The following is a 54,582-nucleotide window of genomic DNA, read 5'->3' on the forward strand; positions in this document are numbered from 1 at the left end:
GTCGTGTCTGCTCATCGACCGAGCAGACGCGACTGCGGCATTTCTGTGGCTGAGCGCGCAGTTCCCCGCGCCCCTGGCGGGGCTCATTTCCGCGCCGAACACCACCAGTTGACCGGCACGGCCGTACCGTGGAAAGAGGCGGCGCACCCGGAGGGAAGGAGCCCGGCGATGCACGGCACCGGTCAAGCCCCGCAGGGACGCGTGCCGCTGGCTGTCGTCGTCGTCGACCGGACCGGCCGCGTCTCGCACTGGAGCACCGGCGCCCGTCGACTGTTCGGCCCGGCCAGGGAACAGGCCGTGGGCAGGCCCGTCACCGACCTGCTCCCCGTCTCCGGCGCGCTGCGCGCGGAGCCCGAAGGGATCTGGGAAGGGATGGGCGACGACCTGGAGGCGTCGCTCGGCGGACAGGGCGGATACCCGACGGCGGGCCGTGCCCGGCTCGACATGAGCGGCGGGACCGGCGAGCGCGTCGACGTGCTGTGGTGGGCGTATCCCCTGGTGGGGCCGGGACCGGAGCGGCTGCTGGTGCTCGCGGCCGACGCCCGCGACCTGGCCGGCGCCGACGGTGCGGAGGAGCGGCGCATCGCCCCCGGTTTCGCCCTGCACACCGACTTCCCCGGCGCCGACGAGCTGGCGCGCGGGCTGCCCGAGATCCTGCCCAGCATGAGCGTGGGGGAGAGCGCCCGGGTCGTCTCCCAGGTCCTCGAACTCGGTTACCCCGTGGTCGAGTTCAGTAGCCACGAGCGGGTTCCGGTCACCGTGGACTGGGGAGTGTCGCGGCGCACGGTGCGCAAGGCGCGGCGGGCGGAGGCGGCGCGCGCCGCGGCGGCGGGGCTGCCGTCCCCGCGCGGGCCGATCGACGACCTGGCCGAGGACCTGGAGTACGCGGCGGTGCGCGAGCGCCTGGAGTTCCTCAACGAGGTGAGCGGACGCATCGGCACGTCCCTCGACCTGTCCCGGACGATCGTCGAAGTGAGCCGCGCCGTCGTCCCGCGCTTCACCGATGTCGCCGGGACGTATCTGCGCGAGCAGGTCGTGGCGGGGGAGGGGTTCCCGGAAGGGCCGCCCGACGACACGACCCTGTGGCACCGCGTCGCCGTCGAGCACACCGACGAGCCCGGGCGCTGGGACGACGTCGTACCGGTCGGCGAGTCCATGCCGTTCCCGGCGCACACCCCGTTCTTCCAGTGCATGACCAGCGGCGAACCGGTCCTCGTCCCGTACATCTCGCGGGAGATGGGAGACGCGATCGCGGCGCAGTTCGAGAAGCGCGACATCCGGCCGCTGATCACCCACCGCTCGATGCTCGTCGTGCCGCTGAAGGCGCGCGACGTCGTCCTCGGGTTCATGATCCTGCTGCGCCACCAGGAGCGGCCCGTCTTCAACGACATGGACCGGGTCACGGGCGCCGAACTCGCCGCGCGCGCAGGCCTCGTGCTCGACAACGCCCGGATGTACACGTACCAGGAGGCGGTCGCCGAGACGCTCCAGGACAGCATGCTGCCGCACATCGAACCGCACATGGCGGGCTGCGACATCGCGACCCGCTATCTGCCGGGCACACTGCTCGGGCGGGTCGGCGGCGACTGGTTCGACTCCGTGAAACTGCCGGGCGCGCGGACCGCGCTCGTCGTCGGTGACGTGATGGGACACGGGCTCAACTCGGCAGCCATGATGGGCCAGCTGAGGACCGCCGTGCAGACCATGTCCGGAATCGGCCTGCCGCCCGCCCAACTCCTGCGCAATCTGGACGACTTGGCGCAGCGGCTCGGCGAGCACTACCTCGCCACCTGCCTCTACGCCGTCTACGACCCGATCGCGGGCGAGCTGCACCTGGCCAACGCCGGGCACATCCCACCGGTGATCGTGCGCGCCGCCGACGGCCGCAGCGCGCTCCTCGAACTGCCCACCGGCGCCCCGATCGGCGTGGGCGGTGTGGCCTTCGAGTCGCTGCGGGTCCCGGTCGCGCCCGGCGACCGCCTCGTGATGTGCACCGACGGCCTGGTGGAGGTGCGCGGCGAGGACATCGGCGTAGGACTGGCCACGCTCTGCGAGTCCGCCGCGCACCCGGCCGCCTCCATGGACGACGCGTGCGACGCCATCATCCGCGCCCTCGGCGTCCGGGGCGGCCGCAAGGACGACGTGGCGCTCCTCATGGTCCGCATGGGCGGCATCGAGGACGGCGACGTGGCCCACTGGGAGCTGGCCCCCGAGCCGTGCGAGGTGCCGCGTGCCCGCGCGCTCGTACGGCGACAGCTCGTGGACTGGGGGCTGTCGGGCATCGAGTACACGGCCGGGCTGCTGGTCACGGAACTGGTCACGAACGCGGTGCGGCACGCCCCGGGCGGTCCCGTCCAGCTCCGGCTGGTGCGCTCGGGCACCCTGCTGTGCGAGGTCGAGGACACCGAGCACACGCTGCCGACCCTGCTCGGCGCGGGCCCCGGCGAGCAGCTCGGCCGTGGACTGCGCGTCGTGGCGCGGCTGGCGCGCGCGTGGGGCGCGAGCCGTACCTGTACGGGCAAGACGGTGTGGTTCGAGCTGGCACCGCCCCGCGCACCGAGCTGAACCGCACGCCGTCCCGGGCTTTCCATGGGGAGGGTTCATGAGCGTGACCGAGCGCTACAAGGGGGCGTGGGAGAGTTTCTGGCGGGACGCCTCCGACGAGCCCGGGAGCGTCTTCTGGGACGCGGAGCCCGCTCTGGCCGTGGGGCTGCATCTCGCGCTGTTCGCAACGGAGTTGACGGCCTCCGGCCTGCCCGTGGTGGACCTCGGCTGCGGCAACGGCACCCAGACCCGCTTCCTCGCCGACCGCTGCCCGAAGGTCGTCGGCGTCGACCTGTCCGCCGCCGCACTCGACCGGGCCCGCCGCGCCGACCCCGCCGGACGCGCCGAATACCGGCAGCTCGACGCCACCGACCACCGTCAAGTCCACGAGCTGCACGCCGAGTTGGGTGATGCGCACGTCTACGTGCGCGGCGTGCTGCACCAGAGCGAGCCCGCCGACCGGCAGGCCCTGGCCGACGGGATCGCGGAGCTTGTCGGGCGGCGGGGGCGCGCCTTCGTCGTCGAGCCGTCGGAGCGGGCCCGGCCGGTCCTGCGCGGCCTCGCCGAGGCTCCGGCCGGGCCGCCGCCCAAGCTGGTCCCCGTCCTCGCGCACGGCATCGCGCCCGCCGAGGTCTCCGACGCGGCCGTGCGCAGCTGTGTCGCCGCGGCCGGGCTCGCGGTGTTCGCCGCGGGGGAGCTGCCGCTGATCACGACCGAGTACACCCCGGACGGCAGCCGGATCGAGCTGCCCTCCCAGTGGCTGGTGGCGGGACGCCCACCGGAGGAACCCGAAATCCTCAGGTGATAACTTAGCTAAGGCTAAGCTAAGTAACCAGAAGAAGGCCGAGTAATCAGGAGATGGTGGTGCAGGCGATGGGCACGCCTCCGGTCGCGTCCGACCTCTCGTGGGTGGCGGACCCGGTCCGGCCCCGCCCGGCCGTCGGCGCCCGTGTCGCACGCCTCCTCGGCGACCTGGCGGGCCTCGACGGCGCCGGCGGTGCCGACGGGGCACGCCGCGCCGAACTCGTCGACGCCTTCTGGGCATCGGTCGCCCGGCTCGGCGCGCCGCTGGTCGAGCCGATCGAGAACGAGCCGGGCCACCACACCCTCACGTTCCTGTACCGCGGCCACCGGGCGACCCGGCACGTCCTGCTGTTCAGCAACCGCCTCGCCGACCGGGCCCGTCTCGCCGACTCCCTGCTGCACCACATCCCCGGCACCGACATCTGGCACCTCGGCTTCCGGCTGCGTGCCGACCACCGCGGCGCCTACCGGATCGCCGCCGACGTCTCGGCCGGTGAGCCGCCCGCCGACCCCGACCGGCTCCAGCGGTTCCTGCGCACGCTCCAGCAGTACGCCGGTCCCGACCCGCTCAACCCCCGCACCATTCCCACTCGTTGGGGCGGCCACGACTGCTCCGTCTTCGCCCTGCCGGACGCGCCGGTGCGCCGCTGGGAGGGCCGTGCTCGCCAGGTGCCCCGGGGCAGGGTCGAGCGGCACCGGCTGGACAGTCCCGCGCTCGGCGGCGAGCGCGACGTGTGGGTGTATATGCCGCCCGCGCCCACCAGGCGCGATCTGCCCGTGGTCGTCCTCGGCGACGGCGACATGTGGCTCGGCGGCGGCGACGGCCTGGGGCTGCGGAACTCCCTGGACCGGCTGATCGCCGACGGCACCCTGCCGCCGCTGATCGTCCTCGCCCCCGACTCCGTCGACAACGCCACGCGCTGGCGCGAGATGGGCGCCCGCGACGCGTACGTCACCTTCCTCGCCGACGACCTGCTGCCCTGGGCCGCCGGACGCTGGCCGCTCACCACCGACCCGCGCCGCACCGTCGTCGCGGGCCAGAGCCTCGGCGGGCTGACCGCGCTGTACGCGGGCCTGGTGCGGCCCGAGCGTTTCGGCAACGTCCTGGCCCAGTCGCCGTCCCTGTGGTGGCATCCCGGACTGCCCACCACCGGCGGCGTGCCGCAGACCCCGGTCGTCGGCGTCCCCTGGCTCGTGCGGCGCTACGCCGAGGTCGCGCCCCACGATCTCACCGTGCACATGGACGTAGGACTGCACGAGGGCCCGATGGTCGGCTACTGCCGCGCCCTGTACGAGACCCTCGACGGGTCCGGGCACCGGGTGACACTGGAGGAGTTCAACGGCGGCCACGACTACGCCTGTTGGCACGGCGCACTCATCGACGCACTCGTACGGATGCTGGCCCCCGACGCGCGACAGGGCCTCTGACGAGGCAGAACTCCGCTTAACGGGTAAGACATTGGTCTATACCCCTGAGAGTTATCCACAGGCCTGGTGAGGCGCGCCCGGATCCGCGTACGGTGCAGGGCATGAAGATCCTCATCAGCGCCGACATGGAGGGCGCGACGGGTGTGACCTGGCCGGCGGACGTCCTGCCGGGCACACCGCAGTGGGAGCGCTGCCGCTCGCTGTTCACCTCGGATGTGAACGCGGCGGCGCTCGGCTTCTTCGACGGCGGCGCCGACGAGGTGCTCATCAACGAAGCGCACTGGACGATGCGCAATCTGCTGCTCGAGCGGCTCGACGAGCGCGTCGAGATGCTGACGGGCCGCCACAAATCGCTCTCCATGGTCGAGGGCGTCCAGCACGGCGACGTCGACGGCATCGCGTTCATCGGCTACCACGCGGGCGCGGGCATGGAGGGCGTCCTCGCACACACCTATCTGGCGAACCAGATCACGGGAGTGTGGGTGAACGACGCGCGCGCGAGCGAAGGACTGCTCAACGCGCATGTGGTGGCCGAGTACGGCGTGCCCGTCGTCCTCGTCACCGGCGACGACCACGCCTGCGACGACGCGCTCGGCTACGCGCCGGAGGCCCGCAAGGTCGCCGTCAAGGACCACGTCTCCCGGTACGCGGCGGTGTGCCGCACCCCGGCGCGCACGGCCGCCGACATCCGGGCCGCCGCCAAGGACGCCGCGTCCCTCGCCGTGCGGCACGAGCCGGTGCGGGGCGGCCCGTTCACGATCGAGGTCGAGTTCGACGCCGAGCACCTCGCCATGGCGTCGACCGTCGTGCCGGGCGTGCGGCGCGTCGGCGAGCGCAGGATCGCTTACACCCACGAGACCATGTACGACGGCATCCGCACCTTCAAGGCGGTCACCACGATCGCCTCGGCCGCGGTGGAGGAACAGTATGGCTGAGCAGACCCTGACGACCGCCGACGTGGACCAGCAGGCACTCGACGAGGTCGTCACCTTCACCTCCGAGCTGATCCGCATCGACACCACCAACCGCGGCGGCGGCGACTGCAAGGAGCGCCCCGCCGCCGAGTACGCGGCCGCCAAGCTCGCCGAGGCGGGCCTGCGGCCGACGATCCTGGAGCGCACCCCCGGCCGCGGCAATGTCGTCGCCCGGATCGAGGGCACCGACCCGACCGCCGACGCCCTCCTGGTCCACGGCCACCTGGACGTCGTACCGGCCGAGGCCGCCGACTGGAGCGTGCACCCGTTCTCCGGCGAGATCCGCGACGGCGTGGTGTGGGGCCGCGGCGCGGTCGACATGAAGAACATGGACGCGATGATCCTCGCGACCGTACGCGCATGGGCCCGCGTCGGATTCCGGCCGCGCCGCGACATCGTCATCGCCTTCACCGCCGACGAGGAGGCCAGCGCCGAGGACGGCTCGGACTTCCTCGCCGACCGGCACGCCGACCTCTTCGAGGGCTGCACCGAGGGCATCAGCGAGTCCGGCGCCTTCACCTTCCACGACGGGCGGGGCAAGCAGCTCTACCCGATCGCGGCGGGGGAGCGCGGCACCGGCTGGCTCAAGCTCACCGCGCGCGGCAGGGCGGGCCACGGCTCCAAGGTGAACCGGTCCAACGCGGTGTCGCGGCTCGCCTCCGCCGTCGCCCGCATCGGCGACCACGAATGGCCGCTGCGGCTCACCCCGACCGTGCGCGCCGCGCTCACCGAGATGGCCTCCGTCTACGACATCCCGGCCCCGGACTTCGACGCGCCCGGCTTCGACGTGGACGCGCTGCTGACCGCGCTCGGCCCGGCCGCCGACCTCGTCGCGCCGACCGTGCGCAACAGCAGCAACCCGACGATGCTGTCCGCCGGATACAAGATCAACGTGATTCCGGGTGAGGCCGTCGCGCACGTCGACGGCCGCCATCTGCCGGGCACCGAGGACGAGTTCCGGGCCACCCTCGACATGCTCACCGGCCCGGACGTCGACTGGGAGTACTACCACCGGGAGGTGGCCCTCCAGGCACCGGTCGACTCGCCCACCTACCGCAAGATGCGTGCGGCGGTCGAGGCGTTCGCGCCCGAGGGGCACGTCGTCCCGTACTGCATGTCGGGCGGCACGGACGCCAAGCAGTTCTCCCGGCTCGGCATCACCGGCTACGGATTCGCACCGCTCAAGCTCCCCGAGGGCTTCGACTACCAGGCGCTCTTCCACGGCGTCGACGAGCGGGTCCCGGTGGAGGCACTGCACTTCGGGGTGCGGGTCCTCGACCGGTTCCTGCGCACGGTCTGAACCCGAAGACGCGCACACCCCGGACCTGAGGACGCGGTCGGGTCCCGAAGAACAGAAGACGGACTAGGAAAAGATGGCGGACGCGAAGAACATGGGGGCTTCAGGACCAATGGGGGGCGGGGACGACATGGTGCAGACCCAGGCGTACGGCTCCTGGCCGTCGCCGCTGGACGCGGCGCTCGCCGCCGCGCACGACGGGCAGCCCGAGTACGTCGGGTTCGTCGGCGACGAGGCCTGGTGGACGGAACCGCGGCCGGCCGAGGGCGGCCGCAGAGCGCTGGTGCGGCGCCGGCCGGACGGCGCGGAGGAGTCCGTACTGCCCGCGCCGTGGAACGTGCGCAGCCGCGTCATCGAGTACGGCGGCCGCCCCTGGGCCGGCGCCGAGCGCCCCGAGGGCCCCCTGCTCGTCTTCGTGAACTTCGCCGACCAGCGGTTGTACGCGTACGAGCCCGCCGCGCCGGAGCGGGACCCGCGCCCGCTCACCCCGGTCTCCGGCATCGGCGGCGGCCTGCGCTGGGCCGACCCGCAGCTCCACCCCGACCGGGGCGAGGTCTGGTGCGTCCTGGAGGAGTTCACGGGAGACGGCCCGAGCGACGTGCGCCGGGTGATCGCCGCCGTGCCGCTGGACGGCTCGGCCGCCGACGACCGCGGCGCGGTGCGCGAACTCACCGACAGCGCTCAAAGGGCTCACCGGTTCGTCACCGGCGCCCGGCTCTCGCCCGACGGCCGGCGCGCCGCCTGGATCGCCTGGGACCACCCCCGGATGCCGTGGGACGGCACCGACCTGCTGCTCGCGGAGGTCGCCGACGACGGCACGTTCGGCCCCGCGCGGACCGTCGCGGGCGGCACCGAGGAGTCCGTCTGCCAGGTGGAGTGGGCGCCGGACGGCGCGCTGCTGTTCTCCAGCGACCGCGGCGGCTGGTGGAACCTGTACCGCATGGAGATCGCCGTCGGGCCCGCCCCCGGCGCCATCCCCGGCACACCCGCGCGGCCCGCGCTGCTCTCCACCACCCGTGGCCTGTGCCCCCGCGAGGAGGAGTTCGGCGGGCCGCTGTGGAAGATCGGCCTGAGCTGGTTCAAGCCCCTCGCCGCCGGCCTGATCGCCGTGGTGCACGGAGTCGGCGCCACCTCGCTCGGCATCCTCGACCCGGCGACCGGCGAAGTCGTCGACGCGGCCGGACCCTGGACCGCCTGGGCGGCGTCGCTCGCCGTGCACGGCACCCGGGTCGTCGGCGTCGCCGCCAGCCCGCGCACCGGACACGAGGTCGTCGAACTGGACACCAGCACCGGACGCACCCGCGTGATCGGCGCGGCGCACACCGACCCGGTCGACCCGGCGTACTACCCCGAGCCGCAGATCCGCACCTTCGACGGCCCCGACGGGCGCGACATCCACGCCCACATCTACCCGCCGCACAGCCCCACCCACGCCGCCCCCGACGACGAACTGCCGCCGTACGTCGTCTGGGCGCACGGCGGCCCCACCGGCCACGCCCCCCTCGTCCTCGACCTGGAGATCGCCTACTTCACCTCGCGCGGCATCGGCGTCGCCGAGGTCAACTACGGCGGCTCGACCGGATACGGCCGGGAGTACCGCAACCGGCTGCGCGAGCAGTGGGGCGTCGTCGACGTCGAGGACTGCGCGGCCGTCGCGCTCGCCCTCGCCGACGAGGGCACCGCCGACCGCGGCCGGCTCGCCATCCGCGGCGGCAGCGCGGGCGGCTGGACCAGTGCCGCCTCCCTGACCAGCACGGACGTCTACGCCTGCGGCACCGTCATCTACCCGATTCTGGACCTCACCGGCTGGGCCGAGGGCGAGACCCACGACTTCGAGTCGCGCTACCTGGAGACACTGATCGGCCCGCTCGCCGACGTCCCCGCGCGCTACGCGGAGCGCTCCCCGTCCGAACACGCCGACCGGCTCACCGCCCCCTTCCTGCTCCTCCAGGGCCTCGACGACGTGATCTGCCCGCCGGTCCAGTGCGAGCGGTTCCTGGCGCGGATGGAGAGCGAGGGGCGGCGCGTCCCGCACGCCTACCTCACCTTCGAGGGGGAGGGGCACGGGTTCCGGCGCGCCGACACCATGATCCGCGCGTTGGAGGCCGAACTCTCCCTGTACGCGCAGGTGTTCGGCCTGCATCCGACGGGCGTCCCGGTTCTGGAGCTGACCAAGTGACGTCGTTGGTCAGGGCCGAGCGGCTCGCTCCCGGCGCGCGCGTCGCCGTCGTCGCGCCGAGCGGGCCGGTCCCCGAGGAGCGGCTCAAGGCCGGCCTGGACATCCTGCGCGGCTGGGGCCTGGAGCCGGTCGTCGCGCCCCATGTCCTCGACGTGCACGACCGGTTCGACTACCTCGCGGGCTCCGACGCCGACCGCGCCGCCGATCTCCAGCGGGCCTGGTGCGACCCCGAGGTGGACGCCGTGCTCTGCGCCCGGGGTGGCTACGGCGCCCAGCGCATGGTCGATCTCCTCGACTGGACGGCGATGCGGGCCGCGCGGCCCAAGGTGTTCGTCGGGTACAGCGACATCACCGCGCTGCACGAGGCGTTCGCCGTGCGGCTCGGGGTGAGCACGCTGCACGGGCCGATGGTCGCCGCCGCCGACTTCCTCGAGAACGCCCGCGCGCAGGGGCATTTGCGGGCGACGCTGTTCGAGCCGGAGTCCGTGCGGGTGATCGGTGCTCCGGGTGGGGGGCGGGTTCTGGTGCCCGGGACCGCACGCGGGGTGACGCTCGGCGGTTGTCTGTCGCTGCTCGCCGCCGATCTGGGGGCGCCGTTCGCCCGTCGGTCCGCTCGGGGTGGGTTGCTGTGTCTGGAGGACGTGGGCGAGGAGACCTATCGCCTCGACCGGTATCTGACCCAGCTGTTGCGCGCGGGGTGGTTCGAGGGGGTTTCGGGGGTGCTGCTCGGGTCGTGGGCCGAGTGTGACGATCCGGGGCTGGAGGATCTGCTCGCCGATCGGCTGGGGGGTCTCGGGGTGCCGGTGGCCGACGCTTTCGGGTTCGGGCACGGGGACGGCGCGCTGACGGTTCCCCTCGGAGTGGCTGGTGAACTGGATGCCGGGGCCGGTGTGCTGACCTTGGACGAGCCTGCTCTGCGCTGAGAGGCTGCGTCGTTGGGCGCGGCTCCGGTGGGGCTTCTCGCGCAGTTCCCCGCGCCCCTGGAGCGTGCGCTGCGCGCTGCTCGTCCCGTTGTCGGGTGCGGCTTGCGTCGTGGCTGGTCGCGCAGTTCCCCGCGCCCCTGGAAGCGAGCTTCGCTCGCCCAGGGGCGCGGGGAACTGCGCGAGAAGCGGCCACCGGCCCGCATCCGAAGAACCACCCCGAGGCGCGGGGCACCACAAGTCCCCCGCCACCCCCGGCAGGGCTAGCGCAGGCTCCGCACATCCAACTGCCGCAGCACCCGGTCCACGACCTCCGGATTGGCCCCGGGCTCACTGCGCGCCGCCAGCACCTCGTGCCGCGCGGCCGACATCATCTCGGCCTGGATCCGCCGAACCCGCTTGATCCTCTTGTACCGCTTCGCCTGCGACTCCCGCCGCTCCTCGGCACCCATCTCGGGATTGATGCGCAGCCCGATGTCGTACGCCCGCCGCAGCATCTGCTCCTGCACCTCGGCCGGCAGCTCCTCGACCTCCTCGATCTCCTTGTACCGCCGCTTCGCGGCCTTCGCGGCGCGCAGCGCCAGCTCCTTCTCGTACTCCTGCTCCGCCTCGGTGTCGGCCCGCACCTTCAGCTTCTTCACCAGCCAGGGCAGGCTCAGCCCCTGGAGCACGAGGGTCGCCATGATGACGCCGAAGGCGATGAAGACGATCTCGTCGCGGTCGGGGAAGGCCGACCCGTCGTCCATCGTCAGCGGGATGGCGAGGGCCAGCGCCACCGACGCCACCCCGCGCATCCCCGACCACCACATGACGACGGTCTCCCGCCAGGTCACGGGGATGTCCTCGTCGAAGTCGCGGCGCGCGTGCATCCGTTTGGTCACCCAGGTCATGGGCGCGAGCCACAGCAGCCGTACGACGATGACGACCGCTACGACCGCGGCCGACCAGCCCAGCATCTCGCCCCAGCGGCCCTGCGCGGTCCTGATGACGTTGTGCACCTCGAGTCCGATGAGCCCGAAGGCGACGCCGGTGACGAGGGTGTCGACGACGTCCCAGAAGGCGCGGCCGGTGAGCCGGGTCAGCACGTCGTCGGCGTCGAAGGCGTGCTCGGCGAGGAAGATCGCCGTGGTCAGCACGGCGAGCACGCCCGAGCCCTTGAGTTCCTCGGCGAGGACGTAGGAGGCGTACGGGATGAGGAGGGTCAGGCCGATCTGGAGGGTGGCGTCGCCGAGGTAGGACATGAGCTTGTTGGCGGCCCAGCCGAGCCCGAAGCCGATGCCGATCGCGACGACCGCGGACAGGACCAGGTCGAAGGCGGCCCGCGGCAGCGAGAACGTTCCGCTGACGGCGGCGGCGATGGCGACGTGGTAGAGCACGATCGCCGTCACGTCGTTGAACAGCCCCTCGCCCTCCAGGATCGACACCATCCTTCGGGGCAGCCCGAGTTGACCCGCGACGGCGGTCGCGGCGACCGGGTCGGGCGGCGCCACCAGGGCCCCGAGCGCGACGGCCGCGGCGAGCGACAGACCGGGCACCACGGCGTTCGCGACGAAGGCGACCGCGGCCGTGGTGACGAAGACGAGGGCGACGGCGAGCAGGAAGATGGGCCGCTTGTTGGCCGCGAACTGACGCCAGGACGTGCGGTGCACGGCCGCGTAGAGCAGCGGCGGCAGCACGAGCGGCAGGATCAGGTCGGGGTCGATGTCGACGTTCGGAACGGCCCGGATCAGGGCGAGGACGATGCCGAGCAGGGTCATCAGGATGGGCGCGGGCAGCTTGAGCCGGTCGCCGAGCGGCACGCTCAGGACGGCCCCGAGCAGCAGCACGAACAGCAGGGCCAATTGATCCACGGATGCTCCGACCAGGCTCGACGATCACGTACGGTCCGGCGTCCAGGGTGCCACGCGATACGGGGCAAAACGGCCTGACAGCGGTGCGTGGATCACGAATTCGGGCACCGTGGCGCGGCGGAGCGGCCGACCGCGGCCGACCCGGTCCGGAGCAGGACCGGTCGGCAATCAGCAATCAGCGGATCGTCTTGCGCATCGCCCGGTGCGGAATCCCGGCATCCGGGAACTCCGGCCCGTACACCTCGTACCCGAGCCGCTCGTAGAACCCCAGCGCGTGGGTCTGGGCGTGCAGATCGACCGCCGCGAGCCCGCGGTCCCGGGCCGCGTCCTCGATGGCCCCGACCAGAGCGGCGCCCACACCGAGGCCCCGCGCGACCTTGGCCACGGCGAGCCGGCCGAGGGCGCCGACGTCCTCGGCCCCGCCGTTCTTCACCGCGGCGGCGGCGCCGGTCAGCAGCCGCCCGGTGCCGAGCGCGGTGCCGTCCTCCCGGACGGCCAGCACGTGCACGGCGTCCGTGTCGTACTCGTCGTACTCCAGCTCCTGCGGCACGCCCTGCTCGGTGACGAAGACGTCCCGGCGGACGGCGAAGCAGGCCTCACGGTCCGCTTCGGACTCGGCGACGCGCAGCTCGATCACGGCGCTCACGAGCTCTCCGCCCGGACCCGGTCCAGCGCCGTCTGGAGGTCTTCGGGGTACTCGCTGGAGAACTCGACCCACTGGCCGTCGGACGGGTGCTCGAAGCCGAGACGCACCGCGTGCAGCCACTGGCGGGTGATGCCGAGCCGCTTGGCGAGCGTCGGGTCGGCGCCGTACGTCAGGTCGCCGACGCACGGGTGCCGGTGCGCGGACATGTGCACGCGGATCTGGTGCGTGCGGCCCGTCTCCAGCTTGATGTCCAGCAGGGAGGCGGCGCGGAAGGCCTCGATGAGGTCGTAGTGCGTGACGGAGGGCTTGCCCTCGGCGATCACGGCCCACTTGTAGTCGTGGTTCGGGTGCCGGCCGATGGGGGCGTCGATCGTCCCGCTCATCGGGTCGGGGTGGCCCTGCACCAGTGCGTGGTAGCGCTTGTCCGGGACGCGCTCCTTGAACTGGCGCTTCAGCGACGTGTACGCCCGCTCGGACTTGGCGACGACCATCAGGCCGGAGGTGCCGACGTCGAGCCGGTGCACGATGCCCTGGCGCTCGGCGGCGCCCGACGTCGAGATCCGGTATCCGGCGGCGGCGAGGCCGCCGATCACGGTCGTGCCGGTCCAGCCGGGGCTGGGGTGGGCGGCGACGCCCACCGGCTTCACGATGACGACGATGTCGTCGTCGTCGTGCACGATCTCCATGCCCTCGACGGGCTCGGCGACGATCTGGACCGGAGCGGCCGCCTGCGGCATCTCCACTTCGAGCCAGGCCCCGCCGTGCACCCGCTCGGACTTGCCCACGACCGAGCCGTCGACCGTCACCTTCCCGGCGGCGGCGAGCTCGGCGGCCTTGGTACGGGAGAAGCCGAACATGCGGGAGATGGCGGCGTCGACGCGCTCGCCCTCCAGGCCGTCGGGCACGGGCAGGGTTCGGATCTCGGGAATCGTGCTCACCCGTCGAGTATGCAGGAGCGCACCGACACTCCCGAACCGCAGCCCCCGCCCGCGGTACCCCTCAGTCCTTGTGGACGGTGCCGTCGGGGTCGATCCCGCGGAAGGACAGCAGCACGATCAGGATGCCGCCGCACACGATCGCGGAGTCGGCCAGATTGAACACCGGGTAGTGCTTCGGCGCGATGAAGTCGACGACGGCGCCCTCGAAGACACCGGGCGCCCGGAAGATCCGGTCGGTGAGATTGCCGAGGGCCCCGCCGAGCAGCAGCCCGAGCGCGATCGCCCAGGGCGTGCTGTAGAGCTTCTTCGCGAGCCGCACGATGACGACGATCACAGCCGCCGCGATCACGGTGAAGACGATCGTGAAGGCCTCGCCCACGCCCCAGGCGGCACCCGGGTTGCGGATCACTTCCAGCTGGAGCCAGTCGCCGAGGACCCGGATGGAGTCCTGGTGCTCCAGCTTCGCGACCACGATGAGCTTGCTCACCAGGTCGAGGGCGTACGCGAGCGCCGCCACGGCGAGCAGCACGACGAGCCGCCGCCTGCCCTTGGGCCGCTCGGCGGCGGCCTCCAGCTCGGGCTCGACCGCCCCCGTCTCAGAGGAATCCGGCGTACCGATGACGCGCTCCGCTTCTGCCACGTGAGTCCCTCAACCTAGTACCTGACTGGGGACGAGAGTACGGCACACGTGTGCGGCCGTACGAGGACGGTACGGCCGCGACCCGGCTGCTTCCTGGCTGCGCGACGACTGTGCGAAGGCTGCCGACGCTCAGTAGCGCCGCTCCTGCTTCTGCTTGCACTCCACACACAGGGTCGCCCGCGGGAAGGCCTGCATCCGTGCCTTGCCGATCGGGTTCCCGCAGTTCTCGCAGAGTCCGTAGGTGCCGGCGTCGAGCCGCTCCAGCGCCCGCTCGGTCTGGATGAGCATCTCGCGCGCGTTGGCCGCCAGCGCCATCTCGTGCTCGCGCGTGATGTTCTTCGTGCCCGTGTCGGCGTCGTCGTCCCCTGCGCCGTCCCCGGAGTCCCGCATCAGACCGGCGAGGCCCTCCTCGGCCGTGGCGATCTCGCTGCCGAGCCGCAGCACCTCGCTCTGCAGCTCGGCGCGCGCCTCCGCGACCTCGTCCGGGGTCCAGGGCTCCTCGCCGGGCCGGACGGCCAGCTCGCCGGGTTCGGCGGCGGCCCCCCGCGCCTTGGGAACCGCTTCGGGCTTCTTGGCCGCCGTGGCCGTCCCCTGAGTCTTCTTCGCAACCACCGTCGTGGCTCCCGTCGTCTTCGCGGCCTCGGCCGCGTCCTCGGCCGCGGAGGCGACCGCCTTCTTCGTCGCGCTCTTCGCGGCCCGGCTCCCGCTGCCCTGCGCCTTCGCGGCAGCGCTCTTCGCGGACGCGGTCTTCTTCGCCGCGCTCGCCGTACTCGCCGCGCTCTTCGTGGTCTTCGTGGTCTTCTTCGCCGGCGCCGCGCTCTTGGTGCTCTTCGTGCTCTTCGCGGGCGCGTCCTTCTCGGCGGCGCTCTTGGCCGGCGCGGCTCTCCCGCTCGCCGCCTCGGTCGCCTTGCCGGTCGCCTTGCCGGTCGTCGTCGACCGGGTGCTCTTCTTGCCCCCCACGTCCTTCCCGGCCCCGCCGGAGGCAGTGGCACGGGCCGCTCCGCCGGAGGCACCCGAGCCCGTCGGTCTGTCGGACGTCGACTGCTGAACGGCGGTCTTTTTCGCCACCATGGCCGCGGCCCCTTCACAAATTGTGATCTTGCTCGCGAATCGTGCTGGGACGATAAATCGACTCCGGGCCCGCGGCAACGGGACATCCGCCCCGGCACACCCCCCGCGCAACGGTCCGGCGACCGCCGCGCGACGAACCTGCAAGCGTTGTGCCCAGCTCCCCGCCTGGTAATCCGCCCGCCGCCCGCCCACGCCGCACCCGCCGACCGGCCGTCCGGGACCCGCCCGCGCGCGTGTCGGCATTCGGGTCACCCGGCACGGCCGTCCGGCCCCGCCGCGGACCCCAGGAAAACCGGTCGGCCTCCCCTTCCCCGGCGCCGTACACTGGGCGCAGCGAGAAGCATGGATGGGGACGAGTAGCGGCGTACGCAGCCAGGAGCGACCCGGGGTCGGTGGAAGCCCGGGGGCGAGCGCGACGCGAAGATCACCCCGGAGCCGCCGGAAGAACGCCCAGGACCAGTTCCACGGGCCGCTAGACCCGGCATCGCGACCCCAATGAGGGGGCTCGCCGGAGCGCACCACGCCCCGGAGGGCCAAGGAGGGTGGTACCGCGGGAGCGCGCCGCACACGGCGTACGTCGCACGGAAGTGGCGACAGGCTCTCGTCCCTCCGACGGAAGAAGGCAGATCCGCCGGAGGAAGACTGATGACGCAGTACCGCCAGGTGCCAGCCCAGGTCGACCTGCCCGCCCTCGAGCACGCTGTGCTCGACTTCTGGAGCGAGCAGAAGATCTTCGCCAAGAGCCTGGAGCAGTCCGAAGGGCGCCCCGAGTGGGTGTTCTACGAGGGCCCGCCCACGGCCAACGGCATGCCGGGTGCCCACCACATCGAGGCCCGCGTCTTCAAGGACGTCTTTCCCCGCTTCCGCACCATGCGTGGCTACCACGTGGCGCGCAAGGCCGGCTGGGACTGCCACGGCCTCCCCGTGGAGCTGGCGGTCGAGAAGGAGCTCGGCTTCACCGGCAAGAAGGACATCGAGGCGTTCGGCATCGCCGAGTTCAACGACAAGTGCCGGGAGTCCGTGACCCGGCACACCGACGCCTTCACCGACCTGACGACCCGCATGGGCTACTGGGTCGACCTCGACGACGCGTACCGCACCATGGACCCCGCGTACGTGGAGTCGGTGTGGTGGTCGCTGAAGGAGATCTTCAACAAGGGCCTGCTGGTCCAGGACCACCGTGTCGCCCCCTGGTGCCCGCGCTGCGGCACCGGCCTCTCCGACCACGAGCTGGCGCAGGGCTACGAGACGGTCGTCGACCCCTCGGTCTATGTCCGTTTCCCCCTCACCTCCGGTCCGCTGGCGGGCCAGGCCTCGCTCCTGGTGTGGACGACGACGCCCTGGACCCTGGTGTCCAACACGGCGGTCGCCGCCCACCCCGAGGTCCGCTACGTCGTGGCGACCAACGGCGACGAGAAGGTGGTCGTCGCCGAGCCTCTGGTCGAGAAGTCGCTCGGCGAGGGCTGGGAGACCACCGGCGAGTCCTTCACCGGCGCCGAGATGGAGCGCTGGAAGTACCAACGCCCGTTCGAGCTCGTGGAGTTCCCGGCCGAGGCCCACTTCGTGGTCAACGCCGACTACGTGACGACCGAGGACGGCACGGGTCTGGTCCATCAGTCCCCCGCCTTCGGTGAGGACGACCTCAAGGTCTGCAAGGCGTACGGCCTGCCGATGGTCAATCCGGTGCTCCAGGACGGCACGTTCTCCCCCGAGGTCCCGCTGGTCGGCGGCGTCTTCTTCAAGAAGGCCGACGAGGCGCTCACCGAGGACCTGAAGGACCGCGGTCTGCTCTTCAAGCACCTGCCGTACGAGCACAGCTACCCGCACTGCTGGCGCTGCCACACCGCGCTCCTCTACTACGCGCAGCCGTCCTGGTACATCCGCACCACGGCCGTCAAGGACCGCCTCCTTCAGGAGAACGAGAAGACCAACTGGTTCCCGGAGACCGTCAAGAACGGCCGCTTCGGCGACTGGCTGCAGAACAACATCGACTGGGCGCTCTCCCGGAACCGCTACTGGGGCACCCCGCTGCCGATCTGGCGCTGTGAGGAGAACCACCTCACCTGTGTCGGCTCGCGCGCGGAGCTGTCGGAGCTGACCGGCACCGACCAGTCGCAGCTCGACCCGCACCGCCCGTACATCGACGACGTCACGTTCCCCTGCGCCCACGAGGGCTGCTCGGCGACGGCGACGCGCGTGCCGGAGGTCATCGACGCCTGGTACGACTCGGGCTCGATGCCGTTCGCGCAGTGGGGCTACCCGTACCAGAACAAGGAACTGTTCGAGTCCCGCTACCCGGCGCAGTTCATCTCCGAGGCCATCGACCAGACCCGCGGCTGGTTCTACACGCTGATGGCGATCGGCACCCTGGTCTTCGACAAGTCGTCCTACGAAAACGTCGTGTGCCTCGGCCACATCCTCGCCGAGGACGGCCGCAAGATGTCCAAGCACCTGGGCAACACGCTGGACCCGATCCCGCTGATGGACCGGCACGGCGCGGACGCGGTGCGCTGGTTCATGGCGGCCGGCGGCTCCCCGTGGGCGGCCCGCCGCGTCGGCCACGGCACCATCCAGGAGGTCGTCCGCAAGACGCTCCTCACGTACTGGAACACGGTCGCCTTCCAGGCCCTGTACGCCCGTACGTCCGAGTGGGCGCCCAGCGAGGCGGACCCGGCCCCGGCCGAGCGCACCGTCCTGGACCGCTGGCTGCTGTCCGAGCTGCACCAGCTCACCGGCGAGGTCACCAAGGCCCTGGAGGCGTACGACACCCAGCGCGCCGGCAAGCTGCTGTCGGCGTTCGTCGACGACCTGTCGAACTGGTACGTGCGCCGCTCGCGCCGCCGCTTCTGGCAGGGCGACAAGGCCGCGCTGCGCACCCTGCACGAGGTGGTCGTCACGGTCACCCAGCTGATGGCGCCGCTCACGCCGTTCATCACGGAGCGGGTCTGGCAGGACCTGGTCGTCCCGGTCACCCCGGGCGCCCCGGAGTCGGTCCACCTGTCGTCGTGGCCGGAGGCCGACCTGTCGGCCGTCGACCCGGAGCTGTCCGTCCAGATGGCGCTGGTGCGCCGCCTGGTCGAGCTGGGCCGCGCCACGCGCGCGGAGTCGGGCGTCAAGACGCGTCAGCCGCTGTCCCGCGCGCTGGTGGCCGCCTCCGGCTTCGAGACCCTCTCCCCCGAACTGCACGCGCAGATCACGGAGGAGCTGAACGTCTCGTCGCTGGCCTCGCTCTCCGAGGTGGGCGGCAGCCTGGTCGACACGACCGCCAAGGCGAACTTCCGGGCGCTCGGCAAGCGCTTCGGCAAGCGCGTCCAGGACGTCGCCAAGGCCGTGGCGAACGCGGACGCGGCGGCGCTCTCCCTCGCCCTGCGCGAGGGCACGGCGTACGTCGAGGTCGACGGCGAGAAGGTCGACCTGGCCCCCGACGAGGTCATCATCACCGAGACCCCGCGCGAGGGCTGGTCGGTGGCCTCCGACTCGGGCGCCACGGTCGCCCTGGACCTGGAGCTGACCGAGGAGCTGCGCCAGGCGGGCCTGGCCCGTGACGCGATCCGCCTGATCCAGGAGGCCCGCAAGAACAGCGGCCTGGACGTCGCTGACCGCATCGCGCTGCGCTGGACGTCCACGGACCCGGCCGTGATCTCGGCCCTGTCCGAGCACTCCGGCCTGATCGCCGACGAGGTCCTGGCGACGGACTTCGCCCAGGGCGAGGCGGACACCGCATACGGCACCCCGTTCACGGACGAGGGCCTGAGCCTGGAGTTCCGCCTGCGCAAGGCGTAAGCACACGACCTCTGGAGGGGCCCGACATCTGTCGGGCCCCTCCGGCGTATGCGCGCCCTCTCCGGGGGCCCTGTCGAGTCCCTCCGGCACCACATTCAAGCCCCTCCGGCGATTGAGGAGCGGGGTCCGGGGCGGAGCCCCGAGACAGCACCCCCACTGCCCCGGAAGCCGCGGAACACAAAGACCTCGGCCCGGATCGCAGAAACGATCCGGGCCGAGGCCTGAATGAACGCCGACGCCTCTAGGGCGCTACAACCGGGTTCAGTTGTCGTCCTCGTCGATGAGGAACCCGCGCATCGGCGACGGAGCCTGTCCCATCGGCTGCGGACCCTGCGGCCGCACCGGAGCCATCGGCTGCGTCATCGCGGGCGACATCTGCTGCTGGCCGCCGTACGACGGGCCACCGGCGGACGGGTTGCCACCCATGCCCTGGTTGCCACCGTAGGACGGGGCACCGGCACCGGCGGGAGCCATCGACGGCGCCGGGGACGGCGGCAGCGAGGCGGCGGCCGGGGTGCGCGGCGGAGCCAGCGAGTCGTCGGACTGGGACTCCAGCTGACGCAGCTGGGACTCCAGGTACGACTTCAGACGCGTGCGGTACTCGCGCTCGAAGCCGCGCAGGTCCTCGACCTTGCGCTCCAGCGTGGCGCGGGCGGACTCCAGGGAGCCCATCGCGACGCGGTGCTTCTCCTGCGCGTCCCGCTCCAGGGCGTCGGCCTTGGCACGGGCGTCACGCTCGAGACCCTCGGCGCGGCTGCGAGCCTCACCGACGATCTTGTTGGCCTCGGAGCGGGCCTCGGCGATCGCCTGGTCGGCGGTCTGCTGGGCCAGCGAGAGGACACGGGCGGCGCTGTCGCCACCGGGGCCCTGACCGGGCTGCGGCATCTGCGGCGGACCACCGTGGCCCATGGGGCCACCCATCGGGCCGCCGAGCTGCGGCTGCTGGCCCATCGGACCCTGACCCATCGGACCCTGGCCCATCGGGCCGGGACCCTGCGGGCCGCCCTGCGGACCGTGGCCACCCGGACCGGCCGGAAGCTGCGGGGCACCGCTCGGCAGCTGCGGCGGACCGCCCATGGGGCCGCCCATCTGCTGCTGCGGCGGGCCCGATATCCCGGCAGGCACCGGAGCGCCCGGGCCTCGCATGCCCTGCGGGGGACCCTGCTGGTCCTGCGGACCACCGGGACCACCGGGACCACCCGGACCGTCGGGGCCACCCGGGCCGCCAGGACCCTTGCGCATACCACCCTGCTGCTGGTTCTGCGCGGCGGCGCGCGTAGCAGCGGCCAGCTTGGCGCGCAGATCCTCGTTCTCACGCAGGAGACGGGTCAGTTCGGCTTCGACCTCATCGAGGAAGGCATCGACCTCGTCCTCGTCATAGCCTTCTCGGAGGCGGACGGTCGTGAACTGCTTGTTCCGCACGTCCTCGGGGGTCAGCGGCATCTCTTCACCTCAACGTTGTCGTCGGCATTCGGCAAGACCGTAGTTGACATCGCGCTCACAGGCCGCTCACGACAGTGATCAGAATGTAGACGATGATCATCAGTACGAAGAAGGACAGGTCGAGCGCCACGCCCCCGAGACGCAGCGGCGGAATGAACCGCCGCAGAAGCTTGAGCGGTGGATCAGTGACAGTGTAGGTGGCCTCCAGAACGACCACCATCGCCTTGCCGGGTTGCCACGAGCGGGCGAACTGGAAGACATAGTCCATGACCAGCCGAAAGATCAGCACGATGAGGAAACACATCAGCGCGATGTAGACCACATCCAAAACCACGCCCATGTCGGTGGTTCCCTCTCCCCTGTGACTCGTGCCTCATGACTAGTACTGAGCTAGTCGTTGAACTAGTGCTGCGTCTCAGCTCTGGTTGAAGAACCCGCCCTCTGCGATGCGGGCCTTGTCCTCCGCCGTGACATCGACGTTAGCAGGCGACAACAGGAACACCTTCTGAGTCACCCGCTCGATGCTTCCGTGGAGACCGAAGACGAGACCGGCGGCAAAGTCGACAAGTCGCTTCGCGTCGGTGTCGTCCATCTCCGTCAGATTCATGATCACCGGAGTGCCCTCGCGGAAGTGTTCCCCGATGGTACGGGCCTCGTTGTAGGTCCGGGGGTGCAGCGTGGTGATGCGGTAGGGCTCCCGCTCGGACACGACCTTGGGCATGATCACCGGTGCGTTCTTCTCCAAGCTCTGACGTTCAGGTGTGATGGATGCCACGGGGGCGATTCGTGCCGGACGTCCCGATTCAGCGCCGAGCGAAGCCGATTGACGGGCCGGCTCACGCTGAGCGGGCGGCTGCACCACTCGTACCGGTTCGTCCTCTTCGATCACTGAACGCGCACTGTGTGACTGATGCGACGGTTCATGCCGTCGACGGTCACGCTCGGGTTCCGGGTCGAGCTCGGGTTCGAAGTCGTCGTCGGGGTCGAACCCCCGGCCGTCGTACCCATCGTCCTCCACGAGGCCGAGGTAGACCGCCATCTTGCGCATCGCGCCGGCCATGCTCTGAGTCCTCCGCTCTGTGGTGGATCGGCTGACGTCAACCAAAGTGCCCGCGATCCACTCGATCTCCCCGCCCATCAGCGAGAATGACCATATTTTCTGCTGTGGTCCGACTTCTTGGCGACGTTACCCGAGCCTCGGCCGGACACCGAGGACCGCCGTACCGACGCGCACATGTGTCGCTCCGGCCGCCACAGCCTGCTCGAGATCCGAACTCATCCCTGCCGAGACCATGTTCGCAGCCGGATGGGCCGCGCGCAGGGCAGTCGACAAATCCATGAGGCGCTCGAACGCCGCCTGTTGCCGTCCCGCGTAGTCCCCGGTGAGCGGCGCGACGGTCATCAGTCCGTCGAGCCGCAGCCCCGGCGCCTCGGCCACGCGTGCGGCCAACTCCTCGACTCCACCGGGCCCGACGCCTCCGCGCTCGCCCCGGCCGTTCTCCTCCGCGTCGAGCGCGACCTGGATCAGGCATCCCAGCTCGCGCTCGGCACGTACCGCTTCCTTCGAGAGCGCCGTGACGAGCCTCGCCCGGTCCACGGACTGCACCAGATCGGCATAACCCGCCACAGAACGCACCTTGTTGGTCTGCAACTGACCCACGAAGTGCCAGGTGAGCGGGAGGTCCGCGCACTCGGCCGCCTTAGGCGCCGCGTCCTGGTCGCGGTTCTCCGCCACGTGCCGCACACCGAGCCCGGACAGGATCCGGACATCGCTCGCGGGGTAGGTCTTGGTGACCACGATGAGGGTGACGTCCTCGCGCTTGCGCCCTGCCGCGGCGCAAGCGGTGGAGATACGTTCCTCCACCTGGGCCAGGTTCGTGGTGAGTTGTTCGGTACGCACCTGAAGGTCCGTCATGTCGTTTCAGTCCAGCCAGACATAGCTTGCGAGACGCCCGGTGGTGCGCTCGCGGCGGTACGAGAAGTGGTCGTGCGACTCCAGCGTGCACACCGGCGATCGGCGCCGGTCACGCACCCCGAGCCTTTCGAGTTGCGCATGCACACCGGCGGTCACATCGACGGCCGGAGTGCCCCAACTGGTCTCGGCGTACGCCGCCGGCTCGATCGCGGCGACCTCGGCGCGCATATCGGCGGGGACTTCGTAGCAGCGCCCGCAGACCGCGGGCCCCGTGCGGGCGACGATCCGGTCCGGCTCCGCGCCGAGCTTCATCATCGCCTCGACCGTGGCCGGTACGACCCCCGCGACCATGCCGGGGCGTCCCGCGTGTGCGGCGGCAACGACTCCGGCGACCGGGTCCACGAGCAGGACCGGCGTGCAGTCCGCGGTGAGCACGGCGAGCGCGAGGCCGGGCCGCACGGTGACCAGGGCGTCGACGCTCGGGATGTCGGCGTCCGTGGCCCAGGGCCCGTCCACCACCGCGACATCGGGCCCGTGCACCTGGTTCATCCAGACGACCCGGGACGGTTCGAGGCCGAGCGCGCCGGCGGCCAGCTCCCGGTTGCGGAGCACGGCGTCACGGTCGTCGCCGACCGCCCCGCCGAGATTGAGCTCCTCGTACGGAGCGGCGCTCACCCCGCCCCACCGGTCGGTGAAGGCGAAATGCGCGCCGCTTGCCGAGGACGCCGTGGTCACGGCGTCGAGCTGTCCTATCACTTCAATGGTCCGAGATTCCCGGGGTCACTTCAGGAAGTCCGGGACGTCCAGCTCCTCGGCCTGGCTGTCCGGGTAGGACGGCCGGGGCACGTGGGGCGGGGCGACCGGGGCCGTCGGCGCCTCGTTCACCGGGGCGGGCGTCTCGGCCGGTTCCGGCTTCAGCTCCTCGCGGGGCGTGACGCTGCCGAGGCTGCCGAAGGTCGGGCGCGAGGGCTCGGGGGCCGACGCGGCACGGGCCGCCGCGGCCGGGTCCTCGCGCTTGACCGAGGACGAGCTGATCACGTTCTCCCGCTTGGCCGGCGGCTGTCCGCCGTCGAAGCCTGCGGCGATCACGGTGACCCGCACCTCGTCGCCGAGGGCGTCGTCGATAACGGCGCCGAAGATGATGTTCGCCTCGGGGTGCGCGGCCTCGCTGACCAGCTGCGCGGCCTCGTTGATCTCGAAGAGACCGAGGTCCGAGCCGCCGGAGATGGAGAGCAGCACGCCGCGGGCGCCGTCGATGGACGCCTCCAGGAGCGGCGAGGAGATCGCCATCTCGGCCGCCGCCACCGCGCGGTCGTCGCCGCGGGCCGAGCCGATGCCCATGAGGGCGGAACCGGCTTCGGACATCACGGACTTGACGTCGGCGAAGTCGAGGTTGATCAGACCCGGGGTGGTGATCAGGTCGGTGATGCCCTGGACACCGGAGAGCAGGACCTGGTCCGCCGACTTGAAGGCGTCGAGGACGGAGACCTGCCGGTCCGAGATGGACAGGAGCCGGTCGTTCGGAATGACGATGAGGGTGTCGACCTCTTCGCGGAGCTCGGCGATGCCGTCCTCCGCCTGGTTCGCCCTGCGCCGTCCCTCGAAGGTGAACGGGCGGGTGACCACGCCGATCGTGAGGGCGCCGAGCGAGCGCGCGATGTTGGCCACGACGGGTGCGCCGCCGGTGCCGGTGCCGCCACCTTCACCGGCGGTGACGAAGACCATGTCGGCCCCCTTGAGGACCTCCTCGATCTCCTCGCGGTGGTCCTCGGCCGCCTTGCGGCCGACGGCCGGATTGGCTCCGGCGCCGAGTCCGCGGGTGAGTTCACGGCCGACGTCGAGCTTGACGTCCGCGTCGCTCATCAACAGGGCTTGCGCGTCGGTGTTGATGGCGATGAACTCGACGCCCTTGAGACCGACCTCGATCATCCGGTTGATGGCATTGACACCACCGCCGCCGACACCGATGACTTTGATGACTGCGAGGTAGTTCTGCGGTGCTGCCACGTCGAAGGCCTCTCGCCTCGAGTTACGTGTCGTCGCTCGCCTTCTGCGCTGCGACGACTGATGCCGAATTGGGGCGGTCCGGACGACTAGTTGACTACTAGTCGGCTGCCGACCCGAACCCTAACGCTGAAGTTTAGGGTTACCAGTGTGTCTGTTCCCTGGACTCTTCCGAACCTGACACTAAGTCGACAAGTGGCGCCCGTTCAACGAACACGCCGAACCTCCCGTTTTTCTTTTCACCCTATGTGATCAGCCGTAGCGCTGCCCAACCAGGGTGCTGGCCTGCGCTGATGCTCGTCAACTCCCCACCGAGGCAGGGGCGGTGGGAACGCTCACGTCGAAGTGCCGTGCCTTCGGAGCGGCTTTCATGAGAGCGGCGAGAACGTGTACCTTCTGCGCGCTCTTCTCGCCGCTTCCCCAGACGACGGTCCGTCCACCGGTGAGTTCGAGCGAGATGTCGTCGTAGGAACGGACCTTGACGGTCCGGGTGTCGTGCGCCACCGCCGCAGGCAGCCGGCCCGCCACACGGACCGCTTCCCGGGTCAGCCGCTCGGGGCCGAAGCGGCGCAAACTGGCCGACGCGCCCTTCTGATCGGGCGTCAATTCCAGTCGGGGAACGCCCTTCGGGGCCTTGTCGACCGTCGCGAAACGCACGCCTTCTTGGTCGACTTCGACGAACTTGCCCGAATTTCGTTCCTCGGCGGCAATCAGAACCGGCTTGCGTTCCGTCACTTTCAACCCGATTCCGTGCGGCCAGGAACGCACCACATCAACCGAGTCAATTCGGGGCAATTTCTGGCGCAGCCGGTCCGCAATGGCATCCGTGTCGACGGAAATCAGCGGGGCGCCGACCGGAACGGCGGCCGCGTCGCGCACCTGGGCGGGCGTCAGGACATCGGTTCCGGAAGTCGTGACGCGTTCCACGCGCAGCCATTGCGAGCCGTAGAGCGACCAGGTGCCGCCCGCCCCGATCAGGACGAGCAGCACCCCGGTCACGATGAGCGTGCGCGTGCTCGGAAGACGGAAGCGGGGCGGGGGCGGGCCGGCCTCGTGCGCCTCGGCGTCCTCCCGGTCCGTCACAGCCGATCCGGCCACGCTCGCTCCTTCTACGTCACTGGTGACGCGAGTTGATCGCCTCGTACACCATTCCGACGAGCAGATCGTCGGCGTCCCTGCGACCGAACTCGGACGCGGCGCGGGACATCTCGAACAGGCGGTGCGGGTCGGCGAGCACGGGCAGGACGTTGCCCTGGACCCACTCGGGGGTCAATTCCGCGTCGTCGACCAGCACACCGCCGCCGGCCTTGACCACCGGCTGGGCGTTGAGCCGCTGTTCGCCGTTGCCGATGGGCAGCGGGACGTAGGCGGCCGGGAGCCCGACGGCGGAGAGTTCAGCGACGGTCATCGCGCCCGCGCGGCAGAGCATCATGTCGGCCGCGGCGTACGCGAGGTCCATCCGGTCCACGTACGGTACCGGGATATACGGAGGCATTCCCGGCATCTGCTGAACCTGCGGCAGTTCGTTCTTCGGGCCGACCACGTGCAGGATCTGGATGCCGGACTGCTGGAGCAGCGGCGCGACGCGCGTGACCACCTCGTTCAGGTGCCGGGCGCCCTGCGAGCCGCCGGACACCAGCAGCGTCGGCAGGTTCGGATCGAGGCCGAACGCGGCGCGGGCCTCGGGACGCACCGCGGCCCGGTCCAGCATGGCGATGGTGCGGCGCAGCGGGATGCCGATGTAGCGCGAGCCCCGCAGCTTGCTGTCCGGGGTGGAGACGGCGACCTGGGCCGCGTACCGCGAACCGATCTTGTTGGCGAGACCCGGCCGGGCGTTGGCCTCGTGCACGATGATCGGCACTCCGAGCCGCTTGGCGGCCAGGTAGCCGGGCAGCGCCACATAGCCGCCGAAACCGACCACCGCGTCCGCCTTGGTCCGCTCCAGGATCTGCTCGGCGGCCTTGATGGTGCCGCGCAGCCGCCCGGGCACGGTGATCAGCTCGGGGGTGGGCTTGCGGGGCAGCGGTACGGCGGGGATCAGCGCCAGATCGTAGCCACGCTCGGGTACGAGCCGTGTCTCAAGCCCCTTCTCCGTGCCGAGGGCCGTGATGCCCACGCTCGGGTCCTGCCTGCGCAGGGCGTCCGCGAGGGCGAGCGCCGGCTCGATGTGGCCGGCGGTCCCCCCACCGGCGAGTACGACATGCACCGAAATTCACCGCTCTCCGGACGTACGCGCCGAAGCGCGCCGTCGCATCGTGTTCCATCTCATCCCGCGCTCCCCCGAGGTTCGCCGCATGGCGAGTGCCGCCCGCGCCGCGGGCTCGTCCCGCGCGAACGCGATCAGTAGCCCCACGGCGAACATGGTCGGCAGCAGCGCGGAACCCCCGTACGAGAACAGCGGGAGCGGGACACCGGCGATCGGCAGCAGGCCGAGCACCGCACCGATGTTGACCACGGCCTGCGCCGTGATCCAGGTCGTCACGCCACCCGCGGCGTATCGAACGAAGGGGTCCTCCGTGCGTCCGGCCACGCGGATACCCGCATAGCCTAGAGCCGCGAAGAGGGCGAGCACCGACAGCGTCCCCGCGAGGCCCAGTTCCTCACCGGTGACGGCAAAGATGAAGTCGGTGTGCGCTTCGGGAAGTTGACCCCATTTTTCCACACTGGCGCCCAGGCCGGAACCGAAGAATCCGCCGGAGGCCAGGGCGTAGATCCCGTGCAGTCCCTGCCAGCACATGTCGTCGGGGCCCGCGTCGGCCCGTCCCAGACAGGCCAGGCGTGCCATGCGGTTGGGGCTGGTCTTGATGAGCATGACGCCGATGGCGGCCGCGACGGAGAGCACCCCGACGAAGAGCCGGGTGGGCGCTCCGGCGAGCCAGAGAAGGCCGAAAAGGATGGCTGTGAGGAGGATCGCGGTGCCCATGTCGCCGCCGAGCATGATCAGTCCGAGCAGCAGGAAGGCGACCGGGACCAGCGGCACCAGCATGTGCTTCCACTGGTTCAGCAGCCGCTTGTCGTGCTTGCGGGCCAGCAGGTCGGCGCCCCACAGAATCAGTGCCAGCTTGCCGAACTCGCTGGGCTGGAGCATGAAGGGGCCGCCGAGCGAGATCCAGTTCTGGTTGCCGTTGATCGACACTCCTATCCCCGGAACCTGCACCAGCGCCATCATGAAGACGCTGACGGCGAGGATGGGATAGGCGAGCGCCCGGTGCAGTTTCACCGGCATCCGCATCGCGAGCACCAGCAGGATCGAGCCGAGGACGGCGGCGACGAACTGCTTGCGGAAGAAGTAGGAACCGGTCAGGCCCATCTGCAGGGCCGTGATCATCGACGCCGAGTACACCATCACCAGGCCGAGGCCCGTGATGAGCAGGGCGGAGCCGAGGATCAGGTAGTAGGCGGTGAGCGGCCGGTCCCAGGCGCGGCGGGCCTGGGAGTACAGGCGGCGCAGCGGGTTGGCGCGGGCCCGGTAGACCTTGCTGGTCCTGCGCGGTGGTGCGGCGGGACGCTTGGTGGTGCTACCGGCCATCACGGACCCCCGTTCCGCGATCGGTCTGCGCTGCCACGTCCCCTCCCGAAGGGTGCCCGGCGTCACCGGGCACCCGTGGGTCCCCTCAGACGCTGGTGGCGCCGAGTTCGCGGACTGCCTCCGCGAACGCTTCGCCACGCTTGTTGTAGTTGGTGAACATGTCCATCGACGCACAGGCCGGGGCCATCAGCACGGTGTCCCCCGGGCGGGCGAGCCGTGCTGCCTCCCGGACCGCCGCCGACATCGCCCCAGTGTCGGTCCGGTCGAGGTCGACGACGGGTACTTCCGGCGCGTGTCGCTCCAGGGCTTCACGGATCAGGCCACGGTCGGCGCCGATCAGGACGGCGCCCCGCAGGTGCTTCGCGGCGCCCGCGACCAGCTCGTCGAAGGTGGCACCCTTGGCGAGCCCGCCCGCGATCCAGACGATGGACTCGTACGAGGCCAACGACGCCTGTGCCGCATGGGTGTTGGTGGCCTTGGAGTCGTCGATGTACGCGACCTCGTCCACGTCGGCGACGTGCGCGATGCGGTGCGCGTCCGGCGTGAAGTTCCGCAGCCCGTCCCGTACGGCCTGCGGCTCGACGCCGAAGGAACGGGCGAGGGCGGCGGCCGCGAGGGCGTTGGCGATGTTGTGCGGGGCCGGCGGGTTCACGTCGGTGACCTCGGCCAGCTCCTGCGCGCTCTTCTGCCGGTCCTCGACGAAGGCGCGGTCGACCAGGATGCCGTCCACGACACCGAGTTCGGAGGGCCCCGGCGTGCCGAGGGTGAACCCGATGGCGCGGCAGCCTTCTTCGACGTCGGCCTCGCGGACCAGATTCTCCGTGGCCTTGTCCGCGACGTTGTAGACGCAGGCGACCTGGTTGCCCTCGTAGATGCGGCCCTTGTCGGCGGCGTACGCCTCCATGGAGCCGTGCCAGTCGAGGTGGTCGGGCGCGAGGTTGAGGACGGCGCCGGAGTGGGCGCGCAGCGACGGCGCCCAGTGCAGCTGGTAGGAGGACAGCTCCACGGCGAACACGTCGTAGGCGTCGTCCCCTTCGAGGACGACGTCGATGATCGGCGTACCGATGTTGCCGACGGCGGCGGTCCGCAGACCGGCCGCCTCCAGGATCGACGCGAGCATCTGCGTCGTCGTGGTCTTGCCGTTGGTGCCGGTGATGGCGAGCCAGGGGGCGGCGTTCGGGCCGCGCAGTCGCCAGGCGATCTCCACGTCGCCGACGACGTCGACACCGCGCGCGCGTGCCGCGTCGAACAGCGGGCTCTCGGGCTTCCAGCCGGGCGAGGTGACGACGAGTTCGGTGCCCTCGGGCAGCGTGGCCGCGTCGCCGAGACGTGCGGAAATCCCCGCTTCTTCAAGAAGAGCGGCTTTTTCGCGGTGGGTCTCGCTGTCGCCGCCGTCGACGACGGTGACGGACGCGCCGAGGCCGGCCAGGGCGCGGGCGGCGCTGAGGCCGCTCACGCCGAGACCGGCGACGGTGATGTTCTTGCCTGCCCAGGGGGAGGTCACTTCTTGGCTGCCCATCCGGCGTAGAAGAGGCCGAGTCCGACGATCACGCACATGCCCTGGATGATCCAGAACCTGACCACGACAAGGACTTCGGACCACCCCTTTAGTTCGAAGTGGTGCTGGAGTGGCGCCATGCGGAAGACCCGCTTGCCGGTCATCTTGAACGAGCCGACCTGGATGACCACGGACATCGTGATCATCACGAACAGGCCGCCCAGCAGGGCGATCAGCAGCTCGGTGCGCGAGCAGATCGCGAGACCGGCGAGGGCGCCGCCGAGGGCGAGCGAGCCGGTGTCACCCATGAAGATCTTGGCCGGTGAGGTGTTCCACCACAGGAAGCCGAAGCAGGAGCCCATGAGTGCCGATGCCACGACCGCCAGGTCGAGTGGGTCTCTGACCTCGAAACAGGCGCCCGGGTTGGTGAGGGTCTGCGCGTTGGCGCAGGACTCCTGGAACTGCCAGACACCGATGAAGGTGTAGGCGCCGAAGACCATCACGGAGGCGCCGGTGGCGAGGCCGTCGAGGCCGTCGGTCAGGTTCACGCCGTTCGACATCGCGAGGATCATGAACAGCGCCCAGACCACGAAGAGCACCGGGCCGATCGTCCAGCCGAAGTCCTCGACGAAGGAGAGCTTGGTGGAGGCCGGGGTGTTGCCGCGTACGTCCGCGAAGTTGATGGCGAGCACCGCGAAGGCGATGCCGACGATCAGCTGTCCGGCCATCTTCGCCTTGGCCCGCAGACCGAGCGAACGCCGCTTGACGATCTTGATGTAGTCGTCGAGGAAGCCGACCAGGCCCATGCCCGCCATCAGACCGAGGACGAGCAGGCCCGACAGGGTCGGGGCGGCGCCCGTGATCAGCTTGCTGAGGAAGTACGCGATGAGCGTCGCCAGGATGAAGGCGATACCACCCATGGTCGGAGTACCGCGCTTGGCGTGGTGCTCGCGCGGGCCGTCGTCACGGATGTACTGGCCGTAGCCCTTGCGGGCCAGCAGCTTGATGAGCAGCGGGGTGCCGACCAGGGTCAGGAAGAGACCGATGACACCCGAGAAGAGAATCTGCTTCATCATCGGGCATCAGCCCCGCCCTGTACGTCGTCAAGGAGAGCCTGCGCAACGCTCTCCAGGCCCACCGACCTGGACGCCTTCACGAGCACGACGTCTCCCGGGCGCAACTCGCTGCGCAACAGGTGGACCGCCGCCTGTGCGTCGGACACGTGCACCGACTCCTCACCCCACGAACCCTCGTTATAGGCGCCCAGTCGCAGCCAGGACGCTTCCCTGCCCCCGACTGCCACGAGCTTGCTGACGTTGAGCCGGACGGCGAGCCGCCCGACCGCGTCGTGCTCGGACAGCGCGTCGTCGCCGAGCTCGGCCATCTGGCCGAGCACCGCCCACGTACGACGCCCCTTGCCCATGGCCACAAGTGCACGGAGAGCCGCGCGCATGGACTCGGGGTTCGCGTTGTAGGCGTCGTTGACGATCGTGACGCCGTCCGGGCGCTCGGTGACCTCCATCCGCCAGCGGGACAGGGTGCCCGCCTCGGAGAGCCCGAGGGCGATCTCCTCCACGGACATGCCAAGGTCGTGGGCGACGGCGGCCGCAGCGAGCGCGTTCGACACGTGGTGCTCACCGTACAGGCGCAAGGTCACTTCGCTGCACCCGGAGGGTGTGTGAAGGCTGAAGGAGGGCTGACCGTTCTCCGTGAGACGGACATTCTCGGCACGGACCTCGGCTTCGGCGGACTCTCCGAAGAGGAGCACCTTCGCCTTCGTGCGCGAGGCCATCGCCTTCACCAGCGGATCGTCGGCGTTCAGGATCGCGGTGCCGTCGGCGGGCAGGGCCTCGACCAGTTCGCCCTTTGCCTGTGCGATCTGCTCGCGGCCGCCGAACTCGCCGATGTGGGCGGTTCCGACGTTGAGGACGAGGCCGACCTTCGGAGGCGTCAGGTCCGTCAGGTAGCGGATGTGGCCGATGCCGCGGGCGCCCATCTCCAGGACGAGGAAGCGTGTCTCGTCGGTGGCGGAGAGGGCGGTGAGCGGCAGCCCGATCTCGTTGTTGAGCGAGCCGGGCGTGAAGACCGTGGGGGCCTTGCGCCGCAGCACCTGGGCGATCAGGTCCTTGGTGCTGGTCTTGCCGGCCGAGCCGGTCAGCGCGACGAGGGTGGCGCCGAGCCGGGCGACGACGTGCCGGGCGAGCGCGCCGAGCGCCGCCGTGACGTCGTCGACGACGATGGCGGGCACTCCGACGGGCCGGGTGGCCAGGACCGCGACGGCGCCTTTGGCGACCACGTCGGCGGCGTAGTCGTGGCCGTCCACGCGCTCACCGGCGAAGGCGGCGAACAGGCTGCCGGACTCCACCTCACGGGAGTCTCTGACCACCGGTCCGGTGACCCGGACCCGCGGATCCGGTATGTCGTACGTCTGCCCGCCGACGACTGTGGCGATCTCGGCGAGGGAGAGGGCGATCACAACTTCATCCCTGGGTTTGCTCGATGGCTTCGCGAAGCACCAGGCGGTCGTCGAAGGGACGCACCACCCCGGCGATGTCCTGTCCCTGCTCGTGGCCCTTGCCGGCGACGAGCACCGTGTCGCCGGGCTCGGCGCGCGCGACGGCTGCGGCGATGGCGGCGGCCCGGTCCTCGAAGACGGCGACGTCGCCGCGCTCGTGGGCCGGCACGTCGGCGGCGCCGGCGAGCATCGTCGCGAGGATCGCGAGGGGGTCCTCGCCACGGGGGTTGTCGGAGGTGAGGATGGCCGTGTCGGCGAACCGCGCGGCGGCGGCGCCCATCGGCATCCGCTTGGTCCTGTCCCGGTCGCCGCCGCAGCCGAGCACGATGTGCAGCTTGTTCTCGGTGACCTTGCGCAGCGCCCTGAGGACGGATTCGACGGCGTCGGTCTTGTGCGCGTAGTCGACGACGGCGAGGTAGTCCTGCCCGGCGTCCACGCGCTCCAGGCGGCCGGGGACGCCCGGCACGGCGGCGACGCCGTCGGCCGCGGTCTGCGGGTCGATCCCGGCGACGGCGAGGGTGACGATCGCGGCGAGGGTGTTCGCGACGTTGAAGGCGCCGGGCAGCGGCGCCCTGGCGGTGATCCGCTCGTCCTTGGGGCCGACGACGGTCAGCGTCGAGCCGAGCGGCCCGACCTCGACGTCCTCGGCGCGCCAGTCGGCGTCCGGGTGGCCCTCGGCGGAGAAGGAGACGACCGGATACCCCGAGGACGCGGACTCGTCGATGAGCCGGCGGCCGTACTCGTCGTCGAAGTTCACGACGCCCTGTTTGCTGCGCGCACGCGTGAACAGCTGCGCCTTCGCCTGGAAGTAGTCCTCCATGTCCCGGTGGAACTCCATGTGCTCCGGGCTGAGGTTGTTGAAGACGGCGACGTCGAAGACGCAGCCGTCGACCCGGCCGAGCACGAGGGCGTGGCTGGAGACCTCCATGGCGACGGCGTCGACGCCGCGCTCGCGCATGACCGCGAACAGGGCCTGGAGATCGGTGGCTTCGGGGGTGGTCCGCTCCGACTTGATCCGCTCGTCGCCGATGCGCATCTCGACCGTGCCGATGAGCCCGGTGGAGCGGACTTCCTTCAGGCCGCCCTCGACCAGGTACGCGGTCGTGGTCTTGCCGGACGTGCCGGTGATGCCGATCTGCAGCAGATCCCGGCCGGGATGGCCGTAGATGGTGGCGGCCAGCTCGCCCATGCGTCCGCGCGGGTTCTCGACGACGAGCGCGGCGAGCCCCGCGGCGGTGACGCGGTCGGCGCCCGCCGGATCGGTGAGGGCGGCGACGGCGCCGAGACTCGCGGCCTGCGCGGCGAAGTCGGCGCCGTGGGCGCGGGCTCCGGGCAGGGCCGCGTACAGGTCGCCGGGGCGCACCGCACGGGAGTCATGGGTGATGCCGGTGACCTCGACGGCGGCCTGGGGTGCGGCGACGCCCAGCTGACCGGCCAGTTCCGCGAGGGGTGCGGCGGTGACCTCGGCCGGTCGCGGCGGCCCGGGATATGTCACGGGTGCGCCCTTCTGGGTGGTTTGGGACTGATCAGCGTGTGGCACGGCGGTGAGCGTACCGGGCCCGGCCCGCCCTGAGCGAAGCGAGGGGCGTGGCGCGGGCTGGTTCCCTGGATCGGGGGTGATGGTTGTCACGGGGTCTTCAGGCTGTCTTCACTGTGTGGGGTGATCATGGTCACGGCAGGTCCGGCCGGTTCCCTGCAGTCATGGCTTGAAAGAGACGGGCAGCTTCGCGGAATTGGCGCCCGTGGGCGGCACTTGGAGGGTCTTGAGGGCGAACTCCATGACCTTCTTGTAGATGGGGCCGCAGATCTGGCCGCCGAAGTAGCTCCCCTTCGTGGCGTTCTGGATGGCGCAGTAGACGGTGACGCGCGGCTTGTCGGCGGGCGCGAACCCGGCGAACGACGACGTGTAGCCCTTGTAGCGGCCGGTGGCGGGATCCACCCGGTTGGCGGTGCCCGTCTTGCCGGCGACGCGGTAGCCGGGGATCCGGGCCGCCGTGCCGGTGCCCTCGACGTCGTCGACGACGGACTCCAGCATCTGGGCGACCGTCTTCGCCGTCTTCGCGCTGACGACGCGGGTCTGCTTGGGCTTGGGCGCGGCGACGAACTTGCCGTCGGCGCCGGTGGAGCCGCGCACCAGGGTGGGCTCGACCCGTACACCGCCGTTGGCGATGGTCGAGTACACGGAGGCCGCCTGCATCGCGTTGATGGAGAAGCCCTGGCCGAACGGGATCGTGTACTGCTGCGACGTCGACCACTTGTCGGCGGGGGCGAGGATGCCGGGCGTCTCGCCGGGGAAGCCGAGTCCGCTCGCCGAGCCGATGCCGAACTTGTGCAGGTACGAGAAGAGCGTCCGGTTGGCGTCCGGCTGGGACTTGCCGAGCTGGCCGGTGGCGAGGATGGTGCCGATGTTGCTGGACTTGGCGAGCACGCCGTTGAGCGTGAGGTGCCAGGTCTCGTGGTCGACGTCGTCCTGGAAGAGGCGGTCGCCGCGGTGCAGCCGGTTGGGCACGGTGACGTGGGTCAGCGGGGTCGCCGCGTTCTCCTGGAGGACGGCCGCCATCGACATGACCTTGGCGGTGGAGCCGGGCTCGTAGGCGTCCTGGAGCGCGGCGTTGCCGAGCGCCGCCGAGTTGGCGTGCGACAGGTCGTTGGGGTCGAAGCCGGGAGCGTTGGCCATGGCCAGGACCTCGCCGGTCTGCGTGTCCTGCACTATCACGTAGCCGCGGTCGGCCCCGGACTTCTTGACCTGCTCGGTGATCGCGTCCTGCGCGGCCCACTGGATGTCCCGGTCGATGGTCAGCTCGACGTCGGAGCCGGCCACCGCGGGCTGCTCGGTGCTGCCGGCGGTCGGCACCTGGCGGCCGCCGGACTGCGCGTACCGGATCTTGCCGTCCTTGCCCGACAGCTGCTTGTCGAGCTGCTGCTCGACCCCGCCGCCGCCCTTGCCGTCGGCGTTGACCCAGCCCAGTATCCCGGCGGCGAGATCGCCGTTGGGGTACACGCGCTTGCTGCTGGGGTCGGCGAGGACGCCGGAGAGCACGCTCGCCTCCCGGCCCTCGGCGTTGGCCTTGTCGGTCAGGGTCGACCTGAGGTCCTTGATCTGCTTCCAGACCTGCGGCGTCTGCCGCGCGGCGAGCCGCACGTACCGGGTGTTCTTGGTCTTCAGCCGCTTCGTCAGGGTGGCGGTGTCGACCCCGACGATCGGTGAGAGGAGCGCCGCCGCCTGCTCGGGGGCGTCCGGCACCTTCGTGACCTTCCTGGTGAACATCGTCGGGTCGGCCGTGATGTCGTACGCGTCCACGCTCGAGGCCAGCGCGACGCCGCCGCGGTCGGTGATCTGCCCGCGCTCGGCGGCGATCGTGTGGCTGACGTAGCGATTCAGCTGGGCCTTGGCCGCGTACGCGCTCGCGTCGACGCCCTGGACCTGGAGGAGCCGCACGGTGAAGACCATGAGGACGAGCGTGAGGCCCAGGCTCACCATCCGCAGGCGGGGCCGCGGGCTGCCCAGGCGCAGTGGGGCGGAGGCCTTGGGGCGGGCGGGGCGCGGGCGCCGTGCGGCGGGGCGCGCGCCGGGGCCGGAGCGCCGCTGGGCTCCGGGCCTGGCGGTCCTGACGGGGCGCGCGGGTCCCGGGACGCGACGGCGCGGGGGCTGCCTGTCGGTCATGGCGTCACCTGCCGGAGCTGGAAGGGGCGGGAACGGTGGGAGCGGTGGGCGTGGCGGGCCGCACGGACGACGTGCCCGGTGCCGGCTGCCCGGGCGGTTCGGTGGAGGCCGACGCGGCGGGCGTGGGGCTGCCGGACGGGGTGGCGCTCGGGGCGGGGGCCGTCGGCTCGGTCTCCGGCGGGCGGGGCGTCTGCTGCCGCGGCGGTGCGGGCAGCGAGGCCGGGCTCGGCAGGCCGCGGACGGTGCCGTCGGGGTTCAGGAACGCGGGGTCGCCGCCGGGGACCATGCCGAGTTCGCGGGCGCGGCGCTGGAGGGCGTCGGGCGCGGAGTAGGAGTCGACCTCGCGCTGGAGTTCCTGCTCGTCGTCGGTGAGCTCGGTGGTCTGCTTCCTGAGCTTGGTGAGCTTGAACGATCCTTCGTTGAGCGAGGAGTTCAGCATCAGCAGGGTGATGAGCCCGCCGCCGAGCAGCAGCACGACGAGAAGGACGAACGGCGTGCGTGCGGCCTGGGAGCCGCCGGAGGGCGCGACGGGGAAGAAGCGCGCCAGTCGTGCCGCTCGTCCGCGTGGTCCCCCGGGCGGGCCGCTGGAACTGCGGGAGCCCTTGGCTCCTTGGGAGTTCTTGGTTCCTTGCGCGTCACTCTTGGCGCTCATGACCACCCCTCCACGCGCGCGTGCCTCACTCGACCGTCATCCGTTCACGTCCTCGCGGATCCGCTGCGCACCCCGCAGCCGTGCCGGGGCGGCCCGGCGGTTCTCGGCGACCTCTTCCTCCGTGGGGAGTTCGGCGCCGCGCGTGAGCAGTTGCAGACGGGGCTGGTACTGCTCGGGGACGACGGGCAGTCCGGGCGGCGCCGTGGTGGCCGCTCCTGCCGCGAGGACCTGCTTGACGAGGCGGTCCTCCAGCGACTGGTAGGACAGCACGGCGATCCGGCCGCCGACGGCGAGCGCCTTCACCGCGGCCGGAACGGCCCGCTCCAGGACGCTCAGCTCGCCGTTGACCTCGATGCGCAGGGCCTGGAAGGTGCGCTTGGCCGGGTTGCCGCCGGTGCGCTTGGCGGCCTGCGGCAGCGCGTCCCTGATCAGCTCGACGAGCCGCGCGCTGTTGCTGAACGGCTCCTTCTCGCGCTCGCGGACGACGGCCGAGACGATGCGCTTGGCCTGCTTCTCCTCGCCGTACTGGCGCAGGATGCGCACCAGTTCGCCGGGCGCGTACGTGTTGAGGACCTCGGCGGCGCTCATCCCGGTCGTCTGGTCCATGCGCATGTCGAGCGGTGCGTCCTGCGCGTAGGCGAAGCCGCGGTCGGCCTCGTCGAGCTGCATGGAGGAGACGCCGAGGTCGAACAGGACGCCCTGGACGCGCGGGATGTCCAACCGGTCCAGGACCTCGGGCAGTTCGTCGTAGACGGCGTGCACCAGGGTGGCCCGGTCACCGAAGGGGGCCAGGCGCTCGCCCGACAGGCGCAGCGCCTCCTTGTCCCGGTCGAGCCCGATGAGACGGCAGGCGGGGAACGTGGAGAGCAGGGCCTCGCTGTGGCCGCCGAGGCCGAGCGTGCAGTCGACGACGACCGCGCCCGGCTGCGCGAGCGCGGGAGCCAACATGTCCAAGCAGCGCTGGAGCATGACCGGGACGTGTCGCTGACTCAAGAGGCCCTCTCAGGTCCGGCGGCCGGCGCGGACGCACTGCCGGGTCCCCGCCCGCTCATGAAGGGGATGGTGGTCCGTCGGCGCCGGGGAAGTGACGCCGGCCGACCGGAGCGGGAGGAGGCCGAGCCGTACGTACGCGCCGCGCACGCGGGGAGTGTCCGGCAGCGCCGGGATCTCCGTGTTGCTTCGTTAATGGGGTTCGGCGTCACTTTAGTCCACGGTGACCCCCGGTCAATCAACCGGCCTGCGCGTCGCGGGCCGCTTCCCGAGGAAGTCGTATCTCCCCCGAATTCACCTGTTCGGAGGAGGTGTGCGCCCCCTGTGGGTTAGCTCACAACAAGGCTCGATGACGTTCTTTGTCCCCTCTCACAGCAGGCCACGCACCCCGGTGACCAGTAACGTCGTCAGCATGACGACTTCCGCATCCCTTCCCTCCGAAGGCGCCATACCGGCCGACGGCACCGTGACGGACCGCCTGGTCGAGGCGAACGGGCAGTACGCCGAGGCGTTCACCGACCCCGGCATGGACGCGCGCCCCGTGTTGCGCGTCGCCGTGGTGGCGTGCATGGACGCGCGTCTCGACCTGCACAAGGCGCTCGGTCTCCAGCTGGGCGACTGCCACACGATCCGCAACGCGGGCGGTGTGGTGACCGACGACGTGATCCGTTCGCTCACCATCAGCCAGCGGGCGCTCGGCACCCGCAGCGTGGTGCTCATCCACCACACGACGTGCGGTCTGGAATCCCTCACGGAGGAGTTCCGGCACGAGCTGGAGCTGGAGGTCGGACAGCGCCCGAGCTGGGCCGTCGAGGGCTTCCGCGATGTCGACCAGGACGTGCGGCAGTCGATAGAGAAGGTGCGCACCTCTCCTTTCCTGCTCCACACCGACGACATCCGCGGATTTGTCTTCGACGTGAAGACCGGCCGGCTGCGGGAAATCACTCCCGCCTGAGCCGGCGAAAGAGCGGACGGCCGCTCGGCCGTCCGCTCAAAAGGTCGTAAGCCCCGACATATCGCGGCCAGTTATCCACAGGCGAGTGACACGAACCGGTAACGCCAACAAGAATGCGTAGGTGGCACCTCGCGCGGGCGACGGAACTCTTCGCGCGTGGTGTCCGTGTTTCGGGGTGGGCCGGTCCGCGTCACAGAGCGTCGGCCCGGAAAGTACGGGCCGAGGAGGGCCGGGTGACGACCTATGACGATCGAGCGAGCCTCACTGATCTGACCACCACTGCGGAGCGGGTCCGCAGGTCGGTGGAGGGTGTGATCGAGGGCAAGCCGGAGGTCGTACGGCTTTCGCTGACGGTGCTCCTGGCGGAGGGGCACCTGCTCATCGAGGATGTGCCGGGCGTCGGCAAGACGATGCTCGCCAAGGCGCTCGCGCGGTCCATCGACTGCTCGGTGCGCCGTATTCAGTTCACCCCCGACCTGCTGCCGTCGGACATCACCGGCGTGTCCATCTGGGACCAGCAGCGGCGGGACTTCGAGTTCAAGCCGGGCGCGATCTTCGCGCAGATCGTGATCGGCGACGAGATCAACCGCGCGTCGCCGAAGACGCAGTCCGCGCTCCTGGAGTCCATGGAGGAGCGCCAGGTCACCATCGACGGCAAGACCTACGAACTGCCCAGTCCCTTCATGGTGGTGGCGACGCAGAACCCGGTCGAGATGGAGGGCACGTATCCGCTGCCCGAGGCCCAGCGCGACCGCTTCATGGCCCGCGTCTCCATCGGCTATCCGAGCCCGGAGGCCGAGCTGCAGATGCTGGACGTGCACGGCGGGGTGTCGCCGCTCGACGACCTCCAGCCGGTGGCCCACGCGCACGACATCGTGAAGCTGGTGGACGCCGTGCGCACGGTCCACGTAGCCGATGCCGTACGGCGCTACGCGGTGGACCTGGTCGCCGCCACGCGCACCCACCCGGATCTCAGACTCGGCGCCTCCCCGCGCGCGACACTGCACCTGCTGCGCGCGGCCAAGGCGTCGGCGGCCCTCAGCGGGCGCGAGTACGCGCTGCCGGACGATGTGCAGGCGCTGGCCGTGGCGGTCCTGGCGCACCGTCTGCTGCCCACCGCCCAGGCGCAGTTGAACCGGCGCACGGCCGAGCAGGTCGTCCTGGACATCCTGCAGCGCATCCCGGTCCCGGCCGCGGACACCCGCACCCCCCAGCAGGGCTTCGACAACGCGACGCCCCCGGTCTACGGCCAGCAGTCGCCCGGCACACGGAGGCCGTGATGGCGTCCGGGGGGTACCACGCGGCCGACCCCGGGGGCGGGTTCACGGACGGCGGCGCGCCGGGCGACAGGGGAGACAGGGGGAACAAGGCGGACAAGGGCGGCCTGCGCACGGCGCTGTCCGGACTGACCACCCGCGGCCGTTCGTTCCTCGCCGCCGGTATCGCCGCGGCCATCTGCGCGTACGTCCTGGGGCAGAGCGATCTGCTCCGGGTCGGTCTGCTGCTCGCGACGCTGCCGCTGGTCTGCGCGGGCGTGCTGTACCGCACCCGCTACCGGGTCGCGGGCAGCCGCCGCCTCTCCCCCGCGCGCGTGCCCGCGAGTTCCGAGGCGCGGGTGCATCTGCGGATCGACAACATCTCGCGGCTGCCCACCGGTCTGCTGATGCTCCAGGACCGGGTGCCGTACGTGCTCGGGCCGCGGCCCCGCTTCGTCCTCGACCGGGTCGAGGCGAGCGGCCGCCGCGAGGTGTCCTACCGGGTCCGCTCCGATCTGCGCGGCCGCTATCCGCTGGGCCCGCTGCAGCTGCGCCTGACCGATCCGTTCGGCATGTGCGAGCTGACCCGGTCCTTCTCCGCGTACGACACCCTGACGGTGATCCCGCGCGTGGAGGCGCTGCCGTCGGTGCGGCTGGCCGGCGAGGCCAAGGGGTACGGGGACGGGCGGCAGCGCTCGCTGGCGCTGGCCGGCGACGACGACGTGATCCCGCGCGGGTACCGCTACGGCGACGACCTGCGCCGCGTCCACTGGCGTTCGACCGCGCGCTACGGCGAGCTGATGGTGCGCCGTGAGGAGCAGCCGCAGCGGGCCCGCTGCACGGTGCTGCTCGACACGCGCGACGGTGCCTTCCGGGGCGCGGGCCCCGACTCGGCCTTCGAGTGGGCGGTGTCCGGCACGGCCTCCGCCCTGGTGCACATGCTCGAACGGGGCTTCTCGGTAAGGCTGCTGACCGATACCGGTGCCTCCGTGCCGGGCGAGGGCAGCGACGGTTTCGCGGGCGCCAGCCAGCAGTCGGCGGACGCCGCGGGCCTGATGATGGACACGCTCGCCGTCGTCGACCACTCGGACATGGTGTCGCTCTCGTCCGCGTACGAGGTGCTGCGCAGGGGGAACGAGGGACTGTTGATCGCCTTCTTCGGCGACCTGGACGAGGAGCAGGCGGCCGTGGCCGCCAAGATGCGGCAGCGCAGCGGCGGCGCGATCGCCTTCCTGCTGGACAGCGAGACCTGGGCGCAGGGCTCCGGCGCCGCCCCGGCCGCGCGCTGCGCGGAGCGGCTGCGGATGCTGCAGGAGGCGGGCTGGACGGCGGTGGCCGTACCGGCCGGCGCGTCCTTGGTGGACGTGTGGCGGCAGGCGGACCGGGACCGCTCGGGCGCGCAGACGGCGGGTACGAGCACGGCTGGGGGCTGGTCATGAGCGGTGGTGCCCGACTGTCGATCTGCGCGACGCTGGCGACGTTCCTGGCCTCGTGCTCCCTGCTGCCCCTGGTCGACAAGTCGAGCTGGTTGCTCGAAGCGGCGATCCTGCTGACGATCCAGGCCGCGGTGGGGGCCGCGGCCCGCCGGGTGCCGCTCGCCCGGCCGCTGACCATCGGCGCGCAGGCGCTGGTGTCGCTGCTGCTGCTCACGCTGTCCTTCGCCCGGGAGCAGGCGATCGGCGCGATCGTCCCCGGCCCGGAGGCCTTCCGGTACTTCGGGATGCTTCTGGAGGCGGGCGGCGACGACGTCGGCCGGTACGCGATCCCGGCGCCGGTCTCCGACGGCATCCGGCTGATGCTGGTGGGCGGCACGCTGGTGATCGGCCTCGCGGTGGACGCGCTGGCGGTGACGTTCCGCAGCGCGGCCCCGGCCGGACTTCCGCTGCTCGCGCTGTACTCGGTCGCCGCCGGGCTCTCCGAGGGCGGCGCCGACTGGCTGTGGTTCGTGCTCGCGGCCGGCGGCTATCTGGTGCTGCTGCTCGCCGAGGGGCGCGACCGGCTCTCGCAGTGGGGGCGGGTCTTCGGCGGCACGGGGCGCGGTTTCGGCAGCGCGCCGGTGGCCGACGGTCCGGGTGCCGCGACCGCCCCGGTCCGCACCGGGCGGCGCATCGGCGCCGTGGCCCTGGGCATCGCCTTGGTCGTTCCGCTGGCGCTGCCCGCCCTGGACGGCGGTGTCCTCGGCCCGTCCGGTTCGGGTGTGGGGGCGGGCTCGGGCGGTGGCGGCACGATCTCCGCGGTCAATCCGCTGATCTCGCTGCAGAACAGCCTGAACCAGCCGGAGGACCGGACGGTGATGACGTACCGGACCAACGCCGAGCAGGCCCAGGAGATGTATCTGCGGATCGTCTCGCTCGACGAGTTCGACGGCACCGCCTGGCGCCCGTCGGTGCGCCCCATCACCGATGTCCCCTCGACGCTGCCGAACCCGCAGGGCCTCGATTCGGACATCCGCAGGACCGAGGTGCAGACGAACATCAAGGCCGCCGACTGGTACACCCAGACCTGGCTGCCGATGCCGTTCCCCGCCTCGAAGGTGTCGATCGACGGGCGCTGGCGGTTCGAGAAGGTCGGCCGGACCCTGGTGGGCGACCACGGGGAGACGACCCGCGGCAAGCAGTACAGCGTGAACAGCCTGGTCGTGCAGCCGACGGCGCAGCAGCTGGCCAACGCCGGGCAGCCGCCGGCCAATGTGCTGAAGGAGTTCACCAAGGTGCCCGCGTCGCTGCCGGACGTGGTGAGCCGGACGGCGCTCCAGGTGACCCAGGGCGCGGCGAACAACTACGAGCGCGCGGTGAAGCTTCAGGACTACTTCGCGCTCGACGGCGGCTTCACGTACAACACCGACGTGCAGACGGGCACTGGTTCCGCCGCCATCGTCCGCTTCCTGAAGCAGAAGGAGGGCTTCTGCGTCCACTTCGCCTTCTCCATGGCGGCGATGGCGAGGACGCTGGGCATCCCGGCCCGGGTGGCCGTCGGCTTCACCCCGGGCTCCGCCTCGGGCGACGGCACGTACACGGTGGGGTTGCGGGACGCGCACGCCTGGCCCGAGCTGTACTTCGAGGGGGTCGGCTGGACCCGCTTCGAGCCGACGCCGACCCGTGGCTACACGCCGGAGTACACGCAGGACACCACTCCGTCGGACGGCTCGTCCGTCTCGGCGGCGCCCGACGAGTCCTCCTCGGCCGCGTCGTCCTCGGCGCAGCCGTCGGAGTCGGACAGCTGCTCGGTGCAGGAGCGCAAGGAGGGCGGGTGCGCCAGCACGGCCCCCGCGCTGGTCACGGGCTCGTCGGACGACGGACCGCCGCTCGGTACGATCCTGCTGGTGACGCTCGCGGCCCTGCTGGTCCTGGTGGTGCCGCTGCTGCCGATGCTGTGGCGGCTGCGGGTCCGGGCGCTGCGGCTCGGTTCGGGGGGCCGCACCGACGCCGATGTCGCCGGGCGCACCCTGGCGGCCTGGCGCGAGGTCACGGACACGGCGTGGGACCACGGCATCCCGCCGGACGATTCGCAGACGCCGCGCAAGGCGGCGGCCCGGATCGTGCGTCTCGGGCAGCTGGAGGCACCGGCCGCCGACGCGGTGCGGCGGGTGGCGACGGCGGTGGAGCAGGTGCTGTACGCGCCCCGGCCGCAGCCGGCCTCGGGGCTCGGCGACGATGCGCGGCGGGTGCACGCCGGGCTGCGCGCCGAGGTGAGCCGTACGACGCGGCTGCGGGCGACGCTCGCGCCGCGCTCGGCCGTCCGGGTGGCGTGGGCGGTGGCGGAGCACCGGGCACGGTTCACGGCGGGGCTGCGGGCCCGCTGGAGCGCGGCCCGTTCCCGGCCGTCCGGTCAGGAGAGCTGAGCCGGTTCATGGTGTGCGACGAAGGCGCCGGCCCCTGCGGGGGCCGGCGCCTTCCTGTCCGTTACGCACAAAGGGTGACCGCACCTCGCGGTCACCCTTCACACACGTACGTTCGTCAACGGGACCCGTGAGGGGGCCCGGAGGTACTCAGCGGCCGCCCTGCTCGTCGCGGCGGCGCTGCCAGCGCTCCTCGATGCGGTCCATCACCGACCGCTTCGGTTTGCTCTGGCGCCGGGCCGCGGTGCCTCCCGGCACGGCTCCGGCCGACTGTTCACCCGGCTTGGGCGCTTTGCGCCAGCCGGTGACGGCGAGCACCGCGCACCCCAGCATGACGAGGAATCCCACCACGCTGATCCAGATCTGCTTCGCGACCATTCCAGCCATGAGGAGCGCGATACCCACCAGGAAACCGGCCACGGCCTGGTAGACCCGACGTCGGGTGTATGTACGCAGCCCGCTTCCCTCAAGCGCTGTCGCGAACTTGGGATCTTCGGCGTACAGCGCTCGCTCCATCTGCTCGAGCATTCGCTGCTCGTGCTCCGAGAGCGGCACGGAGTCCTCCTCATCGTGCAGTCGCCGGGGCGACCGGGGGTCCCCTTCAGGATAGGCAGGGAATCGCCCCCGTGAAACCCGCCCCTCTACGCCAACTTCACCATTCCGGACCGCGTCACGCCGCTCCGGCCTCCAGGGACGTCATTCCCCGGTGGCCGACCCGTCATGCCGGACGGTCTGCTCCGATCATACGGCGCCGGACGCCGGATCGGGGGGCCTGTGGCGTACTCCATCTGCCGCTGCGCCGCTGATCAGCGGTGCGGCGTGATGGTCGCTCAGGCCTCGTCCTGCACCTGCTTCTCACCGAGCACGTGCAGCTGGGTCGCCACGGCGTGGAAGGAGGGCAGTTCGGCGGCGGCCGCCTCCAGCTTGAGCAGCTCCTGAAGGGCGCCGGGCTCGGTGTCCACGAGGACTCCGGGGACGAGGTCGGCGAAGACCCGCACGCCGTGCACCGCGCCGACATCCACGCCCGCGCCTGCGACCAACCGGGTGAGCTGCTCGGCGGTGAAGCGCCGGGGCACCGGGTCGGCGTCGCCCCAGCGGCCCGCCGGATCGTCGAGCGCCTGCCGGGCCTCCTTGAAGTGGCCGGCGAGGGCCCGCGCGAGCACGGCGCCGCCGAGGCCCGCGGCGAGCAGGCTGAGCACGCCGCCCGGACGCAGCGCGCCCGCGGCGTTGCGCACGCCTTCCTCCGGCTCCTCGACGTACTCCAGGACGCCGTGGCACAGCACCGCGTCGTAACCCCCGCGCTCGACGACGTCGAAGAGGCCGGAGACATCGCCCTGGACGCCGCGCACCCGGTCGGCGACATCTGCCTCGGCGGCGCGGCGCTCCAGCGCGAACAGCGCGTTCGGACTCGGGTCGACGACGGTGACGCGGTGGCCGAGACGGGCGACCGGCACCGCGAAGTTGCCGCTGCCGCCCCCGGTGTCGAGCACGTCGAGCGCCTGGCTTCCCGCGGCCTTGGCGCGACGGTCGAGGGCGTCCTTGAGGACTTCCCAGACCACGGCGGTACGGAGTGAGGCGCGGGGGCCGAAGGGGTCGGAGCGCTGCGACGTCGGCTGCGGCCGGCGAGGGGAGGCGGGCGGGCGAGTCGGGTCCGACACTGCAGGTGACTCCTCGGCGCGGCTCCGGCCGACGGGCGGAGCGTGAACTGATACGGGCGCCTCCACCCTAATGGGCCCGGACGTGGGGCATCGCCAGCGCTCACCCGGCGTCGGGCACGCCCCGCTCCCCGCTCTCCTGCCGGGGGCCGGGCAGCACCGGCTGGAGGACGAGCATCCGCTCGACGAGGCGCAGGAACATCGCCGCGTCGCGCAGCAGATCGTCGGCGTCGCGGGCACCGGCCGCGCCGCGGATGCCCGCCTCCGCGCGGGCCCGGCGGGTGGCGCCGGAGGCGAACAGCGCGCTCCACTCGGTCAGTTCGGGCGCTATCTCGGGGAGCACTTCCCAGGCGCTGCGGATCCGGGCACGGCGCTTGGCGGTGGACTCGGGGCGGCCGCGGGCGGCGAGCACGGCGGCGGCGGTGCGCAGGGCGGCGAGGTGAGCCGTCGCGTACCGCTCGTTCGGCGCTTCGAGCGTCTCCGCCTCGTCGAGCCCCGCGCGGGCCTGGGCGAGCAGGTCGAGAGCGGCGGGTGGCGCACCGGCCCGGCGCAGCACCGGGTGGACGTCGCTCGCCGGGCCGGTCGGTGAGGGGGCAGGGCCAGTGGCGGCGCGGCGTCGTGCGGCGGCGGCCGCGGTGGATGCGCGATGTCCGGCCATGACGAACCTCCTGTCGTCTGTGTGACGGCGCAGTGGCCGTATGTGCCCATCGTGAAGGACGCCACTGACAATCGGCCCTGACCTGCGCCTTTGCTTCGATCGAAGGTTCGCGTTAGTTTTTTGCACTGACCAGTCAGTTCAAAAGAAGTCAGCTCAAAAGGTGGCCCCTTGTCGGGCGCCGAGGGGGAGGGTCATGGACGGGCCGCAGGGCGGGGCCGCCGTCGCCGCCGCGGGGTTCGGGGTGAAGGGACCGCGCGGGTGGGCGTTCCGGGGCGTCGACATCGACGCGGAGCCGGGAGCGCTCATCGCGGTCGAGGGGCCGTCCGGCAGCGGCCGCACCTGCCTGCTGCTCGCGCTGACGGGCCGGATGCGCCCGGCCGAGGGCGAGGCCCGCGTCGCAGACCTCGGGCTGCCGAAGCAGATGGCCGCCGTGCGGCGCGTCAGCGCACTCGCGCACGTGCCCGGGGTGACCGATCTCGATCCGGCGCTGACCGTCGCCGAGCACCTGCGGGAGCGGGAGCTGCTCCAGCGCCGGTTCGACGGCTCGTGGCGTGCGCTGCTGCGCCCGCGCCGGGAGCGGGCGGCCCTGGCCCGGCGGCGGATCGACGCCGCGCTGGCCGGAGCGGGCCTCGCACTCGACACGCTGCCCAAGAAGGCCCGTACCGCGGTGCGCGACCTGGAGCGCGTGGAGGCGCTGCGCCTCTCGCTGGCCCTCGCCCTCATCGGCCGGCCGCGGCTGATCGGCGTGGACGACACCGACCTGAAGCTCTCGGACCGTGAACGGGCCGAGGTCTGGGACCAGTTGAGGGCCGTCGCCGCCGGCGGCACCACGGTGCTCGCCGTGTGCAGCGAGGCCCCCGACGACGTACTCACCGTGTCGACCGCCCCCGTACGTACCGCCGACCCGTCCACGACCGACAAGGAGACGGCCGATGCGTTCGCCGAAGCTGGCCGCGCTTGAGCTGAGGCGCTTCGGCAGAGGGAAGCTGCCGCGCGCCGCGCTCGTCGCGCTTCTGCTGCTGCCGCTGCTCTACGGGGCGCTGTACCTGTGGTCCTTCTGGGATCCCTACGGGCGGCTCGACAAGATCCCCGTGGCGCTCGTCAACGACGACCAGGGGGCGAAGGCGGGCGGCCGGAAGATCACCGCGGGCGACGACATCACCAAGGGGCTGTACGACAGCGACACCTTCCAGTGGCACGAGGTCGACTCCGCACAGGCCGCGAAGGGCGTGGAGGACGGCACGTACTACCTGTCGCTGACCATGCCGAAGGACTTCAGCACGCGCATCGCGTCCAGCTCCGGCGACGCTCCCGAGACCGGCGCCCTCCAGGTGCGCACGAACGACGCGAACAACTACATCGTCGGGCAGATCTCGCGGACGGTGTTCTCGGAGGTGCGCTCGGCCGCGTCCACGAACGCGTCGCGTTCGTTCCTCGACAAGATCTTCATCTCGTTCTCGGACATCCATGACGCGACCAAGAAGGCGGCCGACGGCGCGGACGACCTCAAGGACGGCATCGGAAAGGCCGAGAAGGGCTCGAAGGACCTGGCCGAAGGGCTGAAGGACGCCAAGAAGGGCAGCGGCGACCTGGCGAGCGGCCTGACCAGGCTCGACAAGGGAGCCGGTGACCTGGAGTCCGGGTCCCGGCAGGTCGCCGACGGCACGCGGCAGCTCGCGACCCGGGTCAACGGCGCGGCCGACCAGGTGCTGCCCTTCCTGAAGGACAACAAGAAGGCGATCGGCGACACCGCGCGGCTCGTCGCCGACTCGGCCGCGGGCGTCCGGCACCACCTGGACGACCTGGTGAAGCTCGCCCCCACCGCACGCCAGGGCGCCCACGCGGGATCGGACATCCTCGCCGCGATCTACGAGCGCCGCTGCGAGAAGGCGCTGCTCGACGACCCGGCCTGCCCCGACCTGAAGAAGGCCATGACGGCGGCCGCGGACGTCGCCACCGTCTCGGACGACCTGAACACCCTCATCCAGGACCAGAACGGCGACCTGGCCGCCATGGACAGGCAGCTGGCGACGCTCCAGGAGCAGTCCGCGGCACTGGCACGGCACGCGCCGACGCTCGACAAGGACGTCGAGAACGCCGTCGCGCAGATCAACCGGCTCGACAAGGGGGCCGGGCAGGTCGCCGCGGGCGCCCGGACGCTGCACACGGGCCTCGGCACGGCGTCGGCCGGCGCCGACGACCTCGACTCCGGTGTCGGCAGGCTGGAGAGCGGCGCGCAGGAGCTCGACGGCGGCATGTACCGACTGGCCGACGGTTCGGGGAAGCTGGCGGGCGGACTGCACGACGGCGTCGGGAAGATCCCCGACTACGACACCAAGGACCGCGACCAACGCACCGAGGTGATGGCGGACCCGGTGCGGCTCGCCTCCCAGTCGCTGCACAAGGCACCCAACTACGGGACCGGTTTCGCCCCGTACTTCATTCCGCTGTCCCTGTGGGTGGGCGCGATGGTCGCCTACATGCTGATCGCGCCGCTGAACCGGCGGGCGCTCGCCGTGGGCGCCTCCTCCTGGCGGGTGACACTCGCGGGCTGGCTGCCCGTGGCCGCGCTCGGCGTGCTCCAGGTGGCGGCCCTGATGTCCGTACTGCACTGGGCCCTCGGCCTCCAGATGCTGCACGCGGCCGGAACGGTCGGCTTCCTGTGCCTGGTCACGGCCTGTTTCGCGGCCATCGTGCAGTGGCTGAACGCACGCTTCGGGGCGGCCGGCCGCATCCTCGTCCTCGCCTTCCTGATGCTGCAACTGACGTCGGCGGGCGGCACGTATCCCGTGCAGACCAGCCCCGGCTTCTTCAACGCGATCCACCCGTTCCTGCCGATGAGCTATGTCGTGGAGGCGCTGCGCAGGCTGATCTCCGGCGGCGGGCTCGGCCCCGTGTGGACGGCGTGCGCGGTCCTCGCGGCGTTCACAGCGGGCGCACTCGCCCTCACCGCGCTGACCGCCCGGCGCAAGCAGGTGTGGAGCCTGGACCGGCTGCATCCGGAGCTGAGCCTGTGAGCGCGCCCGCCGGGCAGCCTGTGAGAATCAGGGGCATGGAAAGCAGCACACGGCGCCAGGCCACCCGGCAGAAGCTCTACGAGGCCGCTGTCACGCTCATCGCGGAGCAGGGTTTCTCCGCCACGACGGTCGACGAGATCGCCGAGCGCGCCGGGGTGGCGAAAGGCACCGTCTACTACAACTTCGCCAGCAAGTCGGTCCTCTTCGAAGAGCTGCTGCGGCACGGCGTCGGGCTTCTCACCGCCTCCTTGCGGGACGCGGCACAGAAGGCGGCCGACAGGGGCGGCAGCAAGATCGACGCCCTGGACGCGATGATCCGCGCGGGTCTGGTCTTCATCGACGAGTACCCGGCCTTCACCCAGCTCTACGTGGCCGAGCTGTGGCGCACCAACCGTGCCTGGCAGTCCACGCTCGCCGTGGTCCGCCAGGAGGCGGTGGCCGTCGTGGAGGGCGTGCTGCGCGACGCCGTGGGCAGCGGCGAACTGAGCGACGAGATCGACGTGCCGCTCACGGCGGCCGCGCTGGTGGGCATGGTCCTGGTGGCGGCCCTGGACTGGCAGGCGTTCCAGCCGGAGCGCTCGCTGGACGATGTGCACGCCGCGCTGTCGCTGCTGCTCCAGGGGCGGGTGGGCGGCGGTCAGCCGCTGACCGGAAAGGCGTGACTTTCCGGGGGCATCCCCGAAAAGGCGCCACTACGTAGAGCGCCGGTCCGGCAAGGCCTGTGACTGTTCTCAGGCCTCACCGGACCGGCGCATCCCCCGTTTCCCCCGTGAGATCCCCGTCGTTCCCCCGTCGGGTCTCCCTCGGTCCCCCGTGCCTCGCTCCCGCCCTGACGGGCGAGAGGAGCGGTCAAGGGCGCTGTGTCACCGTTCCGCCGCCCCGTGTCGGCGGTGCCGGGGGCCGCGCCCTTCCCCGTGGCCTCCACTCTTCCGTCTACGCAGGTAGAACCCCATCCGCGCATCTACTCATCTCCCTACCTAGGTACGGATACTCAGACCTGCGCGCTCATCCCCAGGCACGGAGAGTTCCGTACTGGTTACGATCACCTGCGTGTCCGTACTTCCTCTGGTCTTCACCAGTGGCTGGGCGAGCGGCATCAACGCGTACGCGGTGGTCCTGCTGCTCGGTGTCTTCGGCGCGACCGGGTTGACCGACGACGTCCCCGAGTCGCTGCAGCGCCCTGACGTGCTGATCGCGGCGGGCGTGCTCTTCCTGTGCGAGGCCGTCGCCGACAAGATCCCGTACGTGGACTCGGTGTGGGACTCGGTGCACACCGTGATCCGGCCGGTGGCGGGCGCGGTCGTGGGGGCGCTGCTCGCCGGGCAGAGCGGATCGCTGTCCGATCTGGCGGCGGGCGCGGTGGGCGGTTCGACGGCGCTGGCCAGTCATGCCGTGAAGGCCGGTACCCGGATGGCGATCAACACCTCGCCCGAACCGGCGTCGAACTTCCTGATGAGCACCGCCGAGGATCTCGGGGTCGCCGGGATCGTCACGTTCGCGATGTTCCATCCGGTGGCGGCCGCGGTGATCGCGGCGGTGCTGCTCGTCGCCGGCCTGGTGGTGCTGGTCTTCCTGATCAGCCGCATCCGCAGATTCCTGCGCAGACGGGCCCAGCGGCGCGAGGAGAGACGGATCGCCCGCGAGGAGCCGCAGCCCCCGCCCTGACCTGGCGGCGGCATTGTCAGAGGTGGCCGATACAGTCCCTGGCATGGCACGAATTGCGGTGATCGGCGCGGGGATGGGCGCCATGGCGGCCGCCGCTCGGCTGGCCGTGGCGGGCCACCGACCGGTGGTCTTCGAGCGCGCGTCGACGTACGGCGGAGCGGTGGGCCGCTTCGAGCGCGACGGCTTCGCGTTCGACACGGGCCCCGGCCTGCTCCCGCTGCCCGCGGTCTACCGCGACCTGTTCATCAAGACCGGCAAGGAGCCCCTGGAGGACCTCGTCCGTCTCACCCAGGTGGAGCCCGCCGCGCGGCACGTCTTCGCGGACGGCACGACGGCCGACCTGCCGAACGCCCGGCGGGCGGGCGTCGCCGAGGCGCTGGACGCGACGGTCGGCGCGGGCGCGGGCGCCCGCTGGTCGGCGTTCATGGACCGGGCGCGGGAAGCCTGGGACCGCTCGCGCCGCCCCCTGCTGGAAGAGCCCCTGTGGCCGAACTGGCAGGTGCTGGCCGAGCGCGAGCCCTACCCGTCGGTGCCGCACAAGCGGCTGCTGCGCAAGGCGCGCTCGGCGACCACGCTCGCCGACATCGGCGTCCTGGAGCTCGGCGGGGACCCGCGTCTCGTGGCGCTCCTGGAGAGCTACGCGCTCGCGTACGGTCTCGATCCCCGCACCGCACCGGCGAGCGCGGCCGTCCTGCCGTACATGGAGCAGACGTTCGGCACCTGGGCGGTGGCCGGCGGCCTGCGGGCCCTCGCCGACGCGGTGTACGCGCGCTGCCTGAAGCGGAAGGTCGAGTTCAGATTCGGTGCGGGCGTCGCCCGGGTCGTGGTGAAGGACGGGCGCGCGGCGGGCGTCGAGCTGGCCGACGGGTCGGTGGAGGACGCCGAGTTCGTGGTGGCGGGCGTCGCGCCCGGTGTGCTCGACGCACTCGTGCCGGGGCAGTCCGTACGGAGCTCGGTCCCGGCCCGGGCCGAGACGGCCGTGCCCAGCCGGCTGACGGTGCATCTCGCGCTGCGCGGAGCGCAGCCCGAGGGCACACCGCACCGCACGGTGGTGCACGGGTCGGACCGGGCCGCCGAGACGGCCTGGCTGTTCGACGGCGCCGCGTGGCCGGACAGACCGACGGTCGCGGTGCTGCGCCCCGGCGATGCCTCCCAGGTGCCGGACGACGGGCACGAGGCGGTGACCGTCACCGTGACGGTGCCGCCCGGCGCCGAAGTGTCCGACGCCGGGGCCGATTCGGTCGTCGAGGCGGCCGGGCGCGCGGTGCCCGGTCTGCGCGAGCGCCTTCTGTGGCAGGAGATCCGCACCCCGCGCGACATCGCGGAGGCGACCGGCGCGGACGGCGGCGCCGTGCCCGCGCCCGCCATGGCGGCGGCGCGGGGCGAGCTGCTCCACCCGGCGAACGGCACACCGCTGCCGGGGCTCTTCGCGGTCGGGGGCTGGTCGCACCCGGGCGGCGGACTGCCGCACGCGGGCATGTCCGGCGCCCTGGTGGGCGGGCTGATCGTGGAGGGGCCCCAGTTCCGCGGCTCGCAGTGAGCCGGGCCGCGGCCCCAACCGCTCAGTACCGGTACTGCTGCTCCTGCTGATACCCGGTGTCGTACCCGGCGTTCGGGTCGTGCTGCGGGTACGCGGGATAGGGCTGCTCGGGCGGCAGTTCCCCGCCGTACTCGTCACCCGCGCGCTGCTGCGGCACCCAGACCCCGCCGGGCGGAGTCTCCCCGCCGTAGCCGGCGCCCGTCGCGTACGGGTCGCTGTACTGCTGCTGGCCCGTGGCGTACGGGTCGCCGTACTGGGGCTGCTCGGGGTAGCTCTGCGCGCCGATGTACGGGTCCGAGTACGGAGCGGCATAGGGCTGCTGCCCGGTGTCGTACCCGTAGGTGTTCTGGTCGTAGCCGTAGGACCCGGTGTCGTAGCCGTAGTCCTGGGCGCCCTGGCTCGCCTGGGCGTACGCCGCGTCGCTGTAGACGCCGTACTGGCCGGTGTCCTCGGGGATCGGCTCCGGGGCGTACACCGAGGTCGACTCGGCCGCGCTCTCCGGCACCGGCGCGTAGTCGTCCGCCGCCGCGCCCTGCGCGCCCTGCTCATACTCCAGGTCGGAGACTTCGAGGGTCGGGTCCTGCCGGACCGTTTCCCTCCTGCCTCGCCTGCCGCTCTTGCCCTTGGCCTCGGTGTCGGTGCCGGCCTCCGGGCCGCCCTTGAGGGCCCAGCCGGACGCGAAGCCGCGGCGGAACGACAGCGTGACGTAAGTCTGTCCGATCGCGAAGGCGATGGCGCCGAGCCCGATGACGATCACCGAGGGCATCAGGACGCCGAGGACCACTCCGAGGAAGCCGCCGAACGCCAGCAACCGCCAGCGCAGTCGCGCCTTGTACTGCAGCAGCACCTCACCGAGCAGCCACAGCGCCACCAGTCCGAACGCGATATAGAGGACCGCCCAGCCCATGTACGCCCCTCTCGTACGGCCGCAGCCCCGGGTGGGTACGGCCCATCAGGCCCGCTGGTCGTGCAGGCCCAGGTTTTCGTAGATTTCCAGCGTCGCAGTCGAGTTGTTGAGCGTAATGAAGTGCAGACCCGGCACTCCCTCGTCAAGCAGCTTGGCGCAAAACTCCGTAGCGAACTCGATGCCAATGGAGCGTACAGCGGCCGGATCGTCTTTGGCTGTGAGGATCCGCTCTTTCAACTCCGGAGGGAAGTCCGCGTTGCTGAGCTTGGGCAGGCGTTCGAGCATCCGCACGCTCGTGACCGGCATGCATTCGGGGATGATCGGGGTGTCGCAGCCCGCGGCGGCGACCTTGTCGCGCAGCCGCAGGTACTCCTCCGGGTAGAAGAACATCTGGGTGATCGCGTAGTCGGCGCCCGCACGGCACTTGTCGACGAAATGCCGCACGTCGGAGCCCCAGTCGGCGGAGCGCGGGTGCATCGCGGGGAAGGCCGCGACGCCCACGCAGAAGTCGCCGGACTCCTTGATGAGCTCGACGAGTTCGGCCGCGTACGTCAGGCCCTCGGGGTGCGAGATCCAGTCGCCCATCGGGTCGCCGGGCGGGTCGCCGCGCACCGCGAGCATGTTCCGGATCCCGGCATCCGCGTACTGGCCGATGATGTTGCGCAGTTCGGCGACGGAGTGCTCGACGGCGGTGATGTGGGCGACCGGCGTCAGCGTCGTGTCGGCGACGATCTGCTCGGTCTCCTTGACGGTGCCCGCGCGCGTGGAGCCGCCCGCGCCGTACGTCACGGAGACGAAGTCGGGGGCGACGGCCTCGACCCTGCGCAGCGCGTTCCACAGGTTGCGCTCGCCCTTGGCGGTCTTCGGCGCGGAGAACTCGAAGGAGTACGTCGTCTTGCCGGTCGCGAGCATGTCGCGCACGGTGCGGGCGCGATCAGTCCTGGTGGAAGGGGTACCTAGGGCCATACGGGCAGGTTACTGACGGATTCCGGGAGACCCTAATCCCCGTCCACCCAGCGGACACGCGCTAGGCGGAGCGCAGGCGCTTGGCGAACTCGGCCGCGGCGGCGCCCGGATCGTCGGCCTCGGTGATGGCCCGGACGACCACGACGCGGCGGGCGCCGGCCTCCAGGACCTCGTCCAGATTCCCCAGGTCGATGCCGCCGATGGCGAACCAGGGGCGGTCGGTGCCGAGGCCCGCGGTGTGGCGCACCAGGTCGAGACCCGGTGCGTGGCGGCCCGGCTTGGTGGGGGTCGGCCAGCAGGGGCCGGTACAGAAGTAGTCCACGCCCTCCTGGACGGCGGCCGCCTCGGCCTCGGCCTCGGCGTGCGTGGAACGGCCGATGAGCACGTCCGCGCCGAGGACGGCGCGGGCGGCGGGCACGGGCAGGTCGCCCTGGCCCAGGTGCAGCACGTCCGAGCGGGTGGCGTGGGCGACGTCCGCCCGGTCGTTGACCGCGAACAGCTTGCCGTGGCGGCGGGCCGCATCGGCGAAGACGGCGAGGTGCTCCAACTCCTCGCCGGCCTCCATGCCCTTGTCGCGGAGCTGGACGATGTCCACCCCGCCCGCCAGCACGGCGTCGAGGAACTCCGGGAGGTCTCCCTGGCGCTTGCGCGCGTCGGTGCACAGGTACACGCGTGCGTCGGCGAGCCGGTCGCGCTTCGGGTCGGCCATGGAAAATCCCCCGCTGGGTCGTCGCCGACGGGGGTGGGGAGGGGGTTGCGTGGCGCCCCCCCCGGAAGGGTGTTGGGTCAGACGGCAGGAGGCCGGGAGCGGAGGGCCGCCCCCCCGCCCCCACCCTCGCTC

General features: G+C 71.5%; 44 protein-coding genes. 17 read left to right on the plus strand and 27 right to left on the minus strand.

The window, feature by feature from the left end; translation table 11 throughout:
• Nucleotides 1-168: 168 nt before the first annotated feature.
• The 7 genes from ACFVDP_RS38765 (at nt 169) to ACFVDP_RS38795 (ending at nt 10,149) form a co-directional block, all read left to right on the plus strand.
• Nucleotides 169-2,565: a SpoIIE family protein phosphatase gene (locus tag ACFVDP_RS38765; RefSeq protein WP_383500766.1), complete on the plus strand. Its 2,397-nt coding sequence runs from the start codon at nt 169-171 to the stop codon at nt 2,563-2,565.
• Nucleotides 2,566-2,602: 37 nt separating this feature from the next.
• Entirely contained in the window at nt 2,603-3,349 is a 747-nt protein-coding gene (locus ACFVDP_RS38770; protein WP_383500769.1) for a class I SAM-dependent methyltransferase, read from the plus strand.
• Between the two features lie 68 nt (nt 3,350-3,417).
• Nucleotides 3,418-4,776 (plus strand): enterochelin esterase, encoded by a 1,359-nt coding sequence (gene fes / locus ACFVDP_RS38775; RefSeq protein ID WP_383500772.1) that lies wholly within the window; start codon nt 3,418-3,420, stop codon nt 4,774-4,776.
• Nucleotides 4,777-4,877: 101 nt separating this feature from the next.
• Nucleotides 4,878-5,711, plus strand: a complete 834-nt coding sequence (locus ACFVDP_RS38780; RefSeq protein WP_383500775.1) for a M55 family metallopeptidase — start codon at nt 4,878-4,880, stop codon at nt 5,709-5,711.
• On the plus strand, nt 5,704-7,050 hold the full coding sequence (locus tag ACFVDP_RS38785; RefSeq protein ID WP_383500778.1) for a M20/M25/M40 family metallo-hydrolase: 1,347 nt from the start codon (nt 5,704-5,706) through the stop codon (nt 7,048-7,050). Before ACFVDP_RS38780 ends, ACFVDP_RS38785 begins: the two co-directional genes overlap by 8 nt.
• Before the next feature lie 127 nt (nt 7,051-7,177).
• On the plus strand, nt 7,178-9,226 hold the full coding sequence (locus tag ACFVDP_RS38790) for an LpqB family beta-propeller domain-containing protein (protein WP_383500780.1): 2,049 nt from the start codon (nt 7,178-7,180) through the stop codon (nt 9,224-9,226).
• Nucleotides 9,223-10,149 carry an LD-carboxypeptidase gene (locus tag ACFVDP_RS38795; RefSeq protein ID WP_383500783.1) on the plus strand — a complete coding sequence of 309 codons (927 nt, stop codon included), beginning with the start codon at nt 9,223-9,225 and terminating at the stop codon, nt 10,147-10,149. Before ACFVDP_RS38790 ends, ACFVDP_RS38795 begins: the two co-directional genes overlap by 4 nt.
• Before the next feature lie 260 nt (nt 10,150-10,409).
• Here the strand turns inward: ACFVDP_RS38795 and ACFVDP_RS38800 are convergent, their stop codons facing one another.
• The 5 genes from ACFVDP_RS38800 to ACFVDP_RS38820 form a co-directional block, all read right to left on the minus strand.
• Nucleotides 10,410-11,996 carry a Na+/H+ antiporter gene (locus ACFVDP_RS38800; protein WP_383500786.1) on the minus strand — a complete coding sequence of 529 codons (1,587 nt, stop codon included), beginning with the start codon at nt 11,994-11,996 and terminating at the stop codon, nt 10,410-10,412.
• A gap of 175 nt (nt 11,997-12,171) precedes the next feature.
• The gene (locus ACFVDP_RS38805) at nt 12,172-12,642 is read right to left on the minus strand and encodes a GNAT family N-acetyltransferase (protein ID WP_383500789.1); all 471 of its coding nucleotides are present in this window, start codon (nt 12,640-12,642) and stop codon (nt 12,172-12,174) included.
• On the minus strand, nt 12,639-13,580 hold the full coding sequence (locus ACFVDP_RS38810) for an RluA family pseudouridine synthase (RefSeq protein WP_383500792.1): 942 nt from the start codon (nt 13,578-13,580) through the stop codon (nt 12,639-12,641). Before ACFVDP_RS38810 ends, ACFVDP_RS38805 begins: the two co-directional genes overlap by 4 nt.
• Before the next feature lie 61 nt (nt 13,581-13,641).
• Complete coding sequence (gene lspA, locus ACFVDP_RS38815; protein ID WP_383500795.1) at nt 13,642-14,220, minus strand: signal peptidase II; 579 nt, start codon at nt 14,218-14,220, stop codon at nt 13,642-13,644.
• A 129-nt stretch (nt 14,221-14,349) separates the two neighbouring features.
• Nucleotides 14,350-15,291, minus strand: a complete 942-nt coding sequence (locus tag ACFVDP_RS38820; protein WP_383500798.1) for a TraR/DksA family transcriptional regulator — start codon at nt 15,289-15,291, stop codon at nt 14,350-14,352.
• Between the two features lie 645 nt (nt 15,292-15,936).
• Between ACFVDP_RS38820 and ileS the strand changes: the two genes are divergently transcribed.
• The gene (gene ileS, locus ACFVDP_RS38825; RefSeq protein WP_383500801.1) at nt 15,937-19,074 is read left to right on the plus strand and encodes an isoleucine--tRNA ligase; all 3,138 of its coding nucleotides are present in this window, start codon (nt 15,937-15,939) and stop codon (nt 19,072-19,074) included.
• A 261-nt stretch (nt 19,075-19,335) separates the two neighbouring features.
• On the opposite strand, the gene ACFVDP_RS38830 is transcribed toward ileS, so the two are convergent.
• The 16 genes from ACFVDP_RS38830 to rsmH form a co-directional block, all read right to left on the minus strand.
• Nucleotides 19,336-20,517 carry a DivIVA domain-containing protein gene (locus ACFVDP_RS38830; RefSeq protein WP_383500803.1) on the minus strand — a complete coding sequence of 394 codons (1,182 nt, stop codon included), beginning with the start codon at nt 20,515-20,517 and terminating at the stop codon, nt 19,336-19,338.
• A 55-nt stretch (nt 20,518-20,572) separates the two neighbouring features.
• On the minus strand, nt 20,573-20,857 hold the full coding sequence (locus ACFVDP_RS38835) for a YggT family protein (protein ID WP_353942048.1): 285 nt from the start codon (nt 20,855-20,857) through the stop codon (nt 20,573-20,575).
• Nucleotides 20,858-20,932: 75 nt separating this feature from the next.
• Nucleotides 20,933-21,577: a cell division protein SepF gene (locus ACFVDP_RS38840; protein ID WP_383500807.1), complete on the minus strand. Its 645-nt coding sequence runs from the start codon at nt 21,575-21,577 to the stop codon at nt 20,933-20,935.
• 126 nt (nt 21,578-21,703) lie between these two features.
• Nucleotides 21,704-22,432, minus strand: coding sequence for a YggS family pyridoxal phosphate-dependent enzyme (locus ACFVDP_RS38845; protein ID WP_383500810.1), 729 nt, complete (start codon nt 22,430-22,432; stop codon nt 21,704-21,706).
• Between the two features lie 6 nt (nt 22,433-22,438).
• The gene (pgeF, locus tag ACFVDP_RS38850; protein WP_383500813.1) at nt 22,439-23,188 is read right to left on the minus strand and encodes a peptidoglycan editing factor PgeF; all 750 of its coding nucleotides are present in this window, start codon (nt 23,186-23,188) and stop codon (nt 22,439-22,441) included.
• A 24-nt stretch (nt 23,189-23,212) separates the two neighbouring features.
• Nucleotides 23,213-24,439, minus strand: a complete 1,227-nt coding sequence (gene ftsZ / locus ACFVDP_RS38855; protein ID WP_383500816.1) for a cell division protein FtsZ — start codon at nt 24,437-24,439, stop codon at nt 23,213-23,215.
• 297 nt (nt 24,440-24,736) lie between these two features.
• A complete protein-coding gene (locus ACFVDP_RS38860; RefSeq protein WP_383500818.1) occupies nt 24,737-25,534 on the minus strand; it encodes a cell division protein FtsQ/DivIB in 798 nt (265 codons plus the stop codon).
• 16 nt (nt 25,535-25,550) lie between these two features.
• Nucleotides 25,551-26,642 (minus strand): undecaprenyldiphospho-muramoylpentapeptide beta-N-acetylglucosaminyltransferase, encoded by a 1,092-nt coding sequence (murG, locus tag ACFVDP_RS38865; protein WP_383500821.1) that lies wholly within the window; start codon nt 26,640-26,642, stop codon nt 25,551-25,553.
• Nucleotides 26,643-26,648: 6 nt separating this feature from the next.
• Nucleotides 26,649-27,965 (minus strand): putative lipid II flippase FtsW, encoded by a 1,317-nt coding sequence (ftsW, locus tag ACFVDP_RS38870; protein WP_383500824.1) that lies wholly within the window; start codon nt 27,963-27,965, stop codon nt 26,649-26,651.
• An 85-nt stretch (nt 27,966-28,050) separates the two neighbouring features.
• Nucleotides 28,051-29,484 carry a UDP-N-acetylmuramoyl-L-alanine--D-glutamate ligase gene (gene murD / locus ACFVDP_RS38875; RefSeq protein WP_383500827.1) on the minus strand — a complete coding sequence of 478 codons (1,434 nt, stop codon included), beginning with the start codon at nt 29,482-29,484 and terminating at the stop codon, nt 28,051-28,053.
• Nucleotides 29,466-30,539, minus strand: a complete 1,074-nt coding sequence (gene mraY / locus ACFVDP_RS38880) for a phospho-N-acetylmuramoyl-pentapeptide-transferase (RefSeq protein ID WP_383500830.1) — start codon at nt 30,537-30,539, stop codon at nt 29,466-29,468. The genes murD and mraY overlap by 19 nt, the downstream gene beginning before the upstream one ends.
• The gene (gene murF, locus ACFVDP_RS38885) at nt 30,536-31,939 is read right to left on the minus strand and encodes a UDP-N-acetylmuramoyl-tripeptide--D-alanyl-D-alanine ligase (RefSeq protein WP_383500832.1); all 1,404 of its coding nucleotides are present in this window, start codon (nt 31,937-31,939) and stop codon (nt 30,536-30,538) included. The genes mraY and murF overlap by 4 nt, the downstream gene beginning before the upstream one ends.
• A 4-nt stretch (nt 31,940-31,943) precedes the next feature.
• On the minus strand, nt 31,944-33,608 hold the full coding sequence (locus tag ACFVDP_RS38890; protein WP_383500834.1) for a UDP-N-acetylmuramoyl-L-alanyl-D-glutamate--2,6-diaminopimelate ligase: 1,665 nt from the start codon (nt 33,606-33,608) through the stop codon (nt 31,944-31,946).
• A 69-nt stretch (nt 33,609-33,677) separates the two neighbouring features.
• Nucleotides 33,678-35,642, minus strand: coding sequence for a peptidoglycan D,D-transpeptidase FtsI family protein (locus ACFVDP_RS38895; RefSeq protein WP_383500837.1), 1,965 nt, complete (start codon nt 35,640-35,642; stop codon nt 33,678-33,680).
• Between the two features lie 4 nt (nt 35,643-35,646).
• Nucleotides 35,647-36,294: a septum formation initiator family protein gene (locus tag ACFVDP_RS38900; protein WP_383500840.1), complete on the minus strand. Its 648-nt coding sequence runs from the start codon at nt 36,292-36,294 to the stop codon at nt 35,647-35,649.
• Between the two features lie 36 nt (nt 36,295-36,330).
• Nucleotides 36,331-37,287 carry a 16S rRNA (cytosine(1402)-N(4))-methyltransferase RsmH gene (gene rsmH / locus ACFVDP_RS38905; RefSeq protein ID WP_383500844.1) on the minus strand — a complete coding sequence of 319 codons (957 nt, stop codon included), beginning with the start codon at nt 37,285-37,287 and terminating at the stop codon, nt 36,331-36,333.
• Between the two features lie 346 nt (nt 37,288-37,633).
• On the opposite strand from rsmH, the gene ACFVDP_RS38910 reads away from it, so the two are divergent.
• The 4 genes from ACFVDP_RS38910 (at nt 37,634) to ACFVDP_RS38925 (ending at nt 43,336) form a co-directional block, all read left to right on the plus strand.
• Nucleotides 37,634-38,239, plus strand: coding sequence for a beta-class carbonic anhydrase (locus tag ACFVDP_RS38910; protein ID WP_383500848.1), 606 nt, complete (start codon nt 37,634-37,636; stop codon nt 38,237-38,239).
• Nucleotides 38,240-38,472: 233 nt separating this feature from the next.
• A complete protein-coding gene (locus ACFVDP_RS38915) occupies nt 38,473-39,519 on the plus strand; it encodes an AAA family ATPase (protein ID WP_383500851.1) in 1,047 nt (348 codons plus the stop codon).
• A complete protein-coding gene (locus ACFVDP_RS38920) occupies nt 39,519-40,934 on the plus strand; it encodes a DUF58 domain-containing protein (RefSeq protein ID WP_383500854.1) in 1,416 nt (471 codons plus the stop codon). Before ACFVDP_RS38915 ends, ACFVDP_RS38920 begins: the two co-directional genes overlap by 1 nt.
• Nucleotides 40,931-43,336 (plus strand): DUF3488 and DUF4129 domain-containing transglutaminase family protein, encoded by a 2,406-nt coding sequence (locus ACFVDP_RS38925; protein WP_383500857.1) that lies wholly within the window; start codon nt 40,931-40,933, stop codon nt 43,334-43,336. The genes ACFVDP_RS38920 and ACFVDP_RS38925 overlap by 4 nt, the downstream gene beginning before the upstream one ends.
• A 147-nt stretch (nt 43,337-43,483) precedes the next feature.
• Here ACFVDP_RS38925 and ACFVDP_RS38930 read toward each other — a convergent pair whose 3' ends face one another.
• The 3 genes from ACFVDP_RS38930 to ACFVDP_RS38940 all read right to left on the minus strand — a co-directional run bounded on the left by ACFVDP_RS38930 (nt 43,484) and on the right by ACFVDP_RS38940 (nt 45,646).
• Nucleotides 43,484-43,888 (minus strand): DUF3040 domain-containing protein, encoded by a 405-nt coding sequence (locus ACFVDP_RS38930; protein WP_383500860.1) that lies wholly within the window; start codon nt 43,886-43,888, stop codon nt 43,484-43,486.
• A 275-nt stretch (nt 43,889-44,163) separates the two neighbouring features.
• Nucleotides 44,164-44,991 (minus strand): class I SAM-dependent methyltransferase, encoded by an 828-nt coding sequence (locus tag ACFVDP_RS38935; RefSeq protein ID WP_383500863.1) that lies wholly within the window; start codon nt 44,989-44,991, stop codon nt 44,164-44,166.
• A gap of 100 nt (nt 44,992-45,091) precedes the next feature.
• A complete protein-coding gene (locus tag ACFVDP_RS38940) occupies nt 45,092-45,646 on the minus strand; it encodes an SAV_6107 family HEPN domain-containing protein (protein WP_383500866.1) in 555 nt (184 codons plus the stop codon).
• A 193-nt stretch (nt 45,647-45,839) separates the two neighbouring features.
• Here ACFVDP_RS38940 and ACFVDP_RS38945 point away from each other — a divergent pair, with 193 nt between their 5' ends.
• From ACFVDP_RS38945 to ACFVDP_RS38965, 5 genes are all read left to right on the plus strand, one after another.
• Nucleotides 45,840-46,607, plus strand: a complete 768-nt coding sequence (locus ACFVDP_RS38945; protein WP_383500869.1) for an ATP-binding cassette domain-containing protein — start codon at nt 45,840-45,842, stop codon at nt 46,605-46,607.
• A complete protein-coding gene (locus ACFVDP_RS38950) occupies nt 46,579-48,663 on the plus strand; it encodes a YhgE/Pip family protein (protein ID WP_383500872.1) in 2,085 nt (694 codons plus the stop codon). Before ACFVDP_RS38945 ends, ACFVDP_RS38950 begins: the two co-directional genes overlap by 29 nt.
• A gap of 35 nt (nt 48,664-48,698) precedes the next feature.
• Entirely contained in the window at nt 48,699-49,325 is a 627-nt protein-coding gene (locus ACFVDP_RS38955) for a TetR/AcrR family transcriptional regulator (protein WP_383500875.1), read from the plus strand.
• Nucleotides 49,326-49,713: 388 nt separating this feature from the next.
• Nucleotides 49,714-50,328 carry a DUF4126 domain-containing protein gene (locus ACFVDP_RS38960; RefSeq protein WP_383500878.1) on the plus strand — a complete coding sequence of 205 codons (615 nt, stop codon included), beginning with the start codon at nt 49,714-49,716 and terminating at the stop codon, nt 50,326-50,328.
• Nucleotides 50,329-50,371: 43 nt separating this feature from the next.
• On the plus strand, nt 50,372-51,868 hold the full coding sequence (locus tag ACFVDP_RS38965; RefSeq protein WP_383500881.1) for a phytoene desaturase family protein: 1,497 nt from the start codon (nt 50,372-50,374) through the stop codon (nt 51,866-51,868).
• Nucleotides 51,869-51,890: 22 nt separating this feature from the next.
• On the opposite strand, the gene ACFVDP_RS38970 is transcribed toward ACFVDP_RS38965, so the two are convergent.
• From ACFVDP_RS38970 to thiE, 3 genes are all read right to left on the minus strand, one after another.
• On the minus strand, nt 51,891-52,775 hold the full coding sequence (locus ACFVDP_RS38970; protein ID WP_383500884.1) for a hypothetical protein: 885 nt from the start codon (nt 52,773-52,775) through the stop codon (nt 51,891-51,893).
• A gap of 45 nt (nt 52,776-52,820) precedes the next feature.
• Nucleotides 52,821-53,741 (minus strand): methylenetetrahydrofolate reductase [NAD(P)H], encoded by a 921-nt coding sequence (gene metF, locus ACFVDP_RS38975; RefSeq protein WP_383500887.1) that lies wholly within the window; start codon nt 53,739-53,741, stop codon nt 52,821-52,823.
• 61 nt (nt 53,742-53,802) lie between these two features.
• Nucleotides 53,803-54,450, minus strand: a complete 648-nt coding sequence (gene thiE / locus ACFVDP_RS38980) for a thiamine phosphate synthase (RefSeq protein WP_383500890.1) — start codon at nt 54,448-54,450, stop codon at nt 53,803-53,805.
• Between the last annotated feature and the right edge of the window lie 132 nt (nt 54,451-54,582).

Origin of the sequence: Streptomyces sp. NPDC057694 (genome assembly GCF_042799415.1) — a bacterium.
In the GTDB taxonomy this organism is placed as follows: Bacteria; Actinomycetota; Actinomycetes; order Streptomycetales; family Streptomycetaceae; genus Streptomyces.

Bases quoted from the DNA above. Each gene is read 5' to 3' on its own strand.
- ACFVDP_RS38765 (WP_383500766.1), top strand. From the start codon at position 169: ATGCACGGCACCGGTCAAGCCCCGCAGGGACGCGTGCCGCTGGCTGTC.
- ACFVDP_RS38770 (WP_383500769.1), top strand. From the start codon at position 2,603: ATGAGCGTGACCGAGCGCTACAAGGGGGCGTGGGAGAGTTTCTGGCGG.
- fes (WP_383500772.1), top strand. From the start codon at position 3,418: ATGGGCACGCCTCCGGTCGCGTCCGACCTCTCGTGGGTGGCGGACCCG.
- ACFVDP_RS38780 (WP_383500775.1), top strand. From the start codon at position 4,878: ATGAAGATCCTCATCAGCGCCGACATGGAGGGCGCGACGGGTGTGACC.
- ACFVDP_RS38785 (WP_383500778.1), top strand. From the start codon at position 5,704: ATGGCTGAGCAGACCCTGACGACCGCCGACGTGGACCAGCAGGCACTC.
- ACFVDP_RS38790 (WP_383500780.1), top strand. From the start codon at position 7,178: ATGGTGCAGACCCAGGCGTACGGCTCCTGGCCGTCGCCGCTGGACGCG.
- ACFVDP_RS38820 (WP_383500798.1), bottom strand. From the start codon at position 15,291: ATGGTGGCGAAAAAGACCGCCGTTCAGCAGTCGACGTCCGACAGACCG.
- ileS (WP_383500801.1), top strand. From the start codon at position 15,937: ATGACGCAGTACCGCCAGGTGCCAGCCCAGGTCGACCTGCCCGCCCTC.
- ACFVDP_RS38830 (WP_383500803.1), bottom strand. From the start codon at position 20,517: ATGCCGCTGACCCCCGAGGACGTGCGGAACAAGCAGTTCACGACCGTC.
- ACFVDP_RS38835 (WP_353942048.1), bottom strand. From the start codon at position 20,857: ATGGGCGTGGTTTTGGATGTGGTCTACATCGCGCTGATGTGTTTCCTC.
- ACFVDP_RS38840 (WP_383500807.1), bottom strand. From the start codon at position 21,577: ATGGCCGGCGCGATGCGCAAGATGGCGGTCTACCTCGGCCTCGTGGAG.
- ACFVDP_RS38845 (WP_383500810.1), bottom strand. From the start codon at position 22,432: ATGACGGACCTTCAGGTGCGTACCGAACAACTCACCACGAACCTGGCC.
- ftsW (WP_383500824.1), bottom strand. From the start codon at position 27,965: ATGGCCGGTAGCACCACCAAGCGTCCCGCCGCACCACCGCGCAGGACC.
- murD (WP_383500827.1), bottom strand. From the start codon at position 29,484: ATGGGCAGCCAAGAAGTGACCTCCCCCTGGGCAGGCAAGAACATCACC.
- mraY (WP_383500830.1), bottom strand. From the start codon at position 30,539: ATGATGAAGCAGATTCTCTTCTCGGGTGTCATCGGTCTCTTCCTGACC.
- ACFVDP_RS38895 (WP_383500837.1), bottom strand. From the start codon at position 35,642: ATGACCGACAGGCAGCCCCCGCGCCGTCGCGTCCCGGGACCCGCGCGC.
- ACFVDP_RS38900 (WP_383500840.1), bottom strand. From the start codon at position 36,294: ATGAGCGCCAAGAGTGACGCGCAAGGAACCAAGAACTCCCAAGGAGCC.
- ACFVDP_RS38910 (WP_383500848.1), top strand. From the start codon at position 37,634: ATGACGTTCTTTGTCCCCTCTCACAGCAGGCCACGCACCCCGGTGACC.
- ACFVDP_RS38920 (WP_383500854.1), top strand. From the start codon at position 39,519: ATGGCGTCCGGGGGGTACCACGCGGCCGACCCCGGGGGCGGGTTCACG.
- ACFVDP_RS38925 (WP_383500857.1), top strand. From the start codon at position 40,931: ATGAGCGGTGGTGCCCGACTGTCGATCTGCGCGACGCTGGCGACGTTC.
- ACFVDP_RS38940 (WP_383500866.1), bottom strand. From the start codon at position 45,646: ATGGCCGGACATCGCGCATCCACCGCGGCCGCCGCCGCACGACGCCGC.
- ACFVDP_RS38945 (WP_383500869.1), top strand. From the start codon at position 45,840: ATGGACGGGCCGCAGGGCGGGGCCGCCGTCGCCGCCGCGGGGTTCGGG.
- ACFVDP_RS38950 (WP_383500872.1), top strand. From the start codon at position 46,579: ATGCGTTCGCCGAAGCTGGCCGCGCTTGAGCTGAGGCGCTTCGGCAGA.
- ACFVDP_RS38955 (WP_383500875.1), top strand. From the start codon at position 48,699: ATGGAAAGCAGCACACGGCGCCAGGCCACCCGGCAGAAGCTCTACGAG.
- ACFVDP_RS38965 (WP_383500881.1), top strand. From the start codon at position 50,372: ATGGCACGAATTGCGGTGATCGGCGCGGGGATGGGCGCCATGGCGGCC.
- ACFVDP_RS38970 (WP_383500884.1), bottom strand. From the start codon at position 52,775: ATGGGCTGGGCGGTCCTCTATATCGCGTTCGGACTGGTGGCGCTGTGG.
- metF (WP_383500887.1), bottom strand. From the start codon at position 53,741: ATGGCCCTAGGTACCCCTTCCACCAGGACTGATCGCGCCCGCACCGTG.
- thiE (WP_383500890.1), bottom strand. From the start codon at position 54,450: ATGGCCGACCCGAAGCGCGACCGGCTCGCCGACGCACGCGTGTACCTG.